At 66.0% G+C, this 56,605-nt stretch carries 49 protein-coding genes and 1 tRNA gene (2 of these 50 running past the window's edge); 22 read left to right on the top strand and 28 right to left on the bottom strand.

Annotated elements, in window-relative coordinates:
• Window positions 1-856, bottom strand: the 5' portion of a protein-coding gene (locus ACFFJ6_RS08080; RefSeq protein WP_378386284.1) for a dicarboxylate/amino acid:cation symporter. It extends 452 nt beyond the left edge of the window; only the first 856 of its 1,308 coding nucleotides appear in the window; its start codon is at window positions 854-856; its stop codon lies beyond the left edge, outside the window.
• A gap of 106 nt (window positions 857-962) precedes the next feature.
• Between ACFFJ6_RS08080 and ACFFJ6_RS08075 the strand changes: the two genes are divergently transcribed.
• Window positions 963-1,844, top strand: coding sequence for a LysR family transcriptional regulator (locus ACFFJ6_RS08075; protein WP_378386282.1), 882 nt, complete (start codon window positions 963-965; stop codon window positions 1,842-1,844).
• A 44-nt stretch (window positions 1,845-1,888) separates the two neighbouring features.
• On the opposite strand, the gene ACFFJ6_RS08070 is transcribed toward ACFFJ6_RS08075, so the two are convergent.
• Window positions 1,889-3,013, bottom strand: coding sequence for an AI-2E family transporter (locus ACFFJ6_RS08070; RefSeq protein ID WP_378386280.1), 1,125 nt, complete (start codon window positions 3,011-3,013; stop codon window positions 1,889-1,891).
• A 455-nt stretch (window positions 3,014-3,468) separates the two neighbouring features.
• Here ACFFJ6_RS08070 and ACFFJ6_RS08065 point away from each other — a divergent pair, with 455 nt between their 5' ends.
• Entirely contained in the window at window positions 3,469-5,160 is a 1,692-nt protein-coding gene (locus tag ACFFJ6_RS08065) for a methyl-accepting chemotaxis protein (RefSeq protein ID WP_378386278.1), read from the top strand.
• A gap of 177 nt (window positions 5,161-5,337) precedes the next feature.
• On the top strand, window positions 5,338-6,417 hold the full coding sequence (locus ACFFJ6_RS08060; protein WP_378386276.1) for a carboxylesterase family protein: 1,080 nt from the start codon (window positions 5,338-5,340) through the stop codon (window positions 6,415-6,417).
• Here ACFFJ6_RS08060 and ACFFJ6_RS08055 read toward each other — a convergent pair.
• The 4 genes from ACFFJ6_RS08055 to ACFFJ6_RS08040 all read right to left on the bottom strand — a co-directional run bounded on the left by ACFFJ6_RS08055 (window position 6,414) and on the right by ACFFJ6_RS08040 (window position 8,823).
• Window positions 6,414-6,884, bottom strand: coding sequence for a hypothetical protein (locus tag ACFFJ6_RS08055; protein WP_378386274.1), 471 nt, complete (start codon window positions 6,882-6,884; stop codon window positions 6,414-6,416). The two genes, ACFFJ6_RS08060 and ACFFJ6_RS08055, sit on opposite strands and share 4 nt — an antisense overlap.
• 241 nt (window positions 6,885-7,125) lie before the next feature.
• Window positions 7,126-7,848, bottom strand: a complete 723-nt coding sequence (locus tag ACFFJ6_RS08050; protein WP_378386272.1) for an LrgB family protein — start codon at window positions 7,846-7,848, stop codon at window positions 7,126-7,128.
• Window positions 7,845-8,228 carry a CidA/LrgA family protein gene (locus tag ACFFJ6_RS08045; protein ID WP_378386270.1) on the bottom strand — a complete coding sequence of 128 codons (384 nt, stop codon included), beginning with the start codon at window positions 8,226-8,228 and terminating at the stop codon, window positions 7,845-7,847. Before ACFFJ6_RS08045 ends, ACFFJ6_RS08050 begins: the two co-directional genes overlap by 4 nt.
• A 91-nt stretch (window positions 8,229-8,319) precedes the next feature.
• On the bottom strand, window positions 8,320-8,823 hold the full coding sequence (locus tag ACFFJ6_RS08040; RefSeq protein WP_378386268.1) for a hypothetical protein: 504 nt from the start codon (window positions 8,821-8,823) through the stop codon (window positions 8,320-8,322).
• A 167-nt stretch (window positions 8,824-8,990) separates the two neighbouring features.
• Here ACFFJ6_RS08040 and ACFFJ6_RS08035 point away from each other — a divergent pair, with 167 nt between their 5' ends.
• Window positions 8,991-10,070: an AbrB family protein gene (locus ACFFJ6_RS08035; RefSeq protein ID WP_378386266.1), complete on the top strand. Its 1,080-nt coding sequence runs from the start codon at window positions 8,991-8,993 to the stop codon at window positions 10,068-10,070.
• Between the two features lie 9 nt (window positions 10,071-10,079).
• Here the strand turns inward: ACFFJ6_RS08035 and ACFFJ6_RS08030 are convergent, their stop codons facing one another.
• A complete protein-coding gene (locus ACFFJ6_RS08030) occupies window positions 10,080-10,625 on the bottom strand; it encodes a disulfide bond formation protein B (protein WP_378386264.1) in 546 nt (181 codons plus the stop codon).
• A gap of 165 nt (window positions 10,626-10,790) precedes the next feature.
• On the opposite strand from ACFFJ6_RS08030, the gene ACFFJ6_RS08025 reads away from it, so the two are divergent.
• A tRNA-Leu gene (locus ACFFJ6_RS08025) sits at window positions 10,791-10,875 on the top strand.
• 23 nt (window positions 10,876-10,898) lie between these two features.
• Here ACFFJ6_RS08025 and ACFFJ6_RS08020 read toward each other — a convergent pair.
• Window positions 10,899-11,408 carry a MarR family winged helix-turn-helix transcriptional regulator gene (locus ACFFJ6_RS08020; protein WP_378386262.1) on the bottom strand — a complete coding sequence of 170 codons (510 nt, stop codon included), beginning with the start codon at window positions 11,406-11,408 and terminating at the stop codon, window positions 10,899-10,901.
• A 506-nt stretch (window positions 11,409-11,914) separates the two neighbouring features.
• Between ACFFJ6_RS08020 and ACFFJ6_RS08015 the strand changes: the two genes are divergently transcribed.
• Both ACFFJ6_RS08015 and scpC read left to right on the top strand, forming a co-directional pair.
• Window positions 11,915-13,432, top strand: coding sequence for a porin (locus tag ACFFJ6_RS08015; RefSeq protein WP_378386260.1), 1,518 nt, complete (start codon window positions 11,915-11,917; stop codon window positions 13,430-13,432).
• A gap of 733 nt (window positions 13,433-14,165) precedes the next feature.
• Window positions 14,166-15,728, top strand: coding sequence for a succinyl-CoA:acetate CoA-transferase ScpC (scpC, locus tag ACFFJ6_RS08010; RefSeq protein ID WP_378386258.1), 1,563 nt, complete (start codon window positions 14,166-14,168; stop codon window positions 15,726-15,728).
• A 160-nt stretch (window positions 15,729-15,888) separates the two neighbouring features.
• Here the strand turns inward: scpC and ACFFJ6_RS08005 are convergent, their stop codons facing one another.
• On the bottom strand, window positions 15,889-16,944 hold the full coding sequence (locus ACFFJ6_RS08005) for an acyltransferase family protein (RefSeq protein ID WP_378386256.1): 1,056 nt from the start codon (window positions 16,942-16,944) through the stop codon (window positions 15,889-15,891).
• A 161-nt stretch (window positions 16,945-17,105) separates the two neighbouring features.
• Here ACFFJ6_RS08005 and hrpB point away from each other — a divergent pair, with 161 nt between their 5' ends.
• The 3 genes from hrpB (at window position 17,106) to ACFFJ6_RS07990 (ending at window position 20,604) form a co-directional block, all read left to right on the top strand.
• A complete protein-coding gene (hrpB, locus tag ACFFJ6_RS08000) occupies window positions 17,106-19,580 on the top strand; it encodes an ATP-dependent helicase HrpB (protein WP_378386254.1) in 2,475 nt (824 codons plus the stop codon).
• Window positions 19,581-19,736: 156 nt separating this feature from the next.
• Window positions 19,737-20,249: a TIGR02281 family clan AA aspartic protease gene (locus tag ACFFJ6_RS07995; RefSeq protein ID WP_378386252.1), complete on the top strand. Its 513-nt coding sequence runs from the start codon at window positions 19,737-19,739 to the stop codon at window positions 20,247-20,249.
• Window positions 20,250-20,391: 142 nt separating this feature from the next.
• Window positions 20,392-20,604, top strand: a complete 213-nt coding sequence (locus ACFFJ6_RS07990) for a hypothetical protein (protein WP_378386250.1) — start codon at window positions 20,392-20,394, stop codon at window positions 20,602-20,604.
• A gap of 82 nt (window positions 20,605-20,686) precedes the next feature.
• Here the strand turns inward: ACFFJ6_RS07990 and yddG are convergent, their stop codons facing one another.
• The 3 genes from yddG to ACFFJ6_RS07975 all read right to left on the bottom strand — a co-directional run bounded on the left by yddG (window position 20,687) and on the right by ACFFJ6_RS07975 (window position 23,734).
• Window positions 20,687-21,556: an aromatic amino acid exporter YddG gene (gene yddG, locus ACFFJ6_RS07985; protein ID WP_378386248.1), complete on the bottom strand. Its 870-nt coding sequence runs from the start codon at window positions 21,554-21,556 to the stop codon at window positions 20,687-20,689.
• An 83-nt stretch (window positions 21,557-21,639) separates the two neighbouring features.
• A complete protein-coding gene (gene phbB / locus ACFFJ6_RS07980) occupies window positions 21,640-22,365 on the bottom strand; it encodes an acetoacetyl-CoA reductase (protein ID WP_378386246.1) in 726 nt (241 codons plus the stop codon).
• A gap of 190 nt (window positions 22,366-22,555) precedes the next feature.
• Window positions 22,556-23,734: an acetyl-CoA C-acetyltransferase gene (locus tag ACFFJ6_RS07975; RefSeq protein ID WP_378386244.1), complete on the bottom strand. Its 1,179-nt coding sequence runs from the start codon at window positions 23,732-23,734 to the stop codon at window positions 22,556-22,558.
• A gap of 298 nt (window positions 23,735-24,032) precedes the next feature.
• Here ACFFJ6_RS07975 and phaR point away from each other — a divergent pair, with 298 nt between their 5' ends.
• Window positions 24,033-24,629 carry a polyhydroxyalkanoate synthesis repressor PhaR gene (gene phaR, locus ACFFJ6_RS07970; RefSeq protein WP_378386242.1) on the top strand — a complete coding sequence of 199 codons (597 nt, stop codon included), beginning with the start codon at window positions 24,033-24,035 and terminating at the stop codon, window positions 24,627-24,629.
• A gap of 116 nt (window positions 24,630-24,745) precedes the next feature.
• On the opposite strand, the gene ACFFJ6_RS07965 is transcribed toward phaR, so the two are convergent.
• Window positions 24,746-26,449 (bottom strand): EAL domain-containing protein, encoded by a 1,704-nt coding sequence (locus ACFFJ6_RS07965; protein WP_378387032.1) that lies wholly within the window; start codon window positions 26,447-26,449, stop codon window positions 24,746-24,748.
• A gap of 244 nt (window positions 26,450-26,693) precedes the next feature.
• On the opposite strand from ACFFJ6_RS07965, the gene ACFFJ6_RS07960 reads away from it, so the two are divergent.
• Window positions 26,694-26,987, top strand: coding sequence for a hypothetical protein (locus ACFFJ6_RS07960; protein WP_378386240.1), 294 nt, complete (start codon window positions 26,694-26,696; stop codon window positions 26,985-26,987).
• Window positions 26,988-27,002: 15 nt separating this feature from the next.
• Here the strand turns inward: ACFFJ6_RS07960 and ACFFJ6_RS07955 are convergent, their stop codons facing one another.
• From ACFFJ6_RS07955 to mtgA, 3 genes are all read right to left on the bottom strand, one after another.
• Entirely contained in the window at window positions 27,003-27,662 is a 660-nt protein-coding gene (locus ACFFJ6_RS07955; RefSeq protein WP_378386238.1) for a hypothetical protein, read from the bottom strand.
• A gap of 249 nt (window positions 27,663-27,911) precedes the next feature.
• Window positions 27,912-28,094 (bottom strand): 50S ribosomal protein L32, encoded by a 183-nt coding sequence (gene rpmF / locus ACFFJ6_RS07950; RefSeq protein WP_011439415.1) that lies wholly within the window; start codon window positions 28,092-28,094, stop codon window positions 27,912-27,914.
• A gap of 137 nt (window positions 28,095-28,231) precedes the next feature.
• Window positions 28,232-28,912: a monofunctional biosynthetic peptidoglycan transglycosylase gene (gene mtgA / locus ACFFJ6_RS07945; protein ID WP_378386234.1), complete on the bottom strand. Its 681-nt coding sequence runs from the start codon at window positions 28,910-28,912 to the stop codon at window positions 28,232-28,234.
• A gap of 160 nt (window positions 28,913-29,072) precedes the next feature.
• Between mtgA and ACFFJ6_RS07940 the strand changes: the two genes are divergently transcribed.
• Window positions 29,073-29,999 (top strand): polyprenyl synthetase family protein, encoded by a 927-nt coding sequence (locus ACFFJ6_RS07940; RefSeq protein WP_378386231.1) that lies wholly within the window; start codon window positions 29,073-29,075, stop codon window positions 29,997-29,999.
• 4 nt (window positions 30,000-30,003) lie between these two features.
• Window positions 30,004-30,690: a DUF1345 domain-containing protein gene (locus tag ACFFJ6_RS07935; protein WP_378386228.1), complete on the top strand. Its 687-nt coding sequence runs from the start codon at window positions 30,004-30,006 to the stop codon at window positions 30,688-30,690.
• Between the two features lie 4 nt (window positions 30,691-30,694).
• On the opposite strand, the gene ACFFJ6_RS07930 is transcribed toward ACFFJ6_RS07935, so the two are convergent.
• Both ACFFJ6_RS07930 and ACFFJ6_RS07925 read right to left on the bottom strand, forming a co-directional pair.
• Complete coding sequence (locus ACFFJ6_RS07930; protein WP_378386225.1) at window positions 30,695-31,135, bottom strand: BLUF domain-containing protein; 441 nt, start codon at window positions 31,133-31,135, stop codon at window positions 30,695-30,697.
• Window positions 31,136-32,776 carry a sensor domain-containing protein gene (locus ACFFJ6_RS07925; RefSeq protein ID WP_378386223.1) on the bottom strand — a complete coding sequence of 547 codons (1,641 nt, stop codon included), beginning with the start codon at window positions 32,774-32,776 and terminating at the stop codon, window positions 31,136-31,138.
• Between the two features lie 296 nt (window positions 32,777-33,072).
• On the opposite strand from ACFFJ6_RS07925, the gene ACFFJ6_RS07920 reads away from it, so the two are divergent.
• Window positions 33,073-34,680 (top strand): Na+/H+ antiporter, encoded by a 1,608-nt coding sequence (locus ACFFJ6_RS07920; protein WP_378386221.1) that lies wholly within the window; start codon window positions 33,073-33,075, stop codon window positions 34,678-34,680.
• A gap of 50 nt (window positions 34,681-34,730) precedes the next feature.
• Here ACFFJ6_RS07920 and ispG read toward each other — a convergent pair whose 3' ends face one another.
• The 3 genes from ispG to ACFFJ6_RS07905 form a co-directional block, all read right to left on the bottom strand.
• Window positions 34,731-36,026 (bottom strand): flavodoxin-dependent (E)-4-hydroxy-3-methylbut-2-enyl-diphosphate synthase, encoded by a 1,296-nt coding sequence (ispG, locus tag ACFFJ6_RS07915; protein WP_378386218.1) that lies wholly within the window; start codon window positions 36,024-36,026, stop codon window positions 34,731-34,733.
• 73 nt (window positions 36,027-36,099) lie between these two features.
• Window positions 36,100-37,011: a DMT family transporter gene (locus ACFFJ6_RS07910; protein WP_378386216.1), complete on the bottom strand. Its 912-nt coding sequence runs from the start codon at window positions 37,009-37,011 to the stop codon at window positions 36,100-36,102.
• A gap of 133 nt (window positions 37,012-37,144) precedes the next feature.
• Complete coding sequence (locus tag ACFFJ6_RS07905) at window positions 37,145-37,633, bottom strand: Fur family transcriptional regulator (RefSeq protein ID WP_378386213.1); 489 nt, start codon at window positions 37,631-37,633, stop codon at window positions 37,145-37,147.
• A gap of 215 nt (window positions 37,634-37,848) precedes the next feature.
• On the opposite strand from ACFFJ6_RS07905, the gene ACFFJ6_RS07900 reads away from it, so the two are divergent.
• From ACFFJ6_RS07900 to ACFFJ6_RS07890, 3 genes are read left to right on the top strand one after another with little or no spacing between them, the layout of a single operon-like run.
• Window positions 37,849-38,334 carry a MarR family winged helix-turn-helix transcriptional regulator gene (locus tag ACFFJ6_RS07900; protein ID WP_378386211.1) on the top strand — a complete coding sequence of 162 codons (486 nt, stop codon included), beginning with the start codon at window positions 37,849-37,851 and terminating at the stop codon, window positions 38,332-38,334.
• Complete coding sequence (locus ACFFJ6_RS07895) at window positions 38,327-39,514, top strand: HlyD family secretion protein (RefSeq protein ID WP_378386209.1); 1,188 nt, start codon at window positions 38,327-38,329, stop codon at window positions 39,512-39,514. The genes ACFFJ6_RS07900 and ACFFJ6_RS07895 overlap by 8 nt, the downstream gene beginning before the upstream one ends.
• A 3-nt stretch (window positions 39,515-39,517) precedes the next feature.
• Entirely contained in the window at window positions 39,518-41,086 is a 1,569-nt protein-coding gene (locus ACFFJ6_RS07890) for an MDR family MFS transporter (protein ID WP_378386207.1), read from the top strand.
• 44 nt (window positions 41,087-41,130) lie between these two features.
• On the opposite strand, the gene ACFFJ6_RS07885 is transcribed toward ACFFJ6_RS07890, so the two are convergent.
• Window positions 41,131-41,682, bottom strand: coding sequence for a hypothetical protein (locus ACFFJ6_RS07885; RefSeq protein WP_378386205.1), 552 nt, complete (start codon window positions 41,680-41,682; stop codon window positions 41,131-41,133).
• Between the two features lie 164 nt (window positions 41,683-41,846).
• On the bottom strand, window positions 41,847-43,058 hold the full coding sequence (pcaF, locus tag ACFFJ6_RS07880) for a 3-oxoadipyl-CoA thiolase (protein ID WP_378386203.1): 1,212 nt from the start codon (window positions 43,056-43,058) through the stop codon (window positions 41,847-41,849).
• 168 nt (window positions 43,059-43,226) lie between these two features.
• Here pcaF and mutS point away from each other — a divergent pair, with 168 nt between their 5' ends.
• Window positions 43,227-45,950, top strand: coding sequence for a DNA mismatch repair protein MutS (gene mutS / locus ACFFJ6_RS07875; protein ID WP_378386201.1), 2,724 nt, complete (start codon window positions 43,227-43,229; stop codon window positions 45,948-45,950).
• Window positions 45,951-46,172: 222 nt separating this feature from the next.
• Here mutS and ACFFJ6_RS07870 read toward each other — a convergent pair whose 3' ends face one another.
• Complete coding sequence (locus ACFFJ6_RS07870; protein ID WP_378386199.1) at window positions 46,173-47,105, bottom strand: peptidylprolyl isomerase; 933 nt, start codon at window positions 47,103-47,105, stop codon at window positions 46,173-46,175.
• Between the two features lie 353 nt (window positions 47,106-47,458).
• On the opposite strand from ACFFJ6_RS07870, the gene secA reads away from it, so the two are divergent.
• On the top strand, window positions 47,459-50,299 hold the full coding sequence (gene secA / locus ACFFJ6_RS07865; RefSeq protein ID WP_378386196.1) for a preprotein translocase subunit SecA: 2,841 nt from the start codon (window positions 47,459-47,461) through the stop codon (window positions 50,297-50,299).
• 99 nt (window positions 50,300-50,398) lie between these two features.
• Here the strand turns inward: secA and ACFFJ6_RS07860 are convergent, their stop codons facing one another.
• The 3 genes from ACFFJ6_RS07860 to ACFFJ6_RS07850 all read right to left on the bottom strand — a co-directional run bounded on the left by ACFFJ6_RS07860 (window position 50,399) and on the right by ACFFJ6_RS07850 (window position 53,353).
• Window positions 50,399-51,163 (bottom strand): VOC family protein, encoded by a 765-nt coding sequence (locus ACFFJ6_RS07860; protein ID WP_378386194.1) that lies wholly within the window; start codon window positions 51,161-51,163, stop codon window positions 50,399-50,401.
• 2 nt (window positions 51,164-51,165) lie between these two features.
• Window positions 51,166-51,954: an enoyl-CoA hydratase gene (locus ACFFJ6_RS07855; RefSeq protein ID WP_378386192.1), complete on the bottom strand. Its 789-nt coding sequence runs from the start codon at window positions 51,952-51,954 to the stop codon at window positions 51,166-51,168.
• Between the two features lie 199 nt (window positions 51,955-52,153).
• Window positions 52,154-53,353, bottom strand: a complete 1,200-nt coding sequence (locus ACFFJ6_RS07850) for an ABC transporter substrate-binding protein (protein WP_378386190.1) — start codon at window positions 53,351-53,353, stop codon at window positions 52,154-52,156.
• A gap of 207 nt (window positions 53,354-53,560) precedes the next feature.
• Between ACFFJ6_RS07850 and ACFFJ6_RS07845 the strand changes: the two genes are divergently transcribed.
• Together ACFFJ6_RS07845 and ACFFJ6_RS07840 are read left to right on the top strand one after the other, a co-directional pair.
• Window positions 53,561-54,346: a thermonuclease family protein gene (locus ACFFJ6_RS07845; RefSeq protein ID WP_378386188.1), complete on the top strand. Its 786-nt coding sequence runs from the start codon at window positions 53,561-53,563 to the stop codon at window positions 54,344-54,346.
• Window positions 54,347-54,366: 20 nt separating this feature from the next.
• Complete coding sequence (locus ACFFJ6_RS07840; RefSeq protein WP_378386186.1) at window positions 54,367-55,863, top strand: M48 family metalloprotease; 1,497 nt, start codon at window positions 54,367-54,369, stop codon at window positions 55,861-55,863.
• A gap of 244 nt (window positions 55,864-56,107) precedes the next feature.
• On the opposite strand, the gene ACFFJ6_RS07835 is transcribed toward ACFFJ6_RS07840, so the two are convergent.
• On the bottom strand, window positions 56,108-56,605 hold the 3' portion of the coding sequence (locus ACFFJ6_RS07835; RefSeq protein WP_378386184.1) for a CarD family transcriptional regulator. 312 nt of this gene lie beyond the right edge of the window; 498 of the gene's 810 nt are visible here — the last part of the coding sequence; its start codon lies off the right edge, out of view; its stop codon occupies window positions 56,108-56,110.

Below are 56,605 nucleotides of genomic sequence, written 5' to 3'. Positions count from 1 at the left end.
TGATGCCGAGCCGCTCCAGCTTGCGCATCACCTGCGGCAGCACGCTGTCCGACGAGGCGGTGCCGGCCACCACCATCAACTCTTCGCGCAGATAGGCCAGCAGCTTGATCAGGCTGAAGCCCGCCAGCCGCATGATGCCGCCGAGGATCACGAACACGAATAGCGCGACGCCGACATAGAACAGGGCGACGAGGAGGCCGAGCTGCTTGAGCGAGCCGACGCCGTATTTGCCGACCGTGAACGCCACCGCGCCGAGCACGCCGAGCGGCGCCAGCCTGACGATGATGCCGATGATCTTGAACAGCACCTCGGTAATCCGCTCGATGCTGTCGGCCAGCGGCCTGCCGCGCTCGCCGAGCATCGACAGGCCGGCGCCGAACAGAATGGCGATGATCAGCACCTGCAGCACGTCGCCCTTGGCGAAGGCGTCGATGAAGGTGGTCGGGACCAGGCGCATCAGGAAGTCGACGAAGCCGGTGACCTCCTTGACGTGGCTGGTGTAGTTGGCGAGCGCCGCGCCATCGAGGGTCGCGGTGTTGACGTTCATGCCGGCGCCGGGCTGGAAAACGTAAGCGAGCACGATGCCGAGTGCGAGCGCCAGCGTCGTCACCGCCTCGAAGTAGATCAGCGACTTCAGCCCGACGCGCCCGACTTTCTTGAGGTCGCCGGCGCCGACGATGCCCTGCACCACCACGCCGAACACCAGCGGCGCGATCGCGAACTTGATCAGCTTGATGAACAGATCGCCGAGCGGCTTCAGCGCGATGCCGACCTCCGGCCACAGCGCACCGATGACGACACCAAGCACGAGGGCAGCAACCACCTGCCCGAACAGCGACGTGAAAAACTGCCTCATGGGGATTGTCCCGGTTCTGGAGCCTGCCGAACAATCACTGCTGTGTTTCTAGACGTCAAATATTTCCTGTGTCTCGATTAAGACGTTTGCAGTATGATTGCGGGCCATGGAAATCCGGCATCTCCGCTACTTCGTCGCCGTGGCGCGGCATCTCAGCTTCACGGCCGCCGCCGATAGCCTCGGCGTGGCGCAGCCGCCGCTGAGCCAGCAGATCAAGGATCTCGAGGCCGAAATCGGCACCGGGCTTTTCGAACGGACCACCCGCCGGGTGACGCTGACGCGCGCCGGCGAGGATTTCCTCAAGCAGGCGCTGGCCATTCTGGCGCGGGCCGAGGACGCGGTGCAGCGCGCCCGCGCGATCGGCGCCGGCACCGCCGGCATCCTCAATGTCGGGCTGACCGGCTCAGTGCTGACCGGGCCGCTCGGGCGGGCCATTCAGCAATTCGCCCTCAACCATCCGGATGTCGATCTGCGTATCCACGAGATGTCGCCCGACCGTCAGGTCGCCGCGTTGAAATCCGGGCAGACCGATGTGAGCTTCCTGCGTTGTCCGCCGCAGGACGTCGACATCGTCAGCGTCCTGGCCTGGACGGAGAGGGTTCGGGTCGTGCTGCCGAAGGGTCACAAACTCGGCGCCGGAAAGATGATGCTGGCGGATCTGCGCGACGAGAGCTTCGTGTTTCTGCGGCTCGACGACTCGCTGTTCGCGAAGTACCTGTGGCAGTGCTGTTTTGAAGCCGGCTTCGCGCCGCGTATCACCCATCAGGTCGTCGAATCGGCCTCGTTGACGAGTCTCGTCGCCGCGGGACTCGGAGTCGCGATCATTCCGGAATTCGTCAGCAAGCTGGCGCACCAGGACGTGGTGTATCGGCCGATCGGGGGGCCGCCGATCCGCGCCGACGTTCATGCCCTCACGACGCGCCCCGACAATCCGCTGGCGGGCCAGTTCATCGCTTTGGTGCAGACGCTCGCCGGGCAGACGCCCTGAGCCGGCTCGGGTGTGGAGATGAGGGCGGCGCCGTGGCTGTCAGCTCACGCGTCGACCCGGCTGGTGGCGTCGGCACCGGCCGCCGGCGGCAACGACGCCGTGCTCGCGGTCAGCGCCTGGGTCTCGGCGGGTTGCCGCGCGATCGAATAGATGTCCCAGGTCGCAATGAACAGCGCCGCGATCACCGGGCCGACGATGAAGCCGTTGAGGCCGAACACCTGCAGGCCGCCCAGCGTCGAGATCAGCACGACGTAGTCGGGCATCCGCGTATCCTTGCCGACCAGCACCGGGCGCAGCACGTTGTCGACCATGCCGATCACCAGCGTGCCGAACGCGATCAGCACCACGCCCTGCCAGATCGCCCCGGTGGCCAGCATGTAGATGGCGACCGGGAGCCAGACGAGGCCCGCACCGACCGCCGGCAGCAGAGACAGAAACGCCATCACCACGCCCCACAGCAGGGCGCCCTTGATGCCGAGGATGTAGAAGATGGTGCCGCCGAGCGCGCCCTGGATCAGGGCGATCAGCATGTTGCCTTTCACCGTCGCGCGGATCACCACGGCGAACTTGCGCAACAGCTGGCTCTCCTGCTCGACCGGCAGCGGAATCGCGCGGCGGATCCGCCCGGCGAGCAGATCGCCGTCGCGCAGCAGGAAGAACAGCAGGTAGAGCATCACGCCGAGATTGACCACGACCTCGACGGTGCCCTGGCCGATGCCGATCGCCTGGCTGGCGATATACTGGCTGCCCTGCATCAGCCCGCTCGACAGCCGCTGCTGCAGATCGGCGAGGCTGCCGATGTTGAACCGATCGAGCGTGCCGCTGATCCAGGCCGGCGGTTCGGCAATCACCTGCTTCAGATAGCGCAGCACGTCGACATCGCCGGATTCGACGCGGCGATACATCGCGGTGGCTTCCTGCGCCAAAGCCGCGCCGATCATCGACAGCGGCAGCAGCACCATGATCACGATGATCAGCAGCGTCGTCAGCGCCGCGACGTTGCGGCGGCCGTCGAACATCTGATTCAGGCGTCGGTTCAGCGGCGCGAAGATGATCGCCATCACCATCCCCCACAGCACGGCGCTGTACAGCGGCAGCAGAATCCAGCCGAAGCCGATCGAGACCGCCACCAGGAGCAGGATGAAGAACGGATTTTCCGACGCGCGCATTCCCAATGGATCTCCTTGCCGTTGCGGACCTTAACGACCCAGGTCGCCATTAGCTCCGTGACGGTCTGCACAATATGCGACGCCGGGCCTCGGTGGCGGGCCGGATTTCCGGGACACAACGCCGGTGCGGCCGCTGGAAGACTGGCGCTTCGCACGTCACGGTAAGTCATTACATCGGGAATTGAAATGCTGGGTGGCGCAAAGGGCGCACGGCGCGTCATCCTGCCGTCGGCCGCCGAGCCAAGGCGGCCTGTCACTCCTGGCCTCCAGTATCTCCGTAGAAATACGAACCGAATAATTAACCAAGCAAAAATCTCTGGATCGCAACATTCGGCTCGCCAACGCCGGACGATCTCCGGGGTTTTGGGTGTTGGTGTCTGTCTCGCATTACCGAGAGTATCATCACGTAACTGCACACCAGGTGCCGGACGCCCTCGGACGGCAGGAAGACAACCATGCTGGCAAAGTTCTCCATTCGAGCGAAGATCACAACGCTCGTGGCTGCGCTCCTTATCGCCATGTCGGGACTGGGCGCTCTCGGGATCTTCAAACTTCAATCGATGAATACCGCGACGATCGACATCGCCAAGAACTGGCTGCCGAGCGTCCGGATCCTCGGCGAGCTGCGCTACAACGTCTTGAACTACCGGACCGCACTTCGAAATCACATGCTCGACACGACCGCCGAAGGCAAGGCGGTCGTCGAGAAGCGCATTCTCGAGCTTGACGATAAGATCCAGAAGACGCAGCAGACCTACGAGCCGCTGATCTCTTCGCCCGAGGAGCGACAGATCTACGAGAGCTGGAAGGCTCAATGGATCGAATACAAGGCGGTGGGAGCGAAGCTCATCGAAGCGTCGCGCAAGACTCTGGGGCAGGTCTCGATGGAAGGAACCGAGATCCTGTTCAAGCAGGCCAATCCGCTCGGTCTGAAGATGGACGAACTGCTGCAGAAGGATGTGGCACTAAACGACAAGGGCGCAGACGACTCGACGACGGCGGCGGACGCGACCTACTCGTCGGCGTTCTACATCATCCTTACCATCCTGGCCGTCAGCATCCTGTTCGGCATCGTCGCCAGCGTCCTTGTGATCCGGGACGTGATTGCCGGCATCGAGGGCATCATCAAGCCGATGCAGTTGCTCGGACAGGGCGATCTGTCCGCCGATGTGCCGTTCCGCGGGGCCACCACGGAGATCGGCTCGATGGCGAACGCGCTGCAGGTCTTCAAGGAGGCGCTGATCGCCAAGAAGGCCGCCGACGAAGCGGCGGCGCGCGAAGCGGAAGCGAAGATCGCGCGCGGTCAGCGGGTCGACGCCGCGACCCGGCAATTCGAAAGCGCGATCAGCGAGATCGTCGCCACCGTGACCTCGGCCTCGACCGAACTTGAAGCCTCGGCCGGCACCCTGACCGCCACCGCCGGGCACGCCCAGGAGCTGACCACCGCGGTCGCGGCTGCGTCCGAAGAAGCCTCCACCAACGTGCAGTCGGTGGCGTCGGCGACCGAGGAAATGTCGTCGTCGATCACCGAGATCAGCCGGCAGGTGCAGGAGTCCGCGCGGATCGCCAACGACGCGGTGGAGCAGGCACGCAACACCAATGCCAGCGTCGGCGAATTGTCGACGGCGGCGGCGCGGATCGGCGATGTTGTCGAGCTGATCAACACCATCGCCGGCCAGACGAACCTGCTGGCGCTCAACGCCACCATCGAGGCGGCGAGGGCCGGCGAGGCCGGCCGCGGCTTCGCCGTGGTGGCCTCCGAAGTGAAGGCACTCGCCGAGCAAACCGCGAAGGCGACCGGCGAAATCAGCGCGCAGATCGGCGGCATCCAGAACGCGACCAGTTCGTCCGTCAAGGCGATCCGCGAGATCGGTGAGACGATCGCCAAGATGTCGGAAATCGCCTCGACCATCGCGTCTGCGGTCGAAGAGCAGGGCGCTGCTACCCAGGAAATCTCCCGCAACGTCCAGCAGGCAGCCGAAGGGACCCAGCAGGTGTCGGCCAACATCGCCGACGTACAGCGCGGCGCCACCGAGACCGGCTCCGCCTCCGGCCAGGTGCTGTCGGCCGCGCGCTCGCTGTCGCAGGACAGCGACAAGCTCAAAAACGAAGTCGCAAAATTCCTGGAGACCGTACGCGCCGCCTGAGCGCGGCCAACGGTTTCCTCGTGTCCCGCCTGCGCCGCGCGATCGTTTTGTCGCGCGGCGCTTTTTTTGTCCGTGCGCGGGCGCGCGCTCGGGATTTGCGGTTTCCGGGCTGGCCTGACACTGTCGTGCGCGGATGCGCGCGATGCCGTGCGCCGGTTTGCCAGGGAAGGGCGCGCGATGAGCGAGGCGGTCGTCGACGACATCGTGGCGCTGCTTCCGCCGCTCCTGCAGTCGATCGAAACGCTCGGCTTCGTCGCGCGCTATCTGCATCCGCCGGATTTCGGCGAAGTGATGCGGATGGCGGGCACGCCGGATGCCGATCTGCGCGCCGAATTGCCGAAGCTGGCGAGTTGGCCCGACTCGTTCGCGCATTTGCGGGGCCCGCTGCAGAGCGCGGGCAACCATGTCGTCGCTGCGTTCGATGGTTTGCGCGCGGCCGAGTCTGGCGAAGGCGACCTCGTCACCGTGTTTCGCGCGCTGCGTCATCTGCCGCGTTCGATGGAGGCGCTGTACCCGCTGGCCGCGACGCTGCCGCCGATATCTGACCTGTTCCTCGACGAGGCGGCCCGCGCCGACGACGATGTGCGCGCGCGTCTCGCCCAGCCGAAGCATCCGGACAGCGGCGTGTTTCACCACGACAACGAGCCGGGCAGCCGCGGCGGCGGCTTCTCGTTCTACGTGCCCGAGACCTATACGCCGGATCGCGCTTGGCCGCTGGTTGTCGCGCTACATGGCGGCAGCGGCCATGGGCGGCTGTTTCTGTGGAGCTGGCTCCGCGACGCGCGAAGCCATGGCGCCATCGTGGTCGCGCCGACCGCGACCGGACCGACCTGGGCGCTGATGGGCGAAGATGCCGATACGCCCAATCTCGACCGCATCGTCGCCTTCCTGCGCTCGCGCTGGTCGATCGATCCGGAGCGGCTGCTGCTCACCGGGCTGAGCGATGGCGGCACGTTCTGCTACGTCAGCGGACTCGGCAGCGCATCGCCCTTCACCCATCTGGCGCCGATCGCCGCGAGCTTCCATCCGATGATCGCCAGCATTGCGGATGCCGAGCGCCTGCGGGGCCTGCCGATCCAGATCGTGCACGGACTCCACGACTGGATGTTCCCGGTCGAACTCGCGCGCCAGGCCCAGCAGGCGCTGGTCGCCGCCGGCGCCGACGTGACGTATCGGGAGATCGACGACCTCAGCCACACCTATCCGCGCGAAATCAACGCGCCGCTGCTGGGTTGGCTGGCGCGAGGCGACCGCTAATTGGCGTGCCGCAGCCGCGGCACAGCCTGCCGCACAAGGTCGGCCGCCTGGCCGCGATCGGCATAGAGCGCGAGCAATAGCACCACGAAGCCGCCGTGAAACAACGCGGCGCCGCCGGCGACATGAGCCATCTGCCAGATCACGACCGGCGCGGCGCACATCAGAGCCGGCGCCGTGACGTAAGCCAGCTGGAGCGCCAGGGAGGCCGGAGAACCGAGACGCCACACCGTCACGCCGAGCGCCGCCAGCGCGATCAGGCCTTTCACCACGGCCATGAACCGCAGCAGCATGACCAGCTCGGCGTCGGTCTGCTGAACGGCGAGAAGGCTCGCGTCCGGCGACGACGTCAGCAACGCAACGACCATCGCAGCGGCCGCGACGATCAGCGCGATTGCCCGGCGAGAAATCGGAGCGCGCGCCTGCTGCTGCACAGCAGATGAAGCGGATCGTGCGGTTGCATCGCTCATGGTGCGGCGTCCTCGAAGTCGGGAGGCAGGCAACAGCGTAGCTGGTTGCAGAGGCGCGTCAAATCACAACCGTGCAGCCACACCCCGACGGTCGTCGCCCGGCTCGACCGGGCGACGCAGTATCCCAGGGCGCTGCTCATCATCACGCTCTGGGATATTTGGCCCTCCGCTTTCGCGGAGGGCGACGGCCGATGATGGTCGTGCGCTTTGCCGCGATACGAGCACTCGTACCGCAGCCCAATTACTTCACCAGCAACGTCACCAGGACCGGTACCAGCAGCGCGGTGATCAATGCGTTGAGGCTCATGGCGATGCCGGCGAACACGCCGGCGATGGCATCGACCTGGAAGGCGCGGGCGGTGCCGATGCCGTGCGAGGCGAGGCCGACCGCGAAGCCGCGGGCGCGGAAATCGCGGATGCCGATCGCGTTCATCAGCGGCGTCACCACGATGGCCCCCATGATGCCGGTGATGATCACCGCGACCGCGGTCAGCGATGGATCGGCGTGCAGCGATTCGGCGATGCCCATCGCGACGCCGGCCGTCACCGATTTCGGCGCCAGCGACAGCACCACGACCTCGGGCAGGCCGGCCAGTTGAGCGAGCACCACCACCGACACGATCGCGGCGATGCAGCCGACCACCAGCGCCACCGCCATCGGCACGATCGCGGTGACGACCTGGTGGCGGTTTTCATACAGCGGCACCGCCAGCGCCACCGTCGCCGGACCGAGCAGGAAGTGCACGAACTGCGCGCCGCCGAAATAGGTGGTGTAGGAGGTGCCGGTGACCCAGAGAAATGCGCCGATGATCCAGGTCGCGTGCAGCACCGGATTGACCAGCGGATTTCGGCCGGAGGCCTGCGACACCGCGTCGGTCGCCGCATAGACCAGTAGCGTCACGGTCAGCCACAGCAGCGGCGTCTGCGACAGATACACCCACAGCGAAAACGGGCTGCTGCTCATCGCGAGCCCCACATCGACAGTAGCCGCGCCGTCACCAGAAATGTCAGCACGGTCGCGACAAGCGTGACGATCACAGAGCCTGCCAGCACCAGCGCGATGGCGATGCCGTGACTGGCAATCATGTCGAGCTGCTGGACGACGCCGACGCCGGCCGGCACGAACAGCAGCGACAGATGCGCCAGCATGCCCTTCGATGCGTTCTCGACGCCGTCGTTGCGCAGCGGCCCGATCGCCAGCCAGCCGAAGCGGTCGCGCGCCAGCAGCAACAGCAGCAGAAACACCAGCCCGACCACCGGGCCGGGCAGCGGCAGCGCAAGCGCGCGCACCACCACCTCGGCTGCGAGCTGGCACAGCAGAATCAGGCCGATACTAGCAATCATCCGACACCCCGAATTTCCGTGAGGCGCACGGATGAGCCAGTTCGCGCGGGACTGTCAAATCAACGTCCCGCGCGCCGGTGTCGGGACGGCCTCAGCCCTTCAACCGCTTGTTGCACTCGCTCCAGTAGCCACCGCCCTTCTGGATCCATTTCAGGCCGCCGGTGGTGTTGGCGGCCTTGTTGGCCTTCCATTGTTCGGCGCAGGTGTGCAGGCGGGCACGGGCCGCGGGCTCCTTGGCGAACTTCGCATCGACCGCGGTCGGATACGTGGCGGGGCCGGCCGGCGTCGCGGGCTCCGCGGCGGCCGCCTTCGGCTTGGCTGCTGCCTTGGGCTCGGCAGGTTTCGCCTCGGTGGCCTTAGGCTCGGACGCTGCAGCCTTGCCATCTGAGGCAGCGGGAGCGGCCGCGGCTTCGGCGCATTGCGCCTTGCGGAAATCGTTCCAGCCCTGGCCGTTCAGCGTGCCGGCGGTCTTCGCGGCCTGATACTTGGCGCTGCATTCCTGCGCGGTCAGCGCGTGGCCCGGCGTCGAGGTGATCAACATCAACAGCGCCGTCGCGGCGATTCCGGCGGGGGCTGCAACTCGTCGTTCCGTCATGGTTCATGTCTCCGGGGGTGATGAGCCGGGCGCATCCTAACGCTCGGCCACGAGCTGACAATTGCGAACTGATTAGCTCGCGGCGATTACCGCTCGCTTGCGCCGTCGGCATGGCCGCGCGCGTGGTTCGCATTTGCCGGCGGTATTTGGATTTGCGATAAGGTCGCGTGTCAGAAAATCCTGCCCTCACCGTCCCCGGCTGGCGGTCCAAAACCATCAACGTGCTCGAAACCATCGCGATCGGCACGGCCGGTGGCGGGCTGTTCTATTGGACGCAGCTGCCTGGCGGCCTGATCACCGGCGCGATGATGGCGGTCGCGGCGGCGGGCCTGGCCGGCCGCAAGATGGGCCTGCCGCCGCCGCTCTCCCACATCGTGCTGATGGCGCTCGGCGTCTCGCTCGGCTCGATGGTGTCGCCGGCGATGATCCACAATCTGTCGTCCTATCCGCTGACGATCGGGCTTCTGGCGGTCGCGACCTTCTGCGCCACCTTCGGCAGCAGCATCTATCTGCAGCGCGTCCACGGCTGGGATCGGACTTCAGCGCTGCTCGCCGGCAGCCCCGGCGCGCTGTCGCAGATCATCATGCTGGCGACCGAGCGCAAGGCCAATGTGCCGGGCATCGCCGTGGTTCAGATCATGCGGGTGATCATCCTTACCAGCGCGGTGCCGCTGCTGCTGGCTGCGACCGGCATGATGGCGCATGGTCCGCTGCCGTCGCGGGGCCCCGAGGCGACGCCGCTGGTGCTGGTGGAGCTCTGTGTGGTGGCGATCGGAGCCTCGCTGCTGCTTCGGCTGATCAACTTCCCGGCGAGCTGGATGTTTGGCGCGATGCTCGGCTCATCGGTGCTGCACGGCTCTGGTCTGGTCGAGGGAACGCTGCCGCAATGGGCCTATCTGCCGGCGCTGGTCGGAATCGGCACGCTGATCGGCTCACGGTTCGGGGCGATCAAGCTCCGCACCATCCTCAGCTATCTGGGGGCCGCGCTCGGTTCGTTCGCGGTCGCCATCGCGATCTCGGCGGTGTTCGTGGTGGCGATCATCCTGACCACGCCGGTGCGGCTCGCCGACCTCGTGGTGGCGTTCTCACCCGGCGCGATGGACGCCATGATGGCGCTGGCGCTGACCCTGCACATCGATCCGGTGTTCGTCGGCGCGCACCACCTGTCGCGTTTCATCTACGTGTCGATCGTGACGCCGGGCATCGTGCATTGGTTCGGGCACAGCCCGGACGATCTGGACGATTGAGACCGCGGCCTAGCGCCTGATCCGGACGATGCCCCAGCCGGCGAGGGCCGCCAGCGCCAGGGACACCAGGACGTTGTAGCCGGCGAGCGACAGCCCCAGAAACCGCCACTGCACCTCGTCGCAGCGCACGACCTTCACCTTGTCGAGCTGGTCGAGCAGGCTGCCGGCCTTGCCCAGATCGAGCACAGGTCCGCTGCAGTCGGTGGGGCCGGCCCAGAATTTCCACTCGACGCCCGCGTGATAGGTGCCGAGCCCGGCATTGCCGAGCGCCAGAAGTCCAAGAACTGCGAGGCCGGCGAGCAGCAGCGAGCCGGGCGCTTCGCGCCAGGCCGCGACGGCGAGCAGAGCGGCCAGCGGAATCCCCACATAATAAGCGTAGCGCTGCTCAAGGCAGAGCGGACAGGGCTGCAGATCCAGCGCCAGCTGGAAATACCAGGCGGCGCCGAGCGCTGCGGCGGCGATCACCGCATAGGTGAGCGCGACGTTCTGTGCGATGCGCGCGCCGCGCGCCAGCCGGGCGCCGATGCGGGAGTGTTCGACGAGATTGGCCGTCACGGGGATCTCCGGATCTGCCGCGTCGTATCGCGCGCCTGTCGCGCTGTCGAGACGGCGGCCGATCAAACCGCGGTGTAGGCGCCGCGCATGGCCCGCCGGGTTGACCCGGACTCCCCGGCCGCTATAGTCCCGGCCGCTTCGCTGCCGGCTTGGCTGGCGGCGCGGGCCCCTGTGGCGGAACTGGTAGACGCGCTCGACTCAAAATCGAGTTCCGCAAGGAGTGCTGGTTCGATCCCGGCCAGGGGCACCACTGTTTGGGTTCTGCCGGTCGGCTCAGAATCCGCCGGCCAGTCTCCGGCAGGTCTTTTCCAGGCGATCCTTGAGCTCGTCCATCTGATCGTTCAGCACGGCGAGCTCTTCGTCGCTGATATCGGCGAAGACGACGTCGTTGACCGAGCGCTCGTCGACGGTCATCGCGGCGATCTGCTTGGTGGCCTTGTCGGACAGCGACAGCTTTACCACCCGCGCGTCGGCCGGATCCGGTTGCCGGCGGATCAGCCCCTTCTTCTCGAGCAGCTTGGTCTGAGTGGTGATGAACGACGGGTCGACGTGCAGGGCGCGCGCGACGTGGCGAACCGAAACACCATCCGCCTCGTCGAGACCCTTGATGGTCATCATGATCGAGACCTGCGGTCCCGTGATCCCGAGGTCCTTGGCGAAGAAGGTGCGGATTTCGTCGAGGAAGATGTGGACGCTGGCGATCGTCGCGGTGAAGCGCCGTGCGGTTTCGGGCTGCACCAACGACGACGGAGGCACAGGGCTGAGCTTGGTCTTCTCGCGCATCCCGATTTCGGCGCTCCGTCGTGCGAATGAGTTGTAATGTATTCTACACGGTTGAGTGAATTAGGTAATGGGCAAAACTGCGGCGTTTGTTGCCTTGCAGTGCGTCATTTGCCGTCTGCCGGAAGCCTAGCCGGCGCCGGGAAGTACAACCGGGCGAATTTACATCCCGGAGCTGTCCCGCAGGCCGCCGCCCCTCGTATTCGCTGCGTCGCGGCATCAGCAGCGTTAGGTACCAAGTCCTTGCCAGCGCGGGCGGCGCTCGTCTGACGGGCGTGTGTTGCGCGTGTTGCGCAAATACCACGGTAACTACAAATCAGGTCAGTGACTTCATAAACGAATTTGCTCAGGTGATAAAATCAATCATGATCTTTCCGTGACGGGTGGGGCAAAAACGAATCGTCCCGTCGCGTGCGCCGCGCATCAAGGCCGGCGGACATCCGAAGTACCAGGGCCGACCTCAGGCATCGACCTGCAGGCCCTTCCACTTTGTAGACCTGGAGGGTCGTATGAAAACCATCAAGTTTCTGGCCCTGAGTTCGGCCGCGGCGGTGATCGCCGTCGGGAGCGCTCAGGCCGCCGATCTGCCGCTGAAGGCCAAGGCCGTCGAATACGTGAAGGTCTGCTCGATCTACGGGGCCGGCTTCTACTACATCCCGGGCACCGATACCTGCATCAAGCTCGGCGGCTATACCCGCGCCGATGCGACGCTCTACGGTTCGAGCGCCTACAACGCGCCGGCCTGGAACGGCAACGCGGGTCAGAAGAACCGCCTCGCCAACAACTTCATCTTCCGGTCCCGCCAGGACCTCAACATCGACACCCGCACCGCGACCGAATACGGCGTGGTCCGCACGTATTTCGATGCGACCTTCAACTGGACGTCGGGTGATGGCGTCGCCGGCGGTACGCTCGGCGTGTACTACGCCTTCGTGCAGTTCGCCGGCTTCACCTTCGGTAAGGCGGTGTCGCAGTTCGATACGCCGTGGACCGGCTATCCGGGCAACAACACCTCGTTCCTGATCGGCGGCTACGACGACGTCACCGGCATCAACCAGATCGCCTACACGGCGGAATTCGGCAACGGCGTGTCGGCCTCGGTCTCACTGGAAGATCCGTCGTCCTACCTGCAGTCGGGCCTTTACAACACCAGCACCCCGGGCTTCGCGGCGTCCGCCACGGCGACCGCGGCGGCTCAGGCGAACTGGCCGGCGGGCGTCTACGGTACCAACTCCTATGCCGGCGTTGAAGTGCCCGACATCGTCGGCAAGATCCGGGTCGATCAGGCCTGGGGCTTGTTCCAAGTGTCGGCCGCAGCGCACCAGCTCCGCGCCAGCTACTACACCCCGACGCTCGAAACCTCGGGTCATCCGAGCGACACTTGGGGCTATGCGGTGCAGGCCGCAATCTCGCTCAAGAACCTGCCGACCGGCCCCGGCGACAGCATCAACTTCACGGCGACCTACTCGAACGGCGCGAGCCGCTACGTGCTCGGCGGCGTGAGCCCGAACTCGTTCGCGATCTACGGCGGCAGCGGTCTGGCCGGCGCGTATCAGAGCGTGGCGTTCGCCGCTGCGTCTGACGGCGTGTTCGGGGGTCTGAACAACGTGGTCGGGACGGGCATCGAGAAGACCACGGCGTGGGGCGTTCGCGGCGCGTTCAACCACAACTGGAACCCCTACTGGTCGAGCTCGCTGTTCGGGTCGTACACTGCGTTCGACTACAACGGCAATGCGACTGCTCTGATTTGCGGCGGCGGTGCAGCCACCGCCGGCGCGGTCGTCTACACTGCCGGCTCGACCTGCAATCCGGACTTCCGCATCGCGCAGATCGGTACCATCACCCGTTGGACTCCGGTTAAGAACCTGACGCTGTCCGGCGAAGTCATGTACACCTACCTTGATCAGGCGAGCTCGGGTTCGGTCGTCCTGGCGGCTCCCGGCGCGACCAAGCCGGCCGGTCAGACCTACGAGCTGAAGGACCAGGGCGTCTGGAGCGGCAACCTCCGCGTTCAGCGCACGTTCTGATCCTCGTCCGCGCGTCGGACATCCAACCCCGGCGGGCGACCGCCGGGGTTTTTGTTTTGGCGGTGTGAACGGCTGGCGAACTCCAACGCGGCGGTGCGGTCTTAAGGTCCGGTGCTGAAGTGGCGCGGGGAAAGGTAATGATTTGCTGTCCCGGCGCGGAATGGACGCGGATAGGCCTCTGCGGAATTGCAAAGAAATGTCAGATCCGAACGTCCCGTGAACAATAAGTGAGTAAATCAACTGTTGAACTCAATGGAAATAGTCATATAATTATCTCGCCGGCTAGCTCTCGCCGCGCCTAAGCGAAGGAGATCGCTAAGACTTCTTTCCTTATGTAATACCTCCAAGAAACCTCCGGCAATGCCCTGCCGGAGGTTTTCGAGTTTTTGGAGCGCCAGGCCGGCACGCAGCTATTTCGTTCTTCGGCTCAGCCGTCTGCCGCGCGTTGCATGCGGGTCAGCCTTGCGTTTGCAGCATATTCATCCGGCCGGCGGTTTCTTTCGCGGGGCGCTCCATCGAGACACAGGCTGAGGCGGGCCGCTCTAGGAAAATCAAAGCCATAGCGGGGTTCGCGACTCCCATGGGGCCATGCCACGAATCCTTGGCGAACCGGCGGCCCTGCAGCATCGCGACACCTTCGCCCTTGGTTGCATGGCTCTTTCCAGCGAAGCGATTAGACGAATCGGATCAACCACTTCAGCGGGCGGGCCGCCCGCGATCAGAAAGAGCCGTGATGATCCTCTCCAGCTCTCGCGTCCTTGCTCCCCACCTCCGTGCCAAGATCATGACGGCGGCCGACGCGGCGGCCCAAATTCCCTCCGGCGCGCATGTCGGCATGAGCGGCTTCACCGGCGCCGGCTATCCCAAGCTGCTGCCGCTGGCGCTCGCCGAGCGGATCAATGCGCATCATGCCCGCGGACAGAAATTCAAGGTCAGCGTCTGGACCGGCGCGTCGACCGCGCCGGAGCTCGATGGCGCGCTCGCCAAGGTCGACGGCATCGAGATGCGGCTGCCGTATCAGTCCGATCCGACCTGCCGCAAACGCATCAATTCCGGGCGGATGGAGTACATCGACATCCATCTGTCGCACGTCGCCCAGCACGTCTGGTTCGGCTTTCTCGGCAAGCTGGATATCGCGATCGTCGAAGTCGCGGGCATTCGCGAGGATGGCAGCCTGATCCCGTCGTCGTCGATCGGCAACAACAAGACTTGGCTCGACCTCGCCGACAAGGTCATCCTCGAAGTCAATTCGTGGCAGGACATCCGCCTCGAGGGGATGCACGACGTGTACTACGGCACGCAGCTGCCCCCGCATCGCAAGCCGATCCCGATCGTCGCCTCCGGCGACCGGATCGGCGAGCAATATCTGCGCTGCGATCCATCGAAGATCGTGGCGATCGTCGAAACCAACCTGCCGGATCGCAACTCGGCATTCTCGGCGCCCGACGAAGCGTCGCAGGCGATCGCCGGGCACATCCTCGAGTTCCTCGGCCACGAGGTGAAGAAGGGCCGGCTGCCGCCGAACCTGCTGCCGCTGCAGTCGGGCGTCGGCAATGTCGCCAACGCGGTGATGGCCGGCCTCGAAGACGGCCCGTTCGACAATCTCACGGCCTATACCGAGGTGCTGCAGGACGGCATGCTACACCTTCTCCGCAAGGGCAAGCTGACCCATGCGTCGGCCACCGCGCTGTCGTTGTCGCCGGACGGCTACGACGAATTCCTGCGGAATCTCGATTTCTATCGCGAACGCATCGTGCTGCGGCCGCAGGAGATCTCCAACCATCCGGAAGTGATCCGCCGGCTCGGCGTGATCGCGATGAACGGGCTGATCGAGGCTGACATCTACGGCAACGTCAACTCGACCCACATCACCGGCACCAGCATCATGAACGGCATCGGCGGTTCGGGCGATTTCGCTCGCAACAGCTTCCTGTCGTTCTTCATGACGCCGTCGGCCGCCAAGGGCGGCAAAATCTCCTGCATCGTGCCGATGGCGTCGCATGTCGATCACACCGAACACGACGTCCAGGTGATCGTCACCGAGCAGGGCCTCGCCGACCTGCGCGGGCTGTCGCCCAAGGCGCGGGCCAAGGTGATCATTGAGAACTGCGCGCACCCGACCTTCAAGCCGGCGCTGAAGGAATACTACAAGCGCGCGCTGGAATACTCGCCCGGCCTGCACACCCCGCACATTCTCGACGAGGCGCTGACCTTCCTGCCGAACTGGATGGCCAACAAGGCCGCGCGCGAAGCCTGGCGCGAGGACGCGGTGGTGCAGGCGGATGTATGGCGGTGAAGCCGCAGCTCTAACAACGAGCACGGCACCCATCCTGAGGAGCGGCCTCTTGGCCGCGTCTCGAAGGATGAGCTGACGTACTCGCGGCCTATCCTTCGAAACGCCGCGCCTTGCGCGGCTCCTCAGGATGAGGACGTGCCTGAAACGGGGATCGCTCCCGCTATTCCGCCGCCTGCAGCCGCGCCGCGTTCTTGCGCGGCGCGATCCAGAACGCGTCCGGGCGATCAAACAGGAAGCGGGCGCCGGTCTTCAGCGCCAGCCACCAGATGATCAGCGCGCCGACCACGCCGGAGATGTTGACCAGGATAGCGATCACGCCGAGGTCGAGGAAACCGCCGAATTTCAGCAGCAGCGTCCGGCTGATCGCCATCGGCAGGAAGAACGCCAGATAGATCACGATCGAATGTTCGCCGCAGAAGCGCAGGCCGTCGAGCCAGCGTTTCTCCGCCAGCAACGTACCCGTGGCAATGATCGCGCAGGCACCCGCGAGGCCGAGCACCAGCGAAATCAGCGGCCATTCGCTGACGCCGACATGCACCAGCGCGGCATTCACCGCCGCCCACGCCGCGAGGCCGGCGAGCGCCAGCACCGGGCGGGCGCGAGCCGCATCCGAGAAGGCGAAGACGTGCCGAGCAAACAGATAGCCGGTGTAGAAATAGAAGAAGCGGGCGCAGAATTCGTCCGGCACCATCCAGCCGGTCTGCAGGTGCAGCGATTCGAGCAACGCCGCGATCGCCCAGATCAGCAGCGGCGGCAGGCCACGCGTCGCCTTGGTGACGACGAAGAAGATCGGCAGCAAATAGATGAACCACAGCGTGCCGAACGGATCGATGAATGACAGCGCATACAGCTTTGCAACGCCGGCCCAGCCTATCTCGGCCGCGAAGCTCGGCGCCTTGAAGGCGAACTGGATCGTCACCCACAGAACGTAGAAGTAAGCGAAGTGCACCACCTTGCGGTCGAGATAGGTCCGCCAGTCACGGTCGATCACCACCGCCAGGAATAGCCCGGAGATCAGGAAGAAGTCCGGCATCCGGAACGGCTTGGCGAACTCGACCACGTAGTGCATGAAACTGGTCTGGCCGGCCGCGGCCTCGACGCCCAGCACCGAATGCATCATCACCACCATGATGATGCAGATGCCCTTGGCATAGTCGACCCAGTCGACGCGGTCCCCGTGCATCCTGGCCGGGACATGTGTGCCGTTCGCGGTCATTCTTGTTCCTGTCTGATGCGGCTCGGGCGGATCATTGCAGGTATCGGTTGCATTCTTCTTTCCTCAATCAATGAATATGCCGCCGATCGGTCGGCCCCGTCGTTTGCGGCGCGGAGAGAGTCTGTTAACCATCGCCGCGCGCTTCACCCGTCGAGCTGCCCTTGCCCCGTTCCTTTGACACGTCTCTCCCGATCGACGACGCGCTCGGCGACCTGACGTCCGCGCTCGCTGTTGGCAGCACCGCCGTGCTGGTGGCTCCGCCAGGCGCCGGCAAGACCACGCGCGTGCCGCTGGCGCTGCTCGACGCCCCATGGCTGCAGGGCCGAAAGATCATCGTGCTGGAGCCGCGCCGCATCGCCGCGCGCGCTTCTGCGGAACGGATGGCCAAGACGCTGGGCGAACGGGCCGGCGAGACCGTCGGCTACCGGGTCCGGTTCGGCTCGAAAGTGTCGCGCGCGACGCGGATCGAGGTCGTCACCGAGGGCATTTTCACCCGGCAGATCCTCGACGATCCGGAACTCAGTGGCATTGGTGCGGTGCTGTTCGACGAATTTCACGAGCGCTCGCTCGATGCCGATCTCGGCCTGGCACTGGCGCGTGATGCGCAGCAGGGGCTGCGCGAGGATCTGCGCATCCTGGTGATGTCGGCGACGATCGACGGCGCGCGGGTGGCGAAGCTGCTCGGCGATGCGCCGGTGGTCGAAAGCCTCGGCCGGGCCTTCCCGGTCGAGACCCGCTATTTGGGCCGCCGCAGCGATGCGCCGATGGAGCGGCAGATGGCCGAGGCGATCGCCGCGGCGCTGCGCAGCGATGCCGGCTCGGTGCTGGCGTTCCTGCCTGGTGCCGCCGAGATCCGCCGCACCGAAACCATGCTGCGCGAGCGTGTGCAGGATGCGTCGGTCGAGATCGTGCCACTGTTCGGCGCGCTCGACGCCGCCGTGCAGGACCGCGCCATTCAGCCGGCACCGAAGGGCCAGCGCAAGGTGGTGCTGGCGACCTCGATCGCCGAGACGTCGCTGACGATCGAAGGCGTGCGCATCGTGGTCGATTGCGGCCTGTCGCGGGTGCCGCGCTATGAGCCCGACCTCGGGCTGACGCGGCTCGAGACGGTGCGGGCGTCGCGCGCCGCAGTCGATCAGCGCCGCGGCCGCGCCGGCCGTATCGAGCCGGGCGTGTGCTACCGGCTGTGGGACGAACCGCAGACCGCATCGCTGCCGGCCTATACGCAGCCGGAAATCCTGAGTGCCGATCTGACGTCGCTGCTGCTCGATCTGGCGCAGTGGGGCGTCAGCGATCCGGCCGCACTTGCGTTCCTCGATCCGCCGCCGGCGCCGGCGCTGAAAGAAGCGCGCGAGCTGCTGCGCGAGCTCGGAGCGCTCGACGCCGACGGCCGGATCACCGACGAAGGCCGCGCGCTGCGGACGATGGCGCTGCCGCCGCGGCTGGCGTGGATGATCGTCGATGCGGCGCGCTGGGATCACGCCGAAGAGGCGGCGGAGATTGCCGCGATCCTTACCGAGCGCGGCCTCGGCGGCGACAGCGTGGATCTCGATGCCCGCCGCGACAGTTTCCGCCGCGACCGCTCGCAACGCGCGACCAGTGCGCGGCAGATGGCGGAGCGATGGGCCAAGCAGGCGGCTTCTTCTCCCTCCCCGCAAGGGAGAGGGGAGCTAAGCTCCGGCGTGCTGCTCGCCTTCGCGTTTCCGGATCGCGTCGCCAAGAATCGCCGCAATGGCTCGTTCGTGCTCGCCAACGGGCGCGGCGCTTCGATCGAGCAGACGTCGGCGCTGGCGCGGGCGCCTTATCTGGCGGTCGGCGAACTCACCGGCACCGCCGCGCAGGGGCGCATCCTGCTGGCAGCGCCGATCACGCTCGCCGAGATCGAGCGGCATTTCGGCGATCAGATCAGCGACGCCAACGAGGTCAGTTTCGACCTCGCCGCGATGGCGCTGCGGGCGCGGCGGCGGCGTGCGCTGCACGCGATCACGCTGTCCGAGGCGCCGCTGGCGTTGACGCCGTCGGAGGACAGCGCACGTGTGCTCGCGGATGGCTTGATCGCCGCCGGGCTCGACCGGCTGCCGTGGTCGAAGCAGCTTCAGCAATGGCGCGGCCGTGTGATGTTTCTGCGCCAGGCGGAAGGGGATCCATGGCCCGACCTTTCTGACGACGGCCTCGCTGCGCAACGCGAGGCGTGGCTGGTACCAGCGCTGTTCGACAAAGCAGGTCTCAAGGATCTGTCCGCCTCGGATCTGTCGGACGCGCTGATGGGCCTGCTGCCGTGGGACCTGCGCGTCCGGCTCGACCGCGAGGCGCCGACGCATTTCGAGGCTCCGACCGGCAGCCATTTGCCGATCGACTACGAGGCCGAGCAGGGGCCGACCATCGCGGTGCGGCTGCACGAGCTGTTCGGGCTGACGACACATCCGTCAGTCGCTGGCGGCGCGGTGCCGCTGGTGCTGGAATTGCTGTCGCCGGCGCATCGCCCGGTGCAGGTCACGCGCGACCTGCCGGGCTTCTGGCGCGGCTCTTATGCGGGTGTCCGCGCCGACCTGCGTGGCCGCTATCCACGGCACCCTTGGCCGGAAGACCCGGCTAGTGCACCGCCCACCCGCCGCGCCAAGCCCCGAGGCACCTGATCGGCAGCCCGGACCGCTCGCGGGTTCCGCTGCCCTTCTTAAGTCTTCGCTCACCCTTTTGGTCAAAATAGCAGGGAGCGAAGCCCGCATCTGTCGCGGGCGCCGCACGCGCGTGATCCAATCGTGCGCGGCCAGTGGTTGGTGTGAGTATGCGTCATGCGTAACATCTTGATGATCGCGGCGGTGCTGGCGGTTCTCGGTACGGCGATGGCCGAGATGGCCGACCGGATGATGCCGGCGCCGGCACATGCCAGCGTGGCCGCCAAGGCGACGATCGGACTGTCGTCGAATGCCGCCATCCGCAGCGTCGCAATTCCGCGCGATGCGCGCGGCCATTTCCAGACCGACGGACGGATCGACGGACAGCGGATCGGCTTCATGGTCGATACCGGGGCGTCCGTGGTCGCGCTCAACGAGAGCTCGGCGGCGCAGTTCGGATTGCGGCCGCGCCGCTCCGACTACACCGCGATGGTGACCACGGCGAACGGCACGGTGAAAGCCGCGCGGACGCGGCTCGCACGGCTGGATGTCGGCGGGCTGATCGTGCGCGATGTCGATGCGCTGGTACTGCCCGACGAAGCGCTGTCGGAAAACCTGCTGGGCCTGTCGTTCCTGTCGAAGCTCAAGCGCTTCGAATATGCGAATGGCCAGATGGTGCTGGAGCAATAGGCCGGACGATCACCGGGATCGCGCCGACGCTGATCGCGCGCGGCAATCTGAACATCCGTTCAAATAAGTTAGTTGGATCAGTACGGAACGGTCCTCACGGTCCCGTGTTCTCCTGTGCGTTTCAATCAACAGGAGAACACCCATGAAATTGCGCTATGCATTCGCTGCGCTGGCGGTTGCCGCCGTGTCGCTGCCGTCGCTGGCTTCGGCCGAAATCACCGTCATCAAGAAGGTTTATCGCGACGGCCCGCGCGCCGAAATGCGCCACCATGATCGCGGCATGCACCGCGGCTGGGATCGCCACCATCGCCATCATGCCGACCGGGTCGTCGTGATCAAGAAGCGCCGCTACTAAGCAGATCTCCATCGGATTTGTGTGAGGGCAGTGGAGCGCAGGCCGGTTTGGTCCGCTGCTCCGCTGCCTTTTGCGCGTGCGGTCAGCTCCGACGGAGCAGCATGTTCTTGGCGGCGAGCAAGCCGCCGCCCGCAATCAGCAGTGCGGCGAGCGCCAAACTCGCGGTTGGCCTGGAATAGCCCGCGAGAATCAGAAAGCCCGTCGACAACAGCGGCGTCGCATAGCTCGCTGCGCCGAGCACGCGGATGTCGCCGCGCTTCATACCGATGTCCCACGCATAGAACGCCGCGCCCACCGGGCCGATGCCGAGCGCGACGATCGCCAGCCATTCCGACAGGCTCTGCGGCCACACCGTTGTCTCGATCGCGCCATGCACCAGCGCGGCCAATGCCGCGGTCGCCAGACAGAAGCCCGCGACCGCATCGGTCGGCACGGCCTTCAGCCGGCGCGACAACACCGAATAGGTCGCCCAGACGAAGGCCGCCACGAAGGCGGCTGCAAGCCCCGGCCAATGCGCCTGATCCAGCGCGGCGCCGTTGCCGACGAGCAGCAGCGCGGTCCCGGCGAGGCCCAGCAGGGCGCCGCCGAGGTGATGCAGCTTCAGCCGCTCGCCCGGCAATGCCGATGAAAACAGCACGATCAGCAACGGCCAAAGATAGTTGAGAAGCCCGGCTTCGGCCGGCGGCGCCAAACGCAGCGCGAGAAAGTACAGCGCGTGGTAGCCGAACAGACCGCCGACGCCGACCACCCAAACCAGCGGCGGCTGCCGCAGGGCCCGGATCGCGCCGGGGCGCAGGATCCAGCCGGTGCCGGCCGCAACAGCGCCGATCGCGAAGGTCATCGCGGCGAGCTGAAACGGCGGGATCGTTCCGGTCCTCACCGTCAGCACCGCGAGCAGCGACCACATCAGGATGGCCGATAGCCCGATCAGAGTTGCGGTATGCGGGGTCATTGTCGGTTCGGTTGCTCTGTCGAAAAGGAGAGGGCGGACCGTCAGACGGTCCGCCCTCGAATGCTCCATGAGGCGCGCAGGCCTCACGCCATGTACTGGCCGCCATTGATGGTCAGCGTCGAGCCGGTGATGAAGCCGGCGTCCTCGCCGGCGAGGAAAACCACGGCGCGCGCGATCTCCTCGGCTTCGCCGAGCCGGTTGCACGGGATCAGCGGCAGGATCGCTTTCTCCAGCACGTCCTTCGGCACCGCCTGCACCATCTCGGTATTGATGTAGCCCGGGCAGATCGCGTTCACCGTGATGCCGCCGCGCGCATTCTCCAGCGCCAGCGCCTTGGTGAAGCCGATGTCGCCCGCCTTCGCGGCCGAGTAGTTGACCTGACCGAACTGTCCCTTCTGACCATTGATCGACGAGATGTTGACGATGCGACCGAACTTGCGCGCGCGCATGCCTTCGATCACCTGCCGGGTCATGTTGAACAGCGAGCCGAGATTGGTGTTGATCACGGCATTCCACTGCTCGAGCGTCATCTTGTGGAACGCGGTGTCACGCGTGATGCCCGCATTGTTGATGAGAACGTCGATCGGACCGAGATCGGCCTCGACCTGTTTCACACCCGCCGCGCACGCGTCGAACGAACTTACATCCCACTTATATACCGGGATACCCGTCTCATCTTTGAATCGTTCTGCCGCCGAATCATTGCCCGCATAACTCGCTGCGACCGCATGTCCTGCGGCCTTCAACGCCTTACTGATTGCTGCACCGATTCCGCGCGTCCCCCCCGTCACCAACGCTACACGCGCCATTTCAAATTCCCTCCGCAATGCACTTTCTTTTCTAGAATTCGATTGTGTCGTCTCGAATAAAATCCGCAGCCCGATCGAACATCAAGCAAAAACGCCCGGCAATCTGCCGGGCGTTTGAACATTCGTTGATGCACTGCACTGTTGCGACGATCGTCGCATCATCATGCCGCATCAGCGGCGCAACGATGCCTCAATCGCGTGCGAGGCACATCGCGATTCCCATACCGCCGCCGATGCACAGCGTCGCGAGTCCCTTCTTCGCGTCGCGCTTCTGCATCTCGTGCAGCAGCGTCACCAGCACGCGCGCGCCGGACGCGCCGACCGGATGGCCAATCGCGATCGCACCGCCATTGACGTTGACCTTCGACACGTCCCAGCCGAGATCCTTGTTCACCGCGCAGGCCTGTGCGGCGAACGCTTCGTTGGCTTCGATCAGATCGAGATCGCCGATCGACCAGCCGGCCTTCTTCAGCGCCGCGCGCGACGCCGGGATCGGGCCGGTGCCCATGATCTTCGGATCGACGCCGGCATGTGCCCACGACACGATGCGGGCCAGCGGCGTCTTGCCTTCCTTCGCGGCCTGGCTCGCCTTCATCAGCACCACGGCGGCGGCGCCGTCGTTGATGCCGGACGCGTTCGCGGCGGTGACGGTGCCGTCCTTCTCGAATGCCGGCTTCAGCTTGTTCATCGCCTCGATGGTCGCGCCGTGGCGCGGATACTCGTCGGTGTCGACGACGATGTCGCCCTTGCGGGTCTTGATCGTCACCGGCGCGATCTCGTCCTTGAACTTGCCGGCCTTCTGCGCAGCTTCCGCCTTCTGCTGCGACGAGACCGCGAACTCGTCCTGCTGCTGGCGGGTGATCTGATACTGCCGCGCGACGTTCTCGGCGGTGTTGCCCATGTGATAGCCGTTGAAGGCGTCCCACAGACCGTCCTTGATCATGGTGTCGATGAATTCGACGCCGCCCATCTTCACGCCGCCGCGCAGATACTGGGCATGCGGCGCCATGCTCATCGATTCCTGGCCGCCGGCGACGACTACATCGGAGTCGCCATTCATCAGCGCCTGATAGCCGAGCGCAACGGTGCGCAGGCCGGAGCCGCACAATTGATTGACGCCCCAGGCGGGGCTTTCAACCGGGATGCCGGCCGCGATCGAGGCCTGACGGGCCGGGTTCTGGCCCTGCGCGGCGGTGAGGATCTGACCCATGATCACTTCGGAGACGCGGCCGGGCTCGATGCCGGCGCGCTCGAGCGCCGCCTTGATGGCAACCGCGCCCAATTCGTGCGCGGGCGTGTTGGCAAAGGCGCCGTTGAAGCTTCCGACAGCGGTGCGTGCAGCGCTGACGATGACGACATCGTCCGACATGGACATCTCCTGGGCTCGGGTTGTTTGAACGAATTGTTTGGACGGCGGGTGCCGGTTAGGTCGGCCAGCGTCGGCGGCCATCCTGAGAATGCGGCCCCGTCGTGTCAATCGGGGACGCGGCCTTCCTGCTCATAAAGTCACGCGGTCGGCACGGTTCAAGGCAGACAATGCCCGCCGATTAACCCCTGGCGCACAAAACGGTAGCCGAACCGCAACGGAAGTGCTTACTTTATTGCATTGCGTCTCTGCCCCGTCGTCAGGGAGCGGCGGGTTCCTTTCCTCCATGCGTGTGGGTGCCATGGCGAAATCAGACCAACCAACGACAATCAAAAAATACGCGAACCGGCGGCTCTACAACACCGGCACCAGTACCTACGTGACCCTCGAAGATCTCGCCTCGATGGTGAAAGACGGCGAGGACTTCCTCGTCTACGACGCCAAGACCGGCGACGACATCACCCGCTCGGTGCTTGCCCAGATCATCTTCGAGCAAGAGAACAAAGCGGGCCAGAACCTGCTGCCGACCACCTTTCTGCGCCAGCTGATCCGATTCTACGGCGACAGCATGCAGATGGTGGTGCCGAAATATCTCGAGCAGTCGATCGACTCGCTGACGCGCGAGCAGGAGAAATTCCGCAAGCAGATGACATCGACCTTGAGCATGACGCCGTTCGCGCCGCTCGAGGAAACCGTCCGCCGTAACATGGAGCTGTTTCAGCAGACGTTCTCGATGTTCGTGCCGCGCAAGCCGAGCCAGGACATCGAGGGCGAGGCCGGACCCGTCGAGCCCGCGCGGGAGGCTGACAATATCGACGACCTTCGCCGACAGATGAAGGACATGCAGGATCGCCTCGACCGGATGTCGCTGGATCATCCAAAGAAGGACGAAGCGTAGTTCGCGTCGCCGCAGGCGATGTCGTTACAGAACTGTCGCCACAATGCGAGTGATCACTTCCTCAGTGATCACTCGCCCGAGGTTGCGCTGCTTGCGGTCACCTCGCGAAAGCTCGCTTACTGCGCTGCGCGAACGCCGATCGCGGCCATGTCTGCAGCGGCCGGCCTGGTCCATGGACGGTGCTGCGAGGCGAGACCGATCAGCCGGCCCTGAATGTAATCACAGCCCCAGTCGCGCAGCAGCAGCGCCGACTCGTCGTCCTGCACCCATTCGGCCACGGTCTTGATCCCGAGCCGCCGCGCCAGATCGATCAGCGTCTGCACGAACGCGCGGTCGTCCGCGGAGCGGGCGATGTTCTGCACGAAGGCGCCGTCGATCTTGACGATATCGACGCCGAGATTGCGCAGATTGCGGAACGAGGTGTAGCCGGCTCCGAAATCGTCGATCGCGATCTTGGCGCCGAATTTTTTCAGCCGGGTGACGAAGCCGCGTACTTCGTTGAGATCCTGGATGGCGACGGTTTCGGTGATCTCGACGATCAGCCGTTCGGCGACGCCCGGATGCGCCAGCATCAGCGACTCGATCCCCGCCCACCAGTCGGCATCCATCGTGGTGTCCGGCGAGATGTTGAGGCTGAGCGTCGTCTGCGGCGCGGCGGCGAGTTCGGCCACCACCAGTTCGAGCACGCGATGATCCACCAGCCGGATCAGGCCGAGCCGCTCCGCCACCGGCACGATGTCGGGTGCCAGCAGCACCTGGCCGTCGTCCTGGACCATGCGGACGAGACATTCGTGGAAGGCCGGCGCGCGGGCCGCGGCGTCGACCACCGGCTCGTAGGCCAGCACGATGCGCCGCTCGTTGAGCGCCGTGACGATCTCGTCGGTGACCCGGATATTGACGCGGCGCTGGGCATCGCGTTCGACGTTCGGCCGCCACATCGACAGGGTGCCGCAGCGGCGATGCTTGGCGGCGGAAAGCGCCTCCTGGGCGCGATTGATTGACTCGTCGGCAGACCGGGCATGGCGCGGCGATGCCACGGCGCCGATCGATGCGGTGACCGACACCGGGCCCGAGCGCGTCGGCACGATCTCGTCGCGGACGGCGGCGAGGAAGCGCTCGGCCGCGACCTGAGCGTCGTCCGCCGTGCAGTTTTTCAGGATCAGGCCGAACTTGTTGCCGGAGAACCGGCCGAGCTGATCGCCGGCGCGCAGCCGCGCGCGGATCCGCTGCGCGATCGTGCAGATCACTTGGTCGGCGACGTCGAAGCCGAACGAATCGTTGATCCGCGCCAGATGATCGAGGCCGATCAGCATGAAGCTGAGCCCGGTGCGGAAGCGCGAGGCTTCCTCGATCGCTTCGGCAAGCGCCGCCACCAGATGGGTGCGGTTGAGTTCACCGGTCAGCGGATCGTATTGCGACAGCTTGAGAAGCTGCTCGTCGCGGGCATGGCGCTCGTTGTTGACGCGGACGACGCCTTCGACGCGGGTCGGGCGGCCATCCGGTCCCGGATACCAGCAGCCGCTCTCTTCGATCCAGGTGATCGGCGCCGAGGTCGTCGCCCGGACGCCGTATTCGATCCGGTAGGGCACGCAATTGGCGCCGGCGGCCGCCGAGGTGGTCAGCAGGGCGTCGGTTCGGATTGCGCGAGACGGTTCGAGCAGCGTGGCAAAGCCTGCGCCGGTCGCAAGCGTGTCCGCCGCGACGTCCTGAAACAGCTCCGCGGCGCGCTCGGTCCAGACCAGCGCATCGCTCGCCAGATCCCATACGAAGGCGGCCTGTCCGAGCGCCGACAGGATCGCGGCCGGATCGGGGCCGACCAAACGGGCGTCCTGCTCGGCGGCTGATCGGGCTGGCGGCACAACTGCCTCGTTTCGGGACAGAATCAATCAGTTCTCCACCCACAATAGGGCGAAGCTTACTGGTCAGGCTAGGTTGAGATCGTTAACAATCTGGAAACCTAATTGGACCGGGACCTAGGAACGATACTAGGCGGCCCGGCATATTGTTTGCGAAGCTCCTCTCCAGACACGGCAAATGCCCCAAAGCGGGGCAGGTTGAAGGGCGATGACAGGCATCCGGATCGACCATAGCGATGAGGTTCACGGCTTCGAGCCGGATGACGTCGTCGAGGCCGAGCTGATCGAGCCGGTGTCGGCGCCGGTGATGCCGGCGCAGCCGCGGATGCGCTACACCGACCGGTCGGTGCGGCCGTCGGCGAATTTCGTCGCGCAACTCATGGCGATCGAGGGTGGCTATCCGCAAACCCGCGGCGTGTTTCGCGCCGAGCCGGATGAGGCCTCGGCGGCCTATCGGTCGGCGCATGCCTATGCGGCCGGACGAACCCGGCGGATGTCCTGAGACAATTCTGATAGTTCAGCGCTGCGGCTGGGTGCCGGCCGCTTCACCGGCCGGCTGCAGGGCCGGCGATGAGACGCTCGGCGACGAAGCGGTGGCCGATGCGGCGACGGGCTGCGGCCGGTCGAGCAGAACCGCTTCGGCGATCGAGGCCGCCGATGTCGAGGCTGCCGACGCCGACGAGTCTGTGGCCGGCGGAGCCGGCTGTGATGGTGCAGGGGCTGCCGGCGTCAGATTGGGCTCCTTGCGGGCCGTCTCTTCGGCTTCGGCTGGCGGAGCCACGGGAGCCTCGCGGGCGGGGCGCGGCTGCGGGCGACGGCGCAGCGCGATGCCCGCCAGCACGTCGACCAGCATCAGCGTGGCGAGCAGAAACACCGTGGTGTTGGCGAACTGCGGCAGCATGACGAATTCGGCCACGGTGCCGCCGAGAACCAGCAGCGATAGCAGATGATCGGTGACGTATTTGCCGCCGGGTTTGCCGGCCTTGATCACTTCGAACATCAGCAGCAGGACGCCGAGCGCCACCAGCACGTCGCTGGCGCCGATGGTCCAGACGGCTCCCGAAGGCAGGGCCACCCGTGCGAGGGCGGCATCGAAGCCGACGCCCGGCATCAGGAAAATGACGATGTTGCAGATCGCGATCGGGATCAGCAGCAGCGGGAAACCGATAATCGACATCGGCGAAGCCTGTTGTTCAGAAAGCGCACAAACCAAGGAGGCGCCCGTCCGGGTGAACGGGGGCTACTCTCTAACGCAACAGTTGGAGCAGATTCGGGCGTCGGCGGCGATCATCAGAGAGTCGCACCCGGTTCGGGCAAAACGCGGCTCCGAGTTCGCACCCGCCGATCAGCATCGCATCGCGGCGATCCGCCGGCGGGCCCGCAAGGTCGGCGCGGCTCAGCCGCGCCAACACGACCTGAGCTGGGCTCAGGCGTCCTTTTTCTTGATGACCTGGCGGCCCTTGTACATCCCGGTCTTGAGGTCGAGATGATGCGGGCGGCGCAGTTCGCCGGAATCCTTGTCTTCCGCGTAGGTCGGGCGCTTCAGCGCGTCCGCCGACCGGCGCATGCCACGCCGCGAGGGCGAAGTTTTTCTTCTCGGAACGGCCATATCGTTGATCCTTGACGGGATTGATCTCGTCGTCCACGGCGGGACGGCCCGGCACTCGCGCGCAGGCGGAAAGCTAAGGCCGGGCTTATAACGGAAGCCCCGCCGCAATGCTAGGCCTGCGAGCGGCCTAAATCGCCTCAGGAGGCGCTATTTTCGCGCCAGCACGCCTGCAGCTCGGCGGACCGGGCCCGCGCCACATAGGTGGCAGCCAGGCGGCGAACGCCCGGACCGGGCTTTTTGGCGCTGCGGACCCGCGGATTGGGCAGGATGGCGGCCATCAGCGCGGCCTCTTGGGCGGTCAGGCGAGCCGCCGAACCGCCAAACGCATAGGCGGCGCCGGCTTCGGCCCCGAACTGCCCGTCCGGCCCCCACTCGGCGATGTTCAGATAAAGTTCGAGGATACGCTGCTTGGACAGCACGAAGTCGATCCACAGCGCGAGCGGAAACTCGAGCGCCTTACGCACCACGCTGCGGCCCGGCCACAGGAACAGGTTCTTGGCGACCTGCTGGGTGATCGTGGAGCCGCCGCGGGCGGCTTCCCCGTCCTGCATGTCGTCGATGACGTCGCGGACCGAATCCCAGTCGATGCCGTGATGGCTGCAGAATTTGGCGTCTTCGGACGCCACCACGCTGCGTGGCAGCGCCGGCGAAATCCGCTCGATGTCGATCCAGTCGCGCGTCACCGGCGCGCCGGTCACGCTACGCCAGATCATCAGGGTCGAAACCGGATGTCCGGCGCTGTAAATCAGCGTCAGCACATAAGGGGCCGCGAGCAGCAGCAGCACAATCACGAACGCGGCGCGGATCAGCCGTTTCATATGGGGCCGCCTTCCGGTCGAGCGCGGCTCTGGCGGCCGATCCTCACTGAATCCGGCATCGGCTCGGCTCCCCTGCTGCGTCGCCTCGCCCTGCGCCGAATTGACGAAGACGGCGCCATGGTGAAATGGTCCCGCCGAATTTTATCTGGAGCACTTTCGAATGGCCACCGGCACGTCCACGATCGATTTCGCCAAACGGCTCGACGCCACCGCCGAGGAGACCGAAGCCCTGCTCGGGCGGCTGTTGTCGGACGACCTGCTGCCGGACGAGATCGCTCGCCCCCGCCGGCTGATGGAGGCGATCCGCTATTCCACGCTCGGCGGCGGCAAGCGGCTGCGTCCGTTCCTGGCGGTCGAGAGCGCCGCGGTGTTCGGCGCTAGCCGCACCGGCGCGCTGCTGGTCGGCGCCGCGCTCGAATGCATCCATTGTTATTCGCTGATCCACGACGATCTGCCGGCGATGGACAATTCCGATCTGCGCCGCGGGCGGCCGACGCTGCACAAGGCCTATGACGACGCCACCGCAATTCTGGCCGGCGACGCGCTGCTGACGCTGGCGTTCGACATCATCACCCGCGACGAGGTGCATCAGGACGCCAAGGTGCGACTCGATCTCAACCGCGTGCTGGCCCGTTGCGCCGGGCTCGGCGGCATGGTCGGCGGCCAGATGCTCGACCTCGCCGGCGAAGGCCGGTTCGGCGATCGCGAGCCGGTCGATGTGGCAAAGCTGCAGCAGATGAAGACGGGCGCGCTGCTCCGCTACGGCTGCGTCGCCGGTGCGATTCTGGGGCAGGCCAACGCCGATCAGTACCGCGCGCTCGACGATTACGGCCGCGCGCTCGGCGAGGCGTTCCAGATCGCCGACGATCTGCTCGACGTCGAAGGCGACGCCGCCGCGCTCGGCAAGCCGGCCGGCGCCGACGCCGCGCTCGGCAAGACCACCTTCGTCACCCAGCTCGGTGTCGACGGCGCCAAGCAGCGCGTCCGCGATCTGATCGCGCGGGCCGACGAGGCACTGGCGCCGTTCGGCGCCAAGGGCGACGTGCTGCGCGCCGCCGCGCGTTTCGTCGCCGAGCGCAAGAACTGATCGCATGACCCACGAAGCGCCTGAGGACAGCCGCCTCCTGCGCTTCCGCAAACTGCCGCGCGCGATCCGCGTGGTGTATTCGCGGCCGCGGATGTTCATTTCGATCGTCGTCGGCCTCGTTGCGGCGCTGCTGCTTCCGGCGTGGCTGCGGCCGGTGACGCAGGCGCTGATCGCCTGGGACGTCTCGATCGTCGTTTATCTCACGCTGGCGTTCGCCATGATGGCGCGCTGCGGCGTCGACTACATCCGCCGCAACGCGGTGCTGCAGGACGACGGCCGTTTCCTGATCCTGCTGGTGACGGCGACCGGCGCGTTCGCCAGCATCGCGGCGATCGTTTTCGAACTCGGCGCCGGCCATCGCGGCGGCGCCGAGCTGGTGCTCGCGATCGTCACCATCGCGCTGTCCTGGGCCGCCGTGCATACGACTTTCGCGTTGCACTACGCGCACGAATATTATCGCGGCCATCAGGCCGGCGGGCTGGCGTTTCCGGGCGGCGACAAGGAAGAAGACGCCGACTACTGGGACTTCGTGTATTTCTCGTTCGTGATCGGCATGACCGCGCAGGTGTCCGACGTCGGCATCACCGACAAGACCATCCGCCGCACCGCGACCGCGCATGGTGTCGCGTCGTTCGTGTTCAACACCGCGCTGGTCGCCCTGATGGTCAACATCGCCGCCAGCGCGCTGTGAGCCGTCAGCGGCTGGGGTCCGGATCCTCGACGCCGAGCGTCCGCACGATGTCGAGCAACCGCTGCGCTTCGATCCGATCGGCACCCGCCTCGGCGTCGTCCCCGGCTTCGACGAAGCGGCGATGCTCCTCCGGGGTGCGGCCGAGAAACGCCATCGGACTGGTGCGAAACGCGCGTTTGCTGGCCGGTCCGAACGCCAGCACCTGAATGTCGCCGTGACGCTCGTCGCGCTGGATCTTCTCGAACACCAGCTCGACGGCACGGATCTCGCCTTCGAGAAACTGCGCGAACAGCCCGCGGTCGAACGCCAGCGCGCCGGTGATGCCGAGCAGACGGTTGTTGTGGCGGGCCGAGACCAGGATGGAGTCGATCGCCCGCACGATCTCGTCTGCGCCATCGACTCGATTTCTGCTCCAGTAGATGCAGCGATACGGTCGGGTCGGCATTCAGGCGACCTTGGAGCAGTCGCTGCTGGAGGGTGGAAGCGCGACCGTCCCGCGGGCGAGAAACGCCCGGACCTGTTCGGGCGGCAGCGGCCGGCTGATCAAATAACCCTGCACATGGGTGCAGCCGGCGGTGCTGACCCGCTCCATGTGCTCGGTCGTCTCGACGCCTTCAGCCACCGTCGCCATGCCGAGATTCTGACCGAGCGATGCAATGGCCCGCACGATCGCGCGATTGCCGCGATCCTCCGAGGCGCCGCGCACGAAGCTCTGGTCGATCTTGATCTTGTCGAACGGGAAGCTGCGCAGATAGCCGAGCGACGAGTAGCCGGTGCCGAAATCGTCGAGCGAGACGCGCACGCCGGTGGCGCGCAAGCGCTGCAGCACGCCGAGCGCGGTACCACGTGCATCGAGCATCACGCTTTCGGTGATCTCGAGTTCGAGCCGGCGCGGGTCGAGGCCGCTGTCCGCCAGCGCCGACAGCACGGTGGTGGACAGCGCCCGATTGGCGAATTGCACCGCCGAGACGTTGACCGCGACGGTGATGTCGTCCGGCCAGCCGGCCGCATCGCGGCAGGCCGTGCGCAGCACCCATTCGCCGATCGGGCTGATGATCCCGGTCTCCTCGGCGAGCGGAATGAACTCCATCGGCGACACCGGCCCCCGGGTCGGGGAATTCCAGCGCAGCAGCGCTTCGAGCCCGGTGACGCGTCCGCTTTGCAGATCGAATTGCGGCTGATACACCAGCGCGAATTCGCGTAGCGCCAATGCGCGGCGCAGATCGGTCTCGAGCGCACGGCGCGCCCGCATCGTCTGGTCCATGCCGGACTCGAAGATGCAATAATCCGCCGCCCGGTCCTGCTTGGCGCGATTGAGTGCGAGGTCGGCGTTGTTGATCACCTGGTCGACGTCGGTCGTGTCCGGCGTGAGCGGCGCGATGCCGACGCGGGCGGTGACTTCGATCAACTGACCTTCCAGCATGTAGGGCCGGCTCAGCAGATCGCGCAGCCGCTTCGCCAGCGCGATCGCGGAGGCCGGCTGCGCCTGCTCGGACTGGAGGATGCCGAACTGATCGCCGTACAATCTGGCGACCACGTCGTGATCCGACACCGTGGAACGGATTCGCCGCGCCACCAGACAGAGCAGCGCGTCGCCGATCTTGCGGCCGAGCGTATCGTTGATCGCCTTGAAACGGTCGAGGTCGATGGTCAGCAGCGCGTGACGGTCCTGCGGCACGCCGGGCTCGTCGAGCAGGGCCTGCAGGCCTTCGCGTAGCAGGCGCCGGTTGCCGAGTTCGGTCAGCCGGTCGGTGCGCGCCCGCCGCGCTTCGCGAGCCGTGCGATCGAACTGATCGGTGATGTCCTCGGCATTGATGAAGTAGCCCTGCGGCTGCGCCGTCACCTTGACCCGGAAGGTGTGGTCGTTGATCGACAGCAGCGGACTGGTGTCGAGCGCCTCGTTCCAGCTGGAGAGCTGCAGACGCCCGAGCAGATCCTCGGACGAGTTCTTGCCGAACAGCCGGTCGAAGGCCGGATTGGTCATCAGGATCCGGCCGTCCGAGGCGATCATCCCCAGTGCGGCGTCGAGCGTCATGAATGCCGAAAGCGCCAGCCCCGCGGCCTGCTTCGACGTCAACGCGCTCACGGATCCCTCGGTGGGCGCCTGACCGGCATGTGTAATGGAGTGCACGGATCCCATGCTTGGGAACAAAGCGCACCGAACCTTGCCAAAGCTATAATCAGCGGTAACCCCATCGCCCGAAAGTGAATTTCGAGTTATTCGAGGGCCGCAGAGCTGAATTATCGTTGAATCAAAACCGGCGGAATCGATCGCCGCGACGACGGTCTCTGCAGACGCGATCATCGGCTGCTATCACTTGACGAGGTCTGGCGGCCGGGCGACAGATCGGAACGGCTGGTCGCCAACAACATCGCGGTCTCGTGGAAGCAAAATTCCAGATCTTTCTGATGCTGCTGGCGGTGCTGGCCGTCACCGCGCTGGTGGCGCGCCGGTTCAACGTCGCGCCGGCGATTCTGCTGCTGATCGCCGGCATCGGGCTGGCCTTCATTCCCGGCATTCCCAGGATCGAGCCGCCGCCCGAACTCATTCTGCTGGTGGTGCTGCCGCCGCTGATCTACTCGGCCAGCGTGGCGATGAGCTGGCGGGAGTTTCGCGCCAATCTGCGCGCGATCGGCCTGCTGGCGATCGGCTGCGTGATCTTCACGGCCTGCGCGGTGGCGCTGGCGACGCACTATCTGCTGGGGCTGAACTGGAGCGTCGGGTTTCTGCTCGGCGCCATCGTGGCGCCGCCGGATGTGGTGGCGCCGCTGGCGATCGCCCGCAAGCTCGGGCTGCCGCGCCGGATCATCGTGGTGCTGGAAGGCGAGGGGCTGGCCAACGATGCCACCGCGCTGATCCTGTACCGGTTCGCGCTGGCGGCGATCATGACCGGGATGTTTTCGCTGCCGAAGGCGTCGGGCACCTTCGTGGCGATCCTGGCCGGCGAGATCGCCTTTGGTGTCGCGGTCGGCTGGCTCAGCCTGCGGCTGCGGCGATGGGCGCGCGATCCGCAGATCGAGATGACGCTGTCGCTGCTGACGCCCTACATCGCCTACTGGATCCCGGAGCATCTCGGCGGCTCCGGCGTGATCGCAACGGTGGCGTGCGGGCTCTACATCTCGTGGAACGGTCCTCTGATGATCTCCGCGGCGACGCGCCTGCAGGGCATCTTCTTCTGGGACCTGGTGATCTATCTGATCGAAGGCGTTCTGTTTCTGCTGACCGGCTTCGAGGTGCGGGCGATCCTCGAACGGTCCAAAGGGGTGCCGCTCGACGAACTCGTGGTCGCGACGCTGCTGGTTGCCGCCATCGTCATCGTGGCGCGGTTCGTCTGGGTCTATCCGGCGACCTATCTGCCGCATATGCTGAGCGGGCGGGTGCGTGCCCACGAAACCGTGCCGTCGTGGCGGGCGACCTTCGTGGTCGCCTTTACGGGGGTGCGGGGCGCGGTGTCGCTGGCGACCGCTCTGGCGCTGCCGTTCGCGCTGCCGGACGGCTCAGGTTTTCCGGATCGAGATCTGATCCTGTTCGTCGGGTTCGGCGTCATCCTGATCACGCTGGTCGGGCTCGGACTGACGTTGCCGGCGGTCGTCAACGCGCTCGGCATCTCGCAGGTCGGCGAGAGCGAGCATGTCGTCGAACATGAAAACGAGATCGCGGCGCGGCGCGAGGCGTTGGCCGCCGCGCTGAAGTCGCTGCACGCGATGACCAGCGATCGCGAACTGTCCGCCGAGGTGGTGAAGCTGCTGCATGCGCGGCACGAGATCCGCGCGCGCCAATTGCCGGCCTCGCTCGACGACGACGCCTATGCGGTGACCGCCAACGCCCGCGCGCTGGTCCGCGAACTGATCGCGGCGGAGCGCAAATTCATCCACGCCCAGCTTCGCGACGGCAAGATCACCGACGAGGCGCGGCGCCGGATCGAGCGCGATCTGGATCTGGAAGAGGCGAGCCTGGCGAACCGGGAGTGGCGCGGAGGCGCTGCCTGAGCTATGCGGCCGCCGAGCGGGCGGGCCGCACATCCATCAGACGCCGGCGATCACTCCGCCGCCGGCACCATCTGGGCAGCGCCCGGCTTCGGAGCCGCGCCATAACGCTGCTCGATATAGTCGATCACCAGCGCCTTGAAGTCGGCCGCGATATTCTCGCCCCGCAGGGTGCGGAATTTCTCGCCATCGACGAACACCGGCGCGGCCGGGGTTTCGCCGGTGCCGGGCAGCGAAATGCCGATATTGGCGTGCTTGCTCTCGCCCGGGCCGTTGACGATGCAGCCCATCACCGCGACGTTGAGGTTCTCGACGCCCGGATACTGGCTGCGCCAGGTCGGCATCTCGTCGCGGATGAAGTCCTGGATCGAGCGCGCCAGTTCCTGGAACGTCGTCGAGGTGGTGCGGCCGCAGCCCGGGCAGGCGGCGACCAGCGGCACGAAGGTGCGGAAGCCCATGGTCTGCAGCAGTTCCTGCGCGACCTGCACCTCCTTGGTGCGATCGCCGCCGGGCTCCGGCGTCAGCGAAATCCGGATGGTGTCGCCGATGCCCTGCTGCAGCAGAATGCCGAGCGCAGCCGAGGAGGCGACGATGCCCTTGCTGCCCATGCCGGCCTCGGTCAGGCCGAGATGGATGGCGTAGTCGGAGCGGGCGGCGAGGTCCTGGTACACCGCGATCAGGTCCTGCACGGCCGAGACCTTGGCGGACAGGATCATCTTGGTCTTGGGCAGGCCGATCTCTTCGGCGCGGGCGGCCGACAGCAGCGCGGACTGCACCATCGCCTCGCGGGTGACGGCGCGGACGTCGCGCGGATTGGCCGAGGCGGCGTTCTCGTCCATCAGCCGGGTCAGCAGCTCCTGGTCGAGCGAGCCCCAATTGGCGCCGATCCGGACCGCCTTGTTGTTCTTGATGGCAATCTCGACGATGTCGGCGAATTGCGTGTCGCGCTTGGCCTTGAAGCCCACGTTGCCCGGGTTGATCCGGTACTTGTCGAGCGCCTCGGCGCAGGCCGGGTATTCGGCCAACAGCTTGTGGCCGATGTAATGGAAGTCGCCGATCAGCGGCGTGGTCAGGCCGAGCTTGCGCAGGCCGTCGCGGATATGCGGGACGGCCGCGGCGGCCTCTTCGCGGTCGACCGTGATCCGGACCATTTCGGAGCCGGCGCGCGCCAGCGCTGCGACCTGCTTGATGGTGCCTTCGATATCCGCCGTATCGGTGTTGGTCATCGACTGCACGACGATTGGCGCGCCGCCGCCGACGGCGATGTCGCCGACCATGACCTGGGTGGTTTTGTGCCGCGGCGCGGGGCCGGCGACGTCGTTCAGCAGCGGATTTTCGAGCTTGTTCATGGCGTCCAAATATCAGGTTTCGATGACATTCAGCAATGGATCAATCGGCGCAGGAACCCGTCCGGCGGCGTCCTCAGGCGGCCTTCGCCGGCCGGTTGACCAGATACAGGCCGGCAATCACCAGCAGTGCCGCGAAGCCGAAGGCCGGGGTCAGCGGGTCGTGCATGATGACATAGCCCGCCACCACCCCGAATAAAGGGGTAATGAATGAAAAAGCCGACAATTTGCTGGCCGAATAGGTCTTCACCAGGCTGAACCAGAGCAAAAAGGTCAATCCGACCACCCAGATCGACTGGTAGGCCATCAGGGTCAGGGCGCCGGGACTCGGCATTTTGCCGATGGATTCGCCCGAAATCAGCGCCGCCCCGAACAGCAGCGGGATCGAGACCGCGATCTGGTAGGCTAGCCCCTTCTCGGCGGGCGCCTTCTGCAGCCGGCTGGCCTTGACGATCAGCGTGGTGGCGCCCCATAGGGCGCCGCCGCCGACCAGCATCAGGTCGCCCAGCAGCACACTGGCGTCGACATCGGCCTGCGGCACCCCGATCGCCAGCGCGACGCCGGCGAAGCTGAGCGCCAGCCCGGACCATTGCAGCGCGCTGAGCCGCTCGCCGAGGAAGTGGTACGAGCCGAGGGCCACGATGAACGGCGCGGTGTAGAGGAAGACCACGCCGCGCGTCGCCGTGGTCAGCATCAGGCCGCGATAGATCAGGACGAATTCCAGTCCGAACAGCAGGCCGGCGAACAGCCCGGCCTTCAGCGTGCCGTCGCGCTGGAACAGCTTCACGCCGCGGGCCCAGGCGATGATCAGCAGCACCACCATGCCGACGCTGGAGCGGATCGCCGCCTGCAGGAAGGGCGGGATTTCCGGCAGAACCAGCTTCACCGCGATCTGATTGAAGCCCCAGCTGAAGCAGCACACCAGCATCAGCGCAATGGCGCCCGCAGACAGCGGTCGGGCGACCGCGCCGCCTATCGGCTGCGCCATCGGACCAGCCGATGCGAGCCGAGCAAATCGACGAACAGGAATGACATTGCGCCTCCGGCTTTTCGCCGTGTTGCTTCGGGCGCGCTCGCGACGCGAGCCGCGCTCCTCCCAATCGTTTAACGGGTAGACCGCGTCAGGTGGATTGGCAATGGCCGCAGACGCCGGTGATCTCCACCACCGAGAGCTTCGGCGTGAAGCCCGTCTGGCGCGCGGCCTCGCTGAGGCTCTGTGCCACAGCGGCTGCCGGGATCTCGCCGACCGAGCCGCAGGATTCGCAGATCAGGAATGCGACCGCGGACGCGTCGTCATGCTCGCGCCCGCAGGCGAGAAACGCATTGCGGCTTTCGATGCGATGCACCAGCCCGTTCTGCATCAGGAAGTCGAGCGCGCGATACACCGTGATCGGCGCGGGGCGCGGAATCACCCGCGCCAGTTCCTCGATCACCTCGTAGGCGCCGAGCGGGCGGTGGCTCGACAGCAGCGCGCGCAGCACGTGGCGACGGATCGGAGTCAGGTTCTGGGACCGGTCGGCGCAGATCCGCTCGGCGTGCTCGAGGCCCTCCGCGGTGCACCGGTCGTGGTCGTGACCCGGTGCCGGAAAGGCCGGCTTCAAAGCTGTCATCGGATGGCCTCAACGCTGCAGCAGGCCGCGGTCCCTGGCGCGGCTGCACCCAGAGGTAGTCTACGCAATTCGCGCCGACAAGTCTCGCAGCCGCGGCCGCAGGGTTCCGCCAGTTGCGAGCCATGCGCGCGTCACAACGCCTCATGCGGTCAACCCCACTGCCTGAATTCATAAGCTAGCTTACTTTATCGCAAGCTTAGGGAGCGAAGCGTCCGATGACCCGAGGGTCCGTCGATCAGCATTTTCTGTTCACTCTGGCCGAGGTGCAGCGTGTGCTGCGTGCCTACGCGGACCGCCAGGCGGCACGCCACGGCATCACCCGTGCCCAATGGGCGGTGTTGGCCAAGGTCGAGCGCTGCGAGGGCATGAAGCAGTCCGAGCTCGCAGAGCAGATGGATCTGCAGCCGATTACGTTGACGCGATTGATCGACAAACTCTGCGACAACGGCTGGCTGGAGCGGCGCAGCGACGATAGCGACCGCCGGGTCAAGCGGCTGTATCTGCGCAAGGCCGCCCGTCCGCTGCTCGCCAAGCTCGCCGGGCTGCGCTCCGAAATCACCGCGACGGCGCTCGACGGCATCAGTCCGGCCGATGCGCAGCGTCTGCTCACGCAGCTCGACACGATCAAAGAGAACGTGCGCGCCGCGATTCACCAATCCTGTCAGACGGACCAGAACCGAAAGGAACAGCGCTATGGCTGATCCCGTCCTCAAGTTTCCCGCCGAGCAGAAGGGCGCGTCGAACGACGCTGCCGCGCCGGTGGGGCAGGGGCCGAAGCGCGGCCTCGGCGGCACGCTGCGCCGCTATCGACGGCCGCTGCTGCTGGTGGTGCTGCCGATCGTGGTGCTGATCGCCGGCATCGCGTTCTATCTGTCGGGCGGCCGCTACGTCACCACGGACGACGCCTATGTGGGCGCCCAGAAGGTGCTGATCACGCCGGATGTCGCCGGCAAGATCGTCGAGGTCACCGTCAAGGAAGGCCAGCGCGTCAAGCAGGGCGACGAGCTGTTCCAGATCGATCCGGTGCCGTTCCGGCTCGCCTTGGCGCAAGCGCAGGCCAAGCTGGCCGACGCCCGGACCTCATACAACAATCTGCGCTCCAACTATAAAATCTACGGTGACACGATCGATCTGCTCGACGCCGGCATCGCCCTCAAGCAGCGCGACGTCGAACGCAAATCGACGCTGGTGAAGAACCTGTCCGGCTCGATGCTCGATCTCGACAACGCCAATTCGGCGCTTGTCACCGCCAAGGCGCAGCTCGAGCTGGCCAAGCAGGCGCGCGACCAGGCGCTGAATCAACTGCTCGGCGATCCGGAGCTGCCGCTCGAGAAATTCCCCGCTTATCTGCAGGCCAAGGCGGCGCTCGACGACGCGCAGCGCAATCTCAATCTGTCGACCGTGCGGGCGCCGATGAACGGCACCGCCACGCAGGTCGACAACATCCAGCTCGGCCGCTTCGTCGCCGCCGGCACGCCGGTGTTCAGCGTGATCGACACCACCGCGCCGTGGGTCGACGCCAACCCGAAGGAAAGCGACTTCACCTATGTGGCGGTTGGCCAGAAGGTGACGCTCGATGTCGACGCGTTCCCGGATCATCAGTTCGTCGGCACGGTGTCGTCGCTGTCGCCCGGCACCGGCGCGCAATTCGCCGTGCTGCCGCCGCAGAACGCCACCGGCAATTTCGTCAAGGTGGTGCAGCGTGTGCCGCTGCGGATCGCGTTTGACAACAACGACGCGATGGTGCGCAGGCTGAAGGCCGGCATGAGCGTCAACGTCTCGATCGACACTAACCATCACCGGTCGCTGGCCGGCCTGTTCGGCTTCGGTCCCGCCCGGGCGGCGCAGTCCGACCACGACGACGCGCACGAGGCGAAGTAAGCGATGTCGAGCGCGGGATCTTCCGCTGCGGTCCCCGGTCTCCGCCGGACCATGGTGACGATCTGTGCCATGACGGCGACGATCATGCAGGCGCTCGACACGACCATCGCCAACGTCGCGCTGCCTTATATGCAGGGCTCGCTGTCGGCGTCACAGGATCAGGTCAACTGGGTGCTGACCTCCTACATCGTCGCCGCCGCCATCATGACGGCGCCGGTCGGCTTCATCGCCGGCCGGTTCGGCCGCAAGCGCATCTTCATCATCTGTGCGGCCGGCTTCACCGCCGCCTCGGTGATGTGCGGTCTCGCCCAGGACATCACCCAGATGGTGCTGTTCCGGCTGCTGCAGGGCGTGTTCGGCGCCGCTCTGGTGCCGTTGTCGCAGACCGTGATGCTCGACATCTACGCGCTGCACGAGCGCGCCAAGGCGATGTCGATCTGGGGCATGGGCGTGATGCTCGGCCCGATCATGGGCCCGTCGCTCGGCGCCTGGCTGACCGAGACCTATTCGTGGCACTGGGTGTTCTTCGTCAATCTGCCGTTCGGCATCGTCACGGTGGCCGGGCTGATGCTGTTCATGGACGAGACCGAACTGAACTCAGGCGCGAAGTTCGACTGGTTTGGTTTCGGGGCGCTCGCCGTCGGCATCGGCTCGATGCAGCTCGCGCTCGACCGCGGCGAGCAGCTCGACTGGTTCGAATCCAAGGAGATCATCACCGAAGCGATCGTAGCGGTCGTCGGCTTCTACTACTTCTTCGCCCACTCCTTCACCACGCCGCGGCCGTTCATTCAGTTTGCCATCTTCAAGGACAAGAACTTCATCGGCGGCGCGATCTTCATGTGCGTGATGGGGCTGGTGCTGTATTCGACCATGTCGCTGTCGTCGCCCTATCTGCAGAACGTCATCGGCTATCCGATCCTCACCGCCGGCCTGTTGCTCGCCACCCGCGGCTCCGGCACCTTCGTGGCGATGATGCTGGTCGGGCGGATCATGCGCTTCATCGAGGCGCGCACGCTGATCATGTCGGGCATGACGCTGCTCACCGTGACGATGTATTTCACCACACGCTGGACCGATCAGACCGGCGTTCCGGAGTTCATCATCGTCAGCGTCGCCCAGGGTTTCGGCCTCGGCCTGGTGTTCGTGCCGCTGTCGACGGTGGCGTTCCTCACCTTGCCCGGCCATTTGCGCACCGACGGCACCGCGATGCTGACGCTGCTGCGCAACGTCGCCAGCTCGGTCGGCATCTCGATCGTCATTGCCAAGCTGAGTTCGAACACCACGATGGCCCACGCCGTGCTGGTCGAGCACGTCACGCCGTTCAACAATGCGCTGCAGATGCCGAACGTCGCCAGCGTCATCAACCTCGCCACCGACACCGGCAAGGCGATGATGGACGGGATCGTGACCCTGCAGGCCTCGATCATCGCCTTCAGCCTCGACTATCAGCTGATCATGATGGTGACGCTCTGCGCGGTGCCGATGGCGCTGATCATCGGCTCGTCCAAGAAGGCCCTGCAGGCGATGGCGTCGAAGCCCGGCAGCGACGACCATCCGGCCGTGATGGAGTGATGCTCTTGTAGGGTGGGCAAAGCGCAACTTGCCCACGCGATGCTCTACAATAGGTATGTCTCGGTTGGGGTCGGACCAACGATGAATTCGCGTTCCGCTGAGATAACTGAATGATCTCCGGTGAATACTTTCACTCGCGCAACATACTTTCCTGCTGGGATTATTGTACCTTGATCGGGATGGTTGTGCGAAATTGAAATTGCTGGGAGCTCGTTTAAGTGAGCGATTAGGACAAATCGCGCCGGCATCGTTGCGGGAAAAAGCGTTGCTTGCAGACTGGCATTGTCTCTATCTGTGCCGATCAAGGCGCGTTCAAAATGAATAATGCTCTTCCCTGTCCCATATTCGGAGACCGAGTAATCCCCGAATATTTCGGTTGCTTGTCGAACAACTCCGATCGTTCTCAAAAATCTATTGGTGACGGGCTTATTGGATATATAGCAGCGAATTTGAACGCCTCTGCCGCTCAAATCGCTTTTTTTGAGCTCGATCGACACATTCGGTTTTCCCCAGATCATCTGAAATAACGGCGGGGCGGCCATCGCTAAAGCCCACAAACCGATAACGATGCCGGCGATTGCCAGCCAAGTATCCATTGAGAAATGCATCTCAGCCCCCGCCGGCACATTACCGTAGCGGCGCGAAAAACAAAATGTGCGCGACCTCCGCGGGGCATGATCGGACCCCGGTGGCGCTTGCGCCATAATACCGCTTTGCAAGACGATGGATTGCCGGGTCAACCCCGGCAATGACGTCCTTGTTAGTTCACCTTCTCGATCGCCATGGCGACGCCCTGGCCGACGCCGACGCACATAGTGGCGAGCGCGAGCTTGCCGCCGCGGGTTTCCATGCCGTGCACCGCGGTCAGCGCCAGCCGGGCGCCGCTCATGCCGAGCGGATGGCCGAGCGCGATCGCGCCGCCATGCGGATTGACGAAGTCGGCGTCGTCCTTGACGCCGAGCTGGCGCATGCAGGCGATGCCCTGGCTGGCGAAGGCTTCGTTGAGTTCGATCAGGTCGAAATCGCTGATCTTGAGGCCGAGCCGCTCCATCAGCTTGCGGGTCGCCGGCACCGGGCCGATGCCCATGATGCGCGGCGGCACGGCGGCCGAGGCGAGGCCGAGGATCTTTGCGCGCGGCGTCAGGCCGTATTTCTTCACGGCGGCTTCGGAGGCGATCAGCAGCGCCGCGGCGCCGTCATTGACGCCCGAGGCGTTGCCGGCCGTCACGGTGCCGGGATTGCGCACGATCGGCTTCAGCTTGGCGAGGCCTTCCAGCGTCGTTTCCGGGCGCGGGTGCTCGTCCTGGTCGACCACGGTCGGACCAGCCTTGCCCTTGCCGGGGATCGTCACCGGCGCGATTTCCTGGGCGAAGTAACCGGCCGCGATCGCCGCGCCGGCACGCTGCTGGCTGCGGATCGCGAACGCGTCCTGGTCGGCGCGCGAGATCTGAAACTCCTCGGCGACGTTCTCGCCGGTCTCCGGCATCGAGTCGACGCCGTATTGCTGCTTCATCAGCGGGTTGATGAAGCGCCAGCCAATCGTGGTGTCGAAGATTTCGGCCGAGCGCGAGAACGCCTCGGTGGCTTTGCCCTGGACAAATGGCGCGCGGGTCATCGATTCGACACCGCCGGCGATCGCGAGATCGATCTCGCCGCCGCGGATCGCACGGCCCGCCGCGCCGACTGCGTCGAGGCCGGAGGCGCACAGCCGATTGAGGGTCTGGCCGGGGACGGCGTCGGGCAGGCCGGCGAGCAGCGCGGCCATGCGGGCGACGTTGCGGTTGTCCTCGCCGGCCTGGTTGGCGCAGCCGAAGAACACCTCGTCGACGGCGCTCCAGTCCATGTCGGGATGCTTGGCCATCAGCGCCTTGATCGGAACCGCCGCAAGATCGTCGGCGCGAACTTTCGCGAGCGAACCGCCGAACCGGCCGATCGGGGTGCGCACTGCGTCGCAGATGAAAACGTCGGCCATCGAAACTCTCCCTTGTGGCGGTCCGGGCTGGGCCGGACTTGTGCCCGGGTTTTAGGAAGCAAGCCTTGGGCGGTCAATGCACACGCAACGCACAACCACGTGCGGAATCCGTGCATGGCTGAGGTCACGCGGTGGAGCCGGCCCGGGGAAGTTTGCTAGACATCGGGCATGACCATGCATGCCGACATCGCGACGCCGCCCGATCCGTCCCCGCCCAATGAGGCGCCGGCGAAGATGTCGCCGATGATGGAGCAGTATCACGAGATCAAGGCGGCCAATCCGGGTCTGCTGCTGTTCTACCGGATGGGCGACTTTTACGAGCTGTTCTTCGAGGACGCCGAGATTGCCTCGCGCGCCCTCGGCATCACGCTGACCAAGCGCGGCAAGCATCTCGGCGCCGACATCCCGATGTGCGGCGTGCCGGTCGAGCGCTCCGACGACTATCTGCACCGGCTGATCGCGCTCGGCCATCGCGTCGCGGTGTGCGAGCAGACCGAGGATCCGGCGGCGGCGCGCGCCCGCAAGAGCGTGGTGCGGCGCGACGTGGTGCGGCTGATCACGCCCGGCACGCTGACCGAAGACACGCTGCTCGACGCCCGCGCCAACAACTACCTGCTGGCGATCGCCCGCGCCCGCGGCTCGTCCGGTGCCGACCGCATCGGGCTCGCCTGGATCGACATTTCGACCGGTGAATTCATCGTCACCGAATGCGCGACTGGCGAATTGCCGGCGACGCTGGCGCGGATCAATCCGAACGAGGCGATCGTCTCCGACGCGCTGTACAGCGACGCCGAGATCGGCCCGCTGCTGCGCGACCTCGCGGCCGTGACGCCGCTGACCCGCGACGTGTTCGACAGTGCGACCGCCGAAAAGCGGCTGTGCGATTACTTCGCGGTCGCCACCATGGATGGCCTCGCCGCGCTGTCGCGGCTGGAGGCGACGGCGGCCGCGGCCTGCGTCACCTATGTGGACCGCACCCAGCTCGGCAAACGCCCGCCGCTGTCGCCGCCGTCGCGCGAAGCGATCGGCACCACCATGGCGATCGATCCGGCGACCCGCGCCAATCTCGAACTGACCCGCACGCTGGCCGGCGAGCGACGCGGCTCGCTGCTCGACGCCATCGACTGCACCGTCACGGCCGCCGGCTCGCGGCTCCTCGCGCAGCGTCTCGCGGCGCCGCTGACCGACGCGGCCGCGATCGGGCGGCGGCTCGATGCGGTCGAGGCGTTCGTGGCCGAGCCGGTGCTGCGCGAGCAGATCCGCAGTGCGCTGCGCGCAGCGCCCGATATGGCCCGCGCGCTGGCGCGGCTGTCGCTCGGCCGCGGCGGACCACGCGATCTTGCGGCGCTGTGCAGTGGCATCCGTGCGGCCGACGAGGTGCTGGCGCAGCTCGCGCGTCTGACGGCGCCACCGCAGGACATCGCCAACGCGATGGCGGCGCTGCAGCGCCCGTCGCGCGATCTGTGCGCCGAACTTGGCCGCGCGCTCGCCGACGAGCTGCCGCTCCTGAAGCGCGACGGCGGCTTCGTCCGCGACGGCTATGAGCCGGCGCTCGACGAGACCCGCAAGCTGCGCGACGCCTCGCGCCTCGTCGTCGCGTCGATGCAGGCGCGCTACGCCGACGACACCGGCATCAAGGCGCTGAAGATCCGGCACAACAACGTGCTCGGTTACTTCGTCGAGGTCGGTGCCCAGCACGGCGACAAGCTGATGTCGCCGCCGCTGAACGCGACCTTCATCCATCGCCAGACCATGGCCGGTCAGGTTCGCTTCACCACCGCTGAGCTCGGCGAGATCGAGGCCAAGATCGCCAATGCGGGCGACCGCGCGCTCGGGCTCGAGCTGGAAATTTTCGACCGGCTTTCCGCCTCGATCGATGCCGCCGGCGACGATCTGCGCGCCGCCGCGCATGCCTTCGCGCTGCTCGACGTCGCCACTGCGCTGGCCAAGCTCGCGTCCGACGATAACTACGTCCGGCCCGAGGTCGACGAGTCGCTGGCGTTCGCGATCGAAGGCGGCCGGCATCCGGTGGTTGAGCAGGCGTTGAAGCGCGCCGGCGAGCCGTTCATCGCCAATGCCTGCGATCTGTCGCCCGGGCCGGCGCAGAAGAACGGCCAGATCTGGCTGCTGACCGGCCCGAATATGGCCGGTAAATCGACCTTCCTGCGCCAGAACGCGCTGATCGCACTGCTGGCCCAAGTCGGCAGCTACGTGCCGGCCGGCCGGGCGCGGATCGGCATCGTGGATAGGCTGTTCTCGCGGGTCGGTGCCGCCGACGATCTCGCCCGCGGGCGCTCGACCTTCATGGTCGAGATGGTCGAGACCGCGGCGATCCTGAACCAGGCGTCCGAGCGGGCGCTGGTGATCCTCGACGAGATCGGCCGCGGCACGGCGACCTTCGACGGCCTGTCGATCGCCTGGGCTGCGATCGAGCATCTGCACGAGAGCAACCGCTGCCGCGCGCTGTTTGCGACGCATTACCACGAGCTGACCGCGCTGTCGGCCAAGCTGCCGCGGCTGTTCAACGCCACGGTGCGGGTCAAGGAATGGCGCGGTGAGGTGGTGTTCCTGCACGAGGTGCTGCCGGGCTCCGCAGACCGCTCTTACGGCATCCAGGTCGCCAAGCTGGCCGGGCTTCCGTCCTCGGTGGTGAGCCGGGCCAAGGCGGTATTGGCCAAGCTCGAGGCCAACGATCGCGGCCAGCCCAAGACGCTGATCGACGACCTGCCGCTGTTCGCCATCACGGCCCGCGCCCCCGCCGAGGCGGTGCCGCCGAGTGAGGCCGAGCAACTGATCGAGGCGGTGAGAGCGCTGCACCCCGACGAACTGAGCCCGCGCGAGGCGCTGGAAGCGCTGTACGCCCTGAAGGCGAAGCTGCCGAAGGGTGACTGACGCTCCTTTGGCGTCATTGCGAGCCAACGGGTCGGCGCGGTGCGCCGCCCGATGACAGGCTCCGCGAAGCAATCCAGAGGCCCCGTGCGCGGCGCTGGATTCGTCGCTTCGCTCCTCGCAATGACGGCGCTCCCGAAGGACCTTGCGCCAGCAGCGCCACCCAAACGACAACGGCCGGGGCAGAGCCCCGGCCGTGCAGCAGATCCAAAGTGTGTGTGACGCTTACTTCTTGGCGGGCGCCGGCGCCGGAGCCTTGGCGGCCGGGTCGGCGGGCTTGGCGGCATCCGCGGGCTTCGCAGCATCGGCGGCCGGCTTGTCGAGACGCTCGACCTTGGCGGCCTGACGCAACTGGGCGACGTAGTCGGACTGCGCCTTGCGGGTGACGTACTGCTCGATCTGCGGCTTGACCTGATCGAAGCTCGGCGGCTTGCGGTTGCGCTTTTCCTCGACCTTGATGATGTGCCAGCCGAACTGGCTCTTCACCGGGTCCGAGATCTTGCCCGGTTCGAGCGCGAAGGCCACCGCGGAGAACTCCGGCACCATCTGGTCCTTGGTGAAGAAGCCGAGGTCGCCGCCGTCGGAGGCGCCCGGATCCTTGGACTTCTTCTTCGCCAGCTCGGCGAAGTCGGCGCCCTTCTTCAGCTCCTCGGCGATCGCCTTGGCCTCGTCCTCGGTCTCGACCAGGATGTGGCGGGCATGAACTTCCTGCTCGCCGGAAATCTGCTTGGCGGCGTCGTCATAGACCTTCTTCATCGCCGCGTCGGTGGTGGCGGCCTTGCCCTCGACCGAGAGCAGATCGTCCATCAGCAGGCGGTTACGGGCGAAATCGAGCCGCTTCTTGAACTCGGCTGTGTCCTGGATCTTCTTGTCCTCGGCCGCTTTCGCGACGATCTTCATGTCGATCAGGAAGGACAGCACGTTCTCCTGCTTGGAGGCGGGGTCCATCTGGGCCAGGCTCGGCCCGAGTTCTTCCTCGGCGCGGGTGACGTCGCTCTGACGGATCTCAGCGCCGTTCACCTTGGCCAGCACCGGGTCGGCGTCCTGGGCTCGCGCCATCGGGCTCGCGAGCAGCGCGAAGGCGAGACAACCGGTCGCGGCCGCGCCAACGAGGCCGGTACGCAGGGCCGATAGGGCTGCGGATGACGCAGGGGTCATGGAAAATCCTTGTTCTGAAAGCCGGGGTGCCGGAGGCGGCGGGACAGTCACCCAATCACGGCGACTTGGCAACGTGAAAACTCTGTCAAAATGATGAAATCACGCGATAGGCGGCGCGTTGACAACCCCCCACCCCAGCCATATCTCTGCCGCCACTGGTAAGGGTATCAAGGTCGCGGACGGCCCCGGCCGCGCTGCCGGCCGTCGGATTGCTGGATGCCAATCATTTCGCGCCGCACCTGTATCCCGATAGGTCGTCGGCGTCACGATGAGTTGATAGTGGCTCGAGCGAACGGCACATCGGCTTCCACGGCAAGGGCCGTGAAGTCACACTGCAAGGACAGGAAGCTGGCATGATCGGCGCGTTAGCCCGCAAACTCTTCGGCTCGTCGAACGATCGCAGGATCAAGGCCTATCAGGCCCGCGTCGCGGCGATCAACGCACTGGAGCCGGAAGTGGCGGCCCTGTCGGACGAGGCGCTGCGCGCCCGGACCGACGAATTCCGGGCGCAACTCGCCGCCGGAAAGACGCTGGACGACCTTCTGGTCCCCGCCTTCGCCACGGTGCGCGAGGCCGCCAAGCGCACGCTCGGCCAGCGCCATTTCGACGTGCAGCTGATCGGCGGCATGGTGCTGCACGAGGGCGACATCGCCGAGATGAAGACCGGCGAAGGCAAGACGCTGGTCGCCACGCTGGCGGTCTACCTCAACGCGCTGCCCGGCAAGGGCGTCCATGTCGTCACCGTCAACGACTACCTCGCCACCCGCGACTCCGGCTGGATGGGGCAGATCTACGGCTTCCTCGGCATGACCACCGGCGTAATCGTGCACGGCCTCGACGACAGCCAGCGCCAGGCCGCCTATGCGTGCGACATCACCTACGGCACCAACAACGAATACGGCTTCGACTATCTGCGCGACAACATGAAGTACCGGCTGGAGGACATGGTCCAGCGCGGGCATCATTTCGCCATCGTCGACGAAGTCGACTCGATCCTGATCGACGAAGCCCGCACCCCGCTGATCATCTCCGGTCCGCTCGACGATCGCTCCGATTTCTACAACACCATCGACACCTTCATCCCGCGGCTCGACAAGTCGGACTACGATATCGACGAGAAGCAGCGCACCGTGACGCTGACCGAAGCCGGCATGGAGAAGATCGAGACGCTGTTGCGTGACGCCGGCCAATTGCGCGGCGAGTCGCTGTACGACGTCGAGAACGTCTCGGTGGTGCACCACGTCAACCAGGCGCTGCGCGCCCACACGCTGTTCCAGCGCGACAAGGACTACATCGTCCGCAACGACGAGGTGGTGATCATCGACGAATTCACCGGCCGCATGATGCAGGGCCGGCGCTATTCGGAAGGCCTGCACCAGGCGCTGGAAGCCAAGGAACACGTCACTGTCCAGCCGGAAAACCAGACGCTGGCGTCGATCACGTTCCAGAACTACTTCCGGATGTACGACAAGCTCGCCGGCATGACCGGCACCGCGGCCACCGAGGCCGACGAGTTCTTCGACATCTACAAGCTCGAAGTGGTCGAGATCCCGACCAACCTGCCGATCTCGCGTCTGGACGAAGACGACGAGGTGTACCGCACGCAAGGCGAGAAATACGCGGCGATCCTTGCCGAGGTCGAGCGCGCCAACAAGCGGATGCAGCCGGTTCTGGTCGGTACGGCCTCGATCGAGAAGTCCGAAGTGCTGGCCGACCTGCTGCTGAAGAACGGCTACAAGCAGATCGACTTCGGCGACCCCAAGGGGCTGGACAAGCTGTATGCGGCGGCCCGCGCCGGCAAGCCCGCCAAGCTGTTCGCGGTGCTGAACGCCCGCTTCCACGAGCAGGAAGCCTATATCGTGGCCGAAGCCGGCGTGCCGGGCGCCATCACCATCGCCACCAACATGGCCGGCCGCGGCACCGACATCAAACTCGGCGGCTCGCTGGAAATGCGCATCCCGCAGGAGACCGCGGGGATCACCGACGAGGCCGAGAAGGCGGCGAAGATCGAGCAGATCAAGGCCGACATCGAGCGCTTCCGCGACATCGTACTGAACGCCGAGGACGAGATCGAGATCGAGCCCGCCAAGGGCAACAAGCCGGCCAAGACCGCCAAGCGCCCCGGCGGTCTCTACATCATCGGCTCCGAGCGCCACGAAAGCCGCCGCATCGACAACCAGCTGCGCGGCCGCTCCGGGCGTCAGGGTGACCCTGGCCGCTCCAAATTCTTCCTGTCGCTGGAAGACGACCTGATGCGGATCTTCGGCTCGGGCAAGCTCGACACCATGCTGACCCGCCTCGGCCTCAAGGAAGGCGAGGCGATCATCCATCCGTGGATCAACAAGGCGCTGGAAAAGGCGCAGCAGAAGGTCGAGGCGCGCAACTTCGACATCCGCAAGAACCTGCTGAAGTTCGACGACGTCCAGAACGACCAGCGCAAGGTGATCTTCGATCAGCGCATCGAGCTGATGAAGGAAGACAGCGTCGTCGAGACCGTCACCGACATGCGCCACACCTTCGTCGAGGATCTGGTCGCCAAGCACGTGCCCGAGCACGCTTATGCGGAGCAGTGGGACGTCGCCGGCCTCAAGGAAGAGCTGCAGCGCGTCGTCGGCCTCGACATTCCGGTCGACGAATGGGCCAAGGAAGAAGGCATCGCCGACGAGGAGCTGATCTCGCGGCTGGAGAAGGTGTTCGACGAGCACATGGCGGCGAAGGTGGCCCAGTGGGGCCCCGACGTGATGCGCTACGCCGAAAAGAGCATCCTGCTGCAGACGCTGGATCATCTGTGGCGCGAGCACCTTGTTATGCTCGACCATCTGCGCCAGGTGATCGGCCTGCGTGGCTACGGCCAGCGCGATCCGCTGCAGGAGTACAAGTCGGAGGCCTTCAATCTCTTCCAGGAAATGAGCGCGCATCTGCGCGAGGCGGTGACGGCGCAGCTGATGCGCGTGGAGATCATCCCGCCGGAGCAGCCGCGCGAACTGCCGCCGATGGAGGCCCACAAGGCCAATCCGGACACCGGCGAGGACGAGATGGCGATGGCCAACGTGTCGCTGGCGCCGGCCCAGATCGTCGACAAGGCGGCTCGCGATCCGAACAAGCCCGACACCTGGGGCAAGGTTGGCCGCAACGAGGACTGCCCCTGCGGTTCCGGCAAGAAGTACAAGCACTGCCACGGCCGCTACGCGTAAGCGCCGGCGGGGCCTGCGTTCGGCAGTCCGATAATCGACTGATCTATCAATGCCCGGCCTTGCGCCGGGCATTGTCGTTTCGGAGGCCGGGACGGGCAGTTAGTTTGTCAGCCTGAACGCGACGCCCGCGATCGTGAAGCCGTCGCTGGTTGTCGCAACGCCCTGCGCCTGTGCTGCCTCGCGAACCTTGGCGGCGTCCGCGACCTTGAAGGTCAGCGCGGTCATCGCTTCGCTTGCGCCCGGGATGAACCGGAAGATCGCGTTCGGCAGGTGGAGTTCGGCGGCGCCGTCAGCACCCTGGCTCACCGGCAGGTCGAGAATCCGTCCCCAATGCGCGGCAAGATCGGCCGGGTTCGGGCTCTGCATATCGACCGCGGTCAGCGCCTGCGTCGTGTCGGTCCTGATCGCCTTGGCCCAGTCGGGGCCCGCGGGCGGGTAGGGGCCGCGGATGTTGTCGCTGCCTTCGGTATGGTTGAGCTCAATGAAGGCGGCGCGGCAGTCGCGGGGATGCAGCTGCACGCCGTGATACGGCGCGTGGTCGATGACGTTGGCGGTGCGGACGCCGAGGCTGGCGGCGTGGCGGCCGCGGGCGTCCGGATCATCGCAGCAGAAGATCGCCATGTAGCCGCCGCGGCCGCCGGTCTTCTCCAGGAAGCGGCCGGCCGCGGTGCCGGGCTCAGTCGGTGCGACGATTTCCAAGAGCGTAGTGTCGACCGGCATCAGCACGTTTTCCAGGCCGTATTTGCCGACATGCGGATCGCGGTAGCAGATGTTCAGCCCCATGATGGCGGCGAGCTGCGACGCGGCGGGCTCGAGCGGCTCGGTGACGAGGCAGATCTGGCGCAGGCGGAGAAACGGCGCCATCGTCAGCGGCCTTGGAACGAGGGCGCGCGCTTCTCGACGAAGGCGGCGGCGGCTTCCTTGTGATCCGCGGTCTCGGCGCAGCGCGAGTGATGCAGCGCCTCGGCGTCGAAACAGGCCTCGAGCGACAGGCTCTCGGCGTTGTTGATGTTGGTCTTGATGTAGCCGAGCGTCACGCTCGGACCTTGCGCCAGCGACAGCGCGAGCTCGCGCGTTGCCTGCTCGACTTCCGCGTCCGGTACCACTTTGGTGACGATGCCGAGCGCCTGCGCCTCCTGGGCGGTCAGCACCGGCGAGGTCAGATACAGCTCGCGCGCCTTGGCGGCGCCGATCAGATGCGTCAGGAAGTAGGTGCCGCCGAAATCGCCCGACAGGCCGACCTTGGCGAACGCCGTGGTGATCTTGGCGGAGCTACCGGCGACGCGCAGATCGCAGGACAGCGCCATCGACAGACCGGCGCCAGCCGCAGCGCCGTCGATCTGCGCCACCACCGGCTTGGGCATCTGGTGCAGGATACGCGACACTTCCATGCCGCGGCGCAGATTGGCGACCTTCTGTTCGAGCGGCGGCGGGCTGCCGGCCGCCGCCATCGACTTGACGTCGCCGCCGACGCAGAACGTGCCGCCGGCGCCCTTCAGCAGCACCGCGCGCACCTCCGGATCGTCCTTGGCGCGGTGCGCCGCTTCGACCAGCCCTCGGATCATGCCCTGATTGAGCGCATTGCGGCGCTCGGGACGGTTCATCGTGATGGTGAGCAGGCCGCGGTCGAGATGCTGCAGGACGATGTCGGACATTAGCGTTTCCCTGTTGTTGTTGTTCTTGTGGTCATCGAACCGAGCCGACCACCGCGCCCTCAAGGTGAGGAGGCGCGCAGCGCCGTCTCACCTTGAGCGTTTCCGTCATTGCGAGCGAAGCGAAGCAATCCAGAGCTCAGTGCACCGAACTGGATTGCTTCGTCGCTTCGCTCCTCGCAATGACGGATGCTGTCGTGTGTTACTTCTTCACCAGCGGACAGCGCGACTGCTCGAGCGGCTGAAACGCCTGCTCGCCCGGCACGGTGGCGAGCAGCTTGTAGTCGTCCCAGCGGCCCTTGGATTCGGACGGCTTCTTGACCTCGAACAGGTACATGTCGTGCACCATGCGGCCGTCCTCGCGGATGCGGCCGTTCTTGGCGAAGAAGTCGTTGATCGGGGTGTCCTTCATCTTCTTCATCACGGCAGCCGGGTCGGTGGTGCCCGCGGCCTTCACGGCATTCAGATAGTGGGTGACTTCCGAATACAGGCCCGCCTGGGCCGAGGTCGGCACGCGCTTGGTGCGCTCCATAAAGCGCTTGGTGAAGGCGCGGGTCTCGTCGTTGAGATCCCAGTAGAATGCTTCGGTCAGGATCAGGCCCTGCGCGGTCTCCAGCCCGACGCTGTCGATGTCGGAGATGAAGGCCAGCAGCGGCGACACCTTCTGGCCGCCCTTGGTGATGCCGAATTCGGCCGCCTGCTTGATGGCGTTGATGGTGTCGCCGCCCGCATTGGCGAGGCCGATCACCTTGGCCTTGGAGCTCTGTGCCTGCAGCAGGAAGGACGAGAAGTCCGAGGTGTTGAGCGGATGCTTCACGCTGCCCAGCACCTTGCCGCCCGACGCCTTGATGACGTTGGTGGTATCGCGTTCGAGGTCCTGGCCGAACGCGTAGTCGGCCGACAGGAAGAACCAGGTGTCGAGGCCCTGCTTCACCGCGGCGAGGCCCGTGGTGTTGGCCTGCGCGTAGGTATCGAACACGTAGTGCACGGTGTAGGGCCCGCATGCCTCGTTGGAGAGGCGGATCGAGCCGGGCCCCGAGAACATGATGATCTTGTTGCGGGCCTTGGCGATCTCGGCGGCGGCCAGCGCGGTGGCCGACGCGGCGACGTCGATGATTGCCTCGACGCCCTGATTGTCGAGCATGTCGCGCGCGATATTGGCGGAGAGGTCCGCCTTGTTCTGATGATCGGCCGCGATGATCTCGATCTTGCGGCCGAGCACGCTGCCGCCGAAATCCTCCACCGCCATCTTGGCGGCGGTCTCGCTGCCGGGGCCGGTGATATCGGCATACAGACCGGACATGTCGAGAATTGCGCCGAGCTTCAGCGGCGGCTGAGACTGCGCCTGCGCGGCCGTCATCACAGCAAACGACAGACATGCGACAAGAGTTGTCCGGATCATTCTCAAAGCGTCCTCCCCTGACCGGCGCCGGCTTCATTCGCGGCGCTTCTGGTCGTGGTGCGATCATGCCGTATCGGTTGCTGAGCGGCAAGCGAGCCGGTTTTCCGGCCGATGGAATGACTTGCTCGCAGCCGATCCGCTTAGTAATCGAACGGCGTGCGGACGATGATCGATGAGCGGGTGTCGGCGCGGCGGTGAGTGCAGGCGATGATCGCGACGACCTCTGCGGCTCGCGCACGATGCGTGGCGACGATCGTCGCGGCGCTCTTGATGGCCGGCTGTGATGCGCAAGCCGCCTGTGCGGATCTGCCAGCACAAGGCGAAGGTACCGTCGCCGCGGTCGCGGATGCGCGCACGCTGCGCTTCGACGACGGTCGCGAGATCCGGCTCGCCGGCGTCGAAGTCGACGCGGCTGATCGTGGCGAGGCGGTCGCCGCGCTGTCTGCGCGGGCGCGCGGCCAGCACGTCACGCTGCGCGGCGCCGATGATGCGCCGGACCGCTACGGCCGCCAGCCTGCTTTCGTGTTCGTCGATGGCGAGGCGGTGTCCTTGCAGGTGGCGCTGCTCGCCGCCGGGCACGTTCTGGTCGGGCTCGGGATTCCGCAACCCGACTGCCGCGCCGAGTTGCTCGCCGCCGAAGCATCGGCCCGCGATTCGAAGCGCGGCCTCTGGAGTTCGGGCGCGGCCCTCAAAAACGCCGAAAATGTGGAAGATGTTCTGTCGCGGGTCGGGCGCTTCAGCGTCATCGAAGGCAGGATATTGTCGGTTCGGGAGGCCGGCGGGACGATTTTTTTGAACTTCGGCCGGCGCTGGACTCGGGACTTTGCGGTGACTATTTCAAGGCGCATATTGGGACCGTTCGAGGCCGCGGGCATTGCGCCCAAGTCCTTGGAGAACAAACGAATCCGCGTTCGCGGTTGGGTCGAGCGACGCTCCGGCCCGCAGATCGCGGTTCGTGACGTGGGACAGATTGAGGTGCCGGGCGCGCGCTAGCGTCCGCAGAGAGCCATTACGTGATCGCATCCGAGGGACGGCGCAGCATCTGGAGGAGCCGCCGCTGGCTGGTGTTGCCGCTGCTCGGCGTGCTGACGCTCGCGGGATGCGGCGATTTTCGCCGTTTCGAGACGGCCTCGATCCCGTCCAGCACGCCGGCCGCCAAGCCCGTCCTTCGGCCTGCCGCGCAGTCGCCGGCTGCCGAACGCGAGCACGAGCGCATCCTTGCGACCTATGGGGGCGCTTACGACGATCCCAAGCTGGAAGCGCTGATCACCAGCACGGTCGATCGCCTGGTCGCGGCGTCGGACCGGCCCGATCTCACCTACAAGGTGACGATCCTCAATTCCGGCGCCGTGAATGCCTTCGCGCTGCCGACCGGGCAGCTTTACGTCACCCGCGGGCTGGTCGCGCTGGCCAGCGATACGTCGGAATTGTCCTCGGTGCTGTCGCACGAAATGGCGCATGTGCTCGCCAAGCACGCGGCGATTCGCGAAGACCAGGCGCGCCAGGCCGCGCTCGTCACCCGCGTCGTTACCGACATGGGCAATGATCCGGAGATGACCGCGCTGGCGCTGGCCAAGACCAAGCTGTCGATGGCGAGCTTCTCGCGGCAGCAGGAGCTGGAGGCCGACGGCATCGGCGTCGGCATCTCGGCGCGCGCCCAGTTCGATCCTTACGGTGCGTCGCGCTTCCTCACCGCGATGGAGCGCAACGCCGCGCTGAAGGCCGGCCGCGGCGGCGATGGGCGGTCGCAGGACTTCCTGGCCTCGCACCCGGCCACGCCGGAGCGGGTGCGCAATGCGCAGAACAACGCCCGGCAATACGCCTCGGCCGAGCAGACCGCGAAGGGCGAGCGCGACCGCGAGACCTATCTCAACGCGATCGACAACATCGTCTACGGCGAGGACCCGAGCGAAGGCTTCGTGCGTGGCCGCCGCTTCCTGCACCCCAAGCTCGGCTTCACCTTCCAGGTCCCGGAGAGCTACACGCTCGATAACACCGCGCAGGCGGTGATCGGGGTGCGCGAGGGCGGCAGTCAGGCGATGCGGTTCGACGTCGTCCGCGTCCCTGCGGAGCAATCGCTCGGCGACTACCTGAATTCCGGCTGGATGGAGAATGTCGATCGCAGCTCGACCGAGGAGCTGAGCATCAACGGCTTCCCCGCGGCATCCGTCTCGGCGCGGGGCGATCAGTGGCAGTTCAAGGTCTACGCGCTGCGGTTCGGCAGCGACGTCTATCGCTTCATTTTCGCGACCCGGCAGAAGTCGGCCGAGAGCGATCGCAATTCGCGCGATACGGTGAATTCGTTTCGCCGCCTGACGCTCGACGAAATCCAGGCAGCGCGGCCGCTGCGGATCAAGGTGATCACCGTGCAGCCGGGCGACACCGTCGAGTCGTTGTCGCATCGCATGGCCGGCGTCGACCGCCCGCTGGAGCGCTTCCGCGTGCTGAACGGCCTCGAAGCCAACGCCACGGTGAAGCCGCGCGATCTGGTGAAGATCGTGGTCGACTGAGCGATCGATGCCGCCGCCAGCTCAGCCGAGCGGCAACCCCGGTTCGGCGATGGCGATGGTCGATATGCCTGTGCGATCTGTTCGGGACCGCCTTTCGGCGGCCACAGCCTGGCGGATCACGGGCAAGCAGCCTGACGGGCGGCGCGCTCGGCTTGCTATCAGGATCGACAACAAAAAAAGGCCCGGCGTTCCGCCGGGCCTTCAATTCTTACGTAGCTTTGATTCTCAGACCTGATCGCGTGCCTTACGCGGCTTCGTCGGTCACGGTGTCGTCGCTGTCACCGTCGAGATCGCCATCCGTATCGGTGTCGCTCTCGGCATCCGCATCGGCCTTGGCGCCGCGACGGGGGCTCTTGGCGAGCTGACCTTCGACTTCCTTGACGGCTTCGGTCTCGGTGACCTGCTGGACCACCGCGATTTCGCGCGACAGCCGGTCGAGCGCCGCTTCATAGAGCTGGCGTTCGCTGTAGGACTGCTCGGGCTGCGATTCCGAGCGGTACAGGTCGCGCACGACTTCGGCGATCGCAACGATGTCGCCGGAGTTGATCTTCGCTTCGTATTCCTGGGCGCGGCGTGACCACATCGTCCGCTTGACGCGGGCACGGCCCTTCAGCGTCTCCAGCGCCTTCTTGACCAGCGCCGGGTCCGACAGCTTGCGCATGCCCACATTGGCGACCTTGGCGGTCGGCACGCGCAGCGTCATCTTGTCCTTGATGAAGTTGATGACGAACAGCTCGAGCTT

Source organism: Rhodopseudomonas telluris (assembly GCF_042432815.1).
GTDB lineage: Bacteria > Pseudomonadota > Alphaproteobacteria > Rhizobiales > Xanthobacteraceae > Rhodopseudomonas > Rhodopseudomonas telluris.
The sequence above is the reverse complement of the archived record's forward strand: the minus strand, read 5'-3'. Positions and strand labels throughout refer to the sequence as shown.

Bases quoted from the DNA above. Each gene is read 5' to 3' on its own strand.
- scpC (WP_378386258.1), top strand. From the start codon at position 14,166: ATGATCCTCTCCAGCTCTCGCGTCCTTGCTCCCCACCTCCGTGCCAAG.
- mtgA (WP_378386234.1), bottom strand. From the start codon at position 28,912: ATGAAACGGCTGATCCGCGCCGCGTTCGTGATTGTGCTGCTGCTGCTC.
- ispG (WP_378386218.1), bottom strand. From the start codon at position 36,026: ATGAACAAGCTCGAAAATCCGCTGCTGAACGACGTCGCCGGCCCCGCG.
- ACFFJ6_RS08045 (WP_378386270.1), bottom strand. From the start codon at position 8,228: ATGATTGCTAGTATCGGCCTGATTCTGCTGTGCCAGCTCGCAGCCGAG.
- ACFFJ6_RS07885 (WP_378386205.1), bottom strand. From the start codon at position 41,682: ATGGATACTTGGCTGGCAATCGCCGGCATCGTTATCGGTTTGTGGGCT.
- ACFFJ6_RS07850 (WP_378386190.1), bottom strand. From the start codon at position 53,353: ATGATCCGGACAACTCTTGTCGCATGTCTGTCGTTTGCTGTGATGACG.
- ACFFJ6_RS08040 (WP_378386268.1), bottom strand. From the start codon at position 8,823: ATGACGGAACGACGAGTTGCAGCCCCCGCCGGAATCGCCGCGACGGCG.
- ACFFJ6_RS07905 (WP_378386213.1), bottom strand. From the start codon at position 37,633: ATGACAGCTTTGAAGCCGGCCTTTCCGGCACCGGGTCACGACCACGAC.
- ACFFJ6_RS08055 (WP_378386274.1), bottom strand. From the start codon at position 6,884: ATGAGCGATGCAACCGCACGATCCGCTTCATCTGCTGTGCAGCAGCAG.
- ACFFJ6_RS08015 (WP_378386260.1), top strand. From the start codon at position 11,915: ATGAAAACCATCAAGTTTCTGGCCCTGAGTTCGGCCGCGGCGGTGATC.
- ACFFJ6_RS08050 (WP_378386272.1), bottom strand. From the start codon at position 7,848: ATGAGCAGCAGCCCGTTTTCGCTGTGGGTGTATCTGTCGCAGACGCCG.
- phbB (WP_378386246.1), bottom strand. From the start codon at position 22,365: ATGGCGCGTGTAGCGTTGGTGACGGGGGGGACGCGCGGAATCGGTGCA.
- ACFFJ6_RS07940 (WP_378386231.1), top strand. From the start codon at position 29,073: ATGGCCACCGGCACGTCCACGATCGATTTCGCCAAACGGCTCGACGCC.
- ACFFJ6_RS07990 (WP_378386250.1), top strand. From the start codon at position 20,392: ATGAAATTGCGCTATGCATTCGCTGCGCTGGCGGTTGCCGCCGTGTCG.
- ACFFJ6_RS07935 (WP_378386228.1), top strand. From the start codon at position 30,004: ATGACCCACGAAGCGCCTGAGGACAGCCGCCTCCTGCGCTTCCGCAAA.
- ACFFJ6_RS07910 (WP_378386216.1), bottom strand. From the start codon at position 37,011: ATGGCGCAGCCGATAGGCGGCGCGGTCGCCCGACCGCTGTCTGCGGGC.
- ACFFJ6_RS08070 (WP_378386280.1), bottom strand. From the start codon at position 3,013: ATGCGCGCGTCGGAAAATCCGTTCTTCATCCTGCTCCTGGTGGCGGTC.
- ACFFJ6_RS08020 (WP_378386262.1), bottom strand. From the start codon at position 11,408: ATGCGCGAGAAGACCAAGCTCAGCCCTGTGCCTCCGTCGTCGTTGGTG.
- ACFFJ6_RS07860 (WP_378386194.1), bottom strand. From the start codon at position 51,163: ATGGCGCCGTTTCTCCGCCTGCGCCAGATCTGCCTCGTCACCGAGCCG.
- yddG (WP_378386248.1), bottom strand. From the start codon at position 21,556: ATGACCCCGCATACCGCAACTCTGATCGGGCTATCGGCCATCCTGATG.
- rpmF (WP_011439415.1), bottom strand. From the start codon at position 28,094: ATGGCCGTTCCGAGAAGAAAAACTTCGCCCTCGCGGCGTGGCATGCGC.
- ACFFJ6_RS07995 (WP_378386252.1), top strand. From the start codon at position 19,737: ATGCGTAACATCTTGATGATCGCGGCGGTGCTGGCGGTTCTCGGTACG.
- ACFFJ6_RS07890 (WP_378386207.1), top strand. From the start codon at position 39,518: ATGTCGAGCGCGGGATCTTCCGCTGCGGTCCCCGGTCTCCGCCGGACC.
- ACFFJ6_RS07955 (WP_378386238.1), bottom strand. From the start codon at position 27,662: ATGTCGATTATCGGTTTCCCGCTGCTGCTGATCCCGATCGCGATCTGC.
- ACFFJ6_RS08075 (WP_378386282.1), top strand. From the start codon at position 963: ATGGAAATCCGGCATCTCCGCTACTTCGTCGCCGTGGCGCGGCATCTC.
- ACFFJ6_RS07845 (WP_378386188.1), top strand. From the start codon at position 53,561: ATGATCGCGACGACCTCTGCGGCTCGCGCACGATGCGTGGCGACGATC.
- ACFFJ6_RS07895 (WP_378386209.1), top strand. From the start codon at position 38,327: ATGGCTGATCCCGTCCTCAAGTTTCCCGCCGAGCAGAAGGGCGCGTCG.
- ACFFJ6_RS07870 (WP_378386199.1), bottom strand. From the start codon at position 47,105: ATGACCCCTGCGTCATCCGCAGCCCTATCGGCCCTGCGTACCGGCCTC.
- ACFFJ6_RS07855 (WP_378386192.1), bottom strand. From the start codon at position 51,954: ATGTCCGACATCGTCCTGCAGCATCTCGACCGCGGCCTGCTCACCATC.
- ACFFJ6_RS08005 (WP_378386256.1), bottom strand. From the start codon at position 16,944: ATGACCGCGAACGGCACACATGTCCCGGCCAGGATGCACGGGGACCGC.
- ACFFJ6_RS07960 (WP_378386240.1), top strand. From the start codon at position 26,694: ATGACAGGCATCCGGATCGACCATAGCGATGAGGTTCACGGCTTCGAG.
- ACFFJ6_RS07930 (WP_378386225.1), bottom strand. From the start codon at position 31,135: ATGCCGACCCGACCGTATCGCTGCATCTACTGGAGCAGAAATCGAGTC.
- ACFFJ6_RS07900 (WP_378386211.1), top strand. From the start codon at position 37,849: ATGACCCGAGGGTCCGTCGATCAGCATTTTCTGTTCACTCTGGCCGAG.
- ACFFJ6_RS08065 (WP_378386278.1), top strand. From the start codon at position 3,469: ATGCTGGCAAAGTTCTCCATTCGAGCGAAGATCACAACGCTCGTGGCT.
- phaR (WP_378386242.1), top strand. From the start codon at position 24,033: ATGGCGAAATCAGACCAACCAACGACAATCAAAAAATACGCGAACCGG.
- mutS (WP_378386201.1), top strand. From the start codon at position 43,227: ATGACCATGCATGCCGACATCGCGACGCCGCCCGATCCGTCCCCGCCC.
- ACFFJ6_RS07975 (WP_378386244.1), bottom strand. From the start codon at position 23,734: ATGTCGGACGATGTCGTCATCGTCAGCGCTGCACGCACCGCTGTCGGA.
- pcaF (WP_378386203.1), bottom strand. From the start codon at position 43,058: ATGGCCGACGTTTTCATCTGCGACGCAGTGCGCACCCCGATCGGCCGG.
- secA (WP_378386196.1), top strand. From the start codon at position 47,459: ATGATCGGCGCGTTAGCCCGCAAACTCTTCGGCTCGTCGAACGATCGC.
- ACFFJ6_RS08060 (WP_378386276.1), top strand. From the start codon at position 5,338: ATGAGCGAGGCGGTCGTCGACGACATCGTGGCGCTGCTTCCGCCGCTC.